Genomic DNA, 57,671 nt, shown 5'->3' with positions numbered 1-57,671 from the left:
TGGAATCCGTAATATCCCAAATGGTCATAAAAAACCTTATAGAATACTTTCAGAATAGCCGATGGGTCGTCCTTTGTCGTAATCTGTGCCTGTTGGTCAATATTGAATAATATCGACTCGGAAGGGATTTTTGTGGAAGCGAGAATGTCTCCCTTCAACAATTGGTCTTCCTCAATTTTTTCAGCGAATTGTTCTCCTGCCTTTTTTCCATCCACATCCTTGTTCTCCAAGACGTATGACAAAATTTTGAGTAGGTGGGATTTACCACTTCCAAAGAAACCCGAAATCCAAACTCCGTTCGCCCCGCTGTATTCTTTGTAGTTACTAAAGAGTTCACTGATTTTTGTGGCGATTTCCTTGGTAATGACGTATTCGCCAACTTCGGTGGAGATGTTGTCCTTGTCGTCCGCCTTTATAACGGTTTCAATATTTCGGTTAATGTCCTTCTCGAAAAAATCTTTTATTATCATGGTTTTGGGTCGATTATGTCAATGTTAAATGCTCGGTAATAGTTGTCGTCTTTCATCATACCAAAAAGGTTGAGTGAGTTCCCGTTGTATTCTCCAGGGAAGAAAATCACAGTTGGAGAATCCTTGGCGATGTTCTGTAAGTTGTTCAAGATATTGTGGGAACGGATGTACGGGAAAACCAAACCGATTCCTGTAAGAAAATAAACCTTTGATGGATTTTTCTCGATCATCTCCTTAATTTTCGGGGTCAATATCTGATGGATGTTCAATGTCGATTGTAGGGCGTTCAGAAACTTATCCTTTGACCTTGACTTTTCGATGGGAAACATTCTTTCCACACCGCCTTTCAGGTTAAGGATGTCACAAACGACATCGTAAAGATTAATCTCCAACACCGAAACTCCGGCAGTATCCAATTTGTTCTTTAAGAGTTTGATGGATTCCGCCACTTCGTTTTCATTTTTAGCATCGTAGGCGGAAATAAAGAAGGGAATTTCACCACCCAAAGACTCTTTATTAAGAAAATTTGGTGACGAAATAACTTTGTATAAATGAGTAAATTTCTTTGTAATATCTTCCATGTTAAGGTTTCACACTTTGTATATCCAAATCGGACATGAAAAATATTTTCAGCCAATTGGGGTTATCGTTCATGATTATATTTTGAACTTTCGGTTCTAAAAATTGTGGTTGGATCATCTTGTTTTTGATGTTGTCTATAATACCTGCCTGATCGTAAATCTTGAACAGAACCTGTTTTATTTTCTTTTGCGTAAGTTCTGAAATTTTTTCTAGTTCCTCGTGGTCTATCATCTTTGAACGGATAAAACTGATGTAGTCACCGTCCGTAATCTCATAGTCGTACACCAAGATTTTGTTCCGAAGAACTTCCACCGTGAAATCCTTTATAAATCCGTAAGTTTTACATACAGAAAGAAAACACATTTGCTTTTGGGTGTACAGATCACCATTGATGAGAAGATCAACTTCACCGGAAGTAAGATTCTTAATCCTCTTCACCAACTCGTCGTAATATCTTCTACCTGTGGCGGTTTTACCCTTACCTAGAATTTCCACAAAATTAAACTCCTCTTTCTTTACCAAAGCATCGGCTACCATCGCCATCTCGTTCACCATTAACGATCCTGCTGTAAAACTAAATTGGTATTTTTCGTTCGCTATCATTAGATTCCTTCAAAAAGTCGAATTTGTAAATATACGAAATGAATGGGTTTTGGGGAAATTGCAACCTGCCAATTTTTAATACTACAAAATAAAAAATCATCTATGCAGTACATTTGCACAATAAAAAGTAACTTTACTCAATTATTTTTTTAATTCACCATCCATGGCTACTAATAAAAATGCGGTTTTACGATACAAAATACTCGATTCCTGTTTTTCAAATTTTTACAAAAAGTATTTCATTGATGATTTGATAAAAATTTGTAGTGAAAAGCTTTCAGACCATTTCGGATATGAAGTAAGTGTTTCAAGAAGAACGATTTTGGATGACATCAAGTTTATGAAAAGTTTGGCAGGATATGACGCACCCATTTTATCAGTTCAAGATGGCAAAAAAGTTTACTACCAATATGAAGATCAGGAATTTTCGATTTTAAAAAAACCGCTTTCTACCAAAGAAATGGAGAGTTTGAATGAAGCACTGCAAATCTTGAACAGAATGAAAAATTTGCCAGGTTTCGATTGGGTAGATTCTATTTCGGCTAAAATAAACTCGGGCCTTGATTTGCAGCACTCTGAACGAAAGATCATAAGTTTCGAAGAAAATGAATTTCTGGTAGGTTCAGAGTTTTTGAGTCCGCTTTATCAGTTTATCCTCAGTAAAAATGCAGTAAAGGTTTCCTATCAAAGTTTTAAGAGCGATAAACCAGTTACAATTGTATTTTCTCCACAATTTCTAAAACAATACAACAATCGCTGGTTTGTTTTTGGCATCAATAACGATTATGGCAACGTCCAAAATTTGGCACTCGACAGAATCAGAAATCTCTCAACATCAAAAACGCCTTATCAGGAACCTATTTTTGATTATGACGAGTATTTTGAGGACATCATTGGAGTTACAAACGATTTAGATAAAAAGCCAATTAAGGTAATTATTGAATTAAGTGAAGAGGTTGCGCCATACATCATGACAAAGCCAATGCATGGTTCGCAAAAAATAAAAGGCAATATCCTCACACTTGAAGTAAAACACAATCAGGAACTGGAAACCTTATTACTTTCGCATGGCGAGCGAATAAAAATTCTGGAACCGGAAACGTTGGCGGAAACTTTAAAAGCGAGAATTTCAAAACAATTTCAGCAATATTTTTAACAATTGGAGTAGCACGATAATCTTTTGAAAGTTTAAAAACATCATTATTCCTGTCATCACTCCTAACCTATTAATTTTTCTAATACCTTTCAGATCATCAAAAAATTCCGCTCCAATTCCGTTGTAACTCCGAATCACCTCCGTTTATCACCCGAACCCTCATCATACCCAAAAAGATTAAACATCTCCCGCATCCTGGAGCGAAGACGATTCCCGTAGATCGTTTCTATTTCTCCGGCGGTAAGATTGGTGGTAAGATGCGTTATGATTCCTTTTTCCTTGAAAATATCGTAGCGAGTTAAAAGAATTTCCGACATTACATTGCAGTCGTTTCCGAAATATTTGGAGGCAGATTCGCTACCGAGGTCATCAAAACAATAGTTTTTTGGAGTGCGATAGTCATTGTATAGACTACCACGAGAATATTTTTCCAAAATTTCATAGCCGGACTGCATAAATTCTGAAACAATTTGGCGTGTAGAAGCCATCATAAAATTTTTTCTTCCTTTAGGCAATTTTCGCATCAGTTGGAAGAGTGTGGTTTTTCCGCAGCCGATTGGTCCTGAAAGCATAATGCCTTTTTTAAGGTCAATATTCATTTCTTTCGCCAATAACTCGTCCTCTAGAAACCAAGCGAGCATTGACAAAATTATGGTTTTTTCGTTTTCTGGAATTTCGAAATTTTTTCCGAGATGTTCTGTTCCTACTTTTAAGAGCCACTCCAATATTTTAGAGTAATCATAACTCATCTTTGTAGGATTTATTGGTAGTTGCATTGAGGTGATTTGGTTTTAACTCCACTCCGATCACAGTACGGGTGGAATTTGAATTATTATTGAATTTTTTCGAATTTAAAAGCCAGTTTCTTGCGGCGGCTTCCCAATTTCTCATTTTTGATTTTCCGCCTACGAGCCAACCATTGCTTTCGTAATGATTGAAAAATCTTTCAGCTTCTAATTTTGTAGAATCTCTTTCTAGAAAATACATTTCGACTTCTAAAATGTCCGGTGGAATTTCAATCGACCTATTTTTTTTCTTTAAAAGCAAATTTCCTTCATCAAAAATTCTTGAGTGCTCATTATCTTTTAATTGTTTATTGTTTAATGAGTTTGTACTGTTTATAGAAGGTATCAGTGCTTGTTCAGAACCTGTATCGATTTTGATATGCATCCTGTTCGCTACCTGTTCAGAGGTTGTTTGTTTTTTGATACGCTTCAAATTTTGAACTTCCTCTGAATTATCAAAACTAAATAGGTTCACCAAACTTCCTTTGTACGGGTTGAATGATGGGATATACTCGATATACCCGAATTCTTGAAGTTCTTTGATGCATTTATGGTAAGTTCCAAAAGCAGAAATTTTGCTCAGTTTCATCATTTCGTTTCTGGAGATACTGATTGGATTTCGAAAACGATTGAGATTCCAAAACTGAAACAAAGCAAGGTAGAGACTAATGTGAGTGGGATTAAGTCGGTGGTCTTCCTGTATTTTGTCGTAAAAACCAGTGAGATGAAAAATGTAATTCATACCGAAATTATTTCTGATTGAGCATTTTTTCGATGTCCTGATAATTGTAATAAATCGTTCCGCCAACTTTGGAATACTCTAAAGTTCCATTGATGCGAAGCGTTTGTAGTGTCCCGGAGGAAATTTTCAAAATTTTTCTAACCTCGTTAGATTTTAACCATTTTTTATCCTGCATTTTTTGGGAAAGAATTTTCTGCAAATCTTCCAAAAGTTCAATTTTGAATTCCTTTAGGTCTTCTTTCGTAATTATATCAACTGCCATAATATTTTTTATGCAAATTTCAATCGATTTGTATTCTAAAACAATAGTGTTCATGCGGTGTGGGCTAAATAAGAACAATTTAGACGAGTTTGGAATCTCGGAAAATTAAAAAAGAATAATTAAGATGAATTTAGATTCTTGAACCCAATTTCTGAAAGAAAAAACAAGTTCCGCAGTTTTTCCACTTTTACAAAAGGCAAGATCGTTTTTGTATCTGCAACTTCAAAAGTTGTATATACAAAGACACATCTTGCAATAAAAGTTTTATAGCAAGATGAAAATTTTTCAGAGGTCTGAAAACGCTTTATGGAGGATGGTTTTTGGTTTTATCTCCACAATTTTAAAATTGATTGGCTTTTGAAGGAAAAACACAGAAAGAGATTAGCTTTAGGTCGTCTCTTTTTTACGCAGGTTTGCAATTTGGGTGTAGCTGATTTACCCACGTTGAGTAGAAAGCTGTGATCATTTTACGCAGGTTCCTGAAATGATTGGTATTAATTGGTCATTATTTTTTTAGGATTATTGTTTTTTTTGGAATATTTACTATTTATACAAAACATTGAGGAACTGGTAATTTGGCTATGGATATTGAATGAGGACTTAGGTTCTCATTCTTTTTTACTAAGACGTGAGGAAGTGAAAGTAATGAAAATTTTGTCCAGTTTATTTACTAAAAAACTGGACATTTTGTTTTATCTTTGCAAAGATATAAGGAATGAAAATATCTGATTACATAGTAAATACAATTAATCGATTCCCAAAAGGATTTGTTTTCACCTATGAAGAATTTAGCAAACAGGTGGAAAGTAAAGAAGCCATAATAAAAGCATTGAACAGAATGGCGGTTTCGGGGAAGATTGAAAAACTGGCAAAAGGAAAGTTCTACAAGCCAGAAGAAACCGTATTTGGAAAATTGGAACCGCCAAAACTACAGATTGTAAAGGATTTACTTGAAGAAAATGGAAAAGTCGTAGGCTACCTTACTGGTTTGAGTATTTACAATGAACAGGGACTTACAACACAAGTCAGCAATACCATTCAGATTGGAAAGAATGAAATTCGTCCTACTTTCAAAAGAGGACGATTTACTATTTCTTTTATCAAGCAGAAAAATACTATTACGAAAGAAAACATTCCTTTACTTCAGATATTAGACGCCATTAACCAAATCAAAAAAATCCCTGATACTACACTTGGTGAATCTGTTTTGAGAATTATCGAAATCATAAAAACAATCAATGAAGCGGAAATCTCTACAATGCAACGATTGGCTTTAAAATATCCGCCATCTACCAGAGCGTTATTGGGAGCAATTTTGGAATTTCTAAAAGTTGGCGAACCTAAAGTACTGAAGAAGTCGCTCAATGCTATTTCAACATACAGTTTTCCAAATATCGAAACCATTTTACCAACATCAAGAAACTGGAATATCAAATGAACCTTCACGAACACAAGACACTATTTCAACAGGCGGTAAGATTTACTGCACAGGAAATGCGAATTCCCGACTTGTATATTGAGAAGGATTATTGGGTAACTTTTGCTTTGAAGCAAATTTTCAGTGAAGAAACCAAGGAATACTGTGTTTTTAAAGGTGGAACGGCACTTTCAAAATGTTATGGTATCGTAGAAAGATTTTCAGAGGATATTGATTTGGTGATTATGAAAACTGGAGAAGAATCTGCCAATCAACTGAAAAATCGACTGAAGAAAGTTTCTCAGATATTAGAAAAATATTTACCCGAAGTTTCGGTCTCTAATATCACCCAAAAGATGGGAATGAACAGAAAAACTGCGCACACTTATTCCAAAGAATTTCAAGGAAATTATGGTCAAATTAGAGATGTGATTATTGTTGAAGCAAGTTGGCTCGGTTATTATGAACCTTATGAACAAAAAAATGTCCGCACTTTTATCTCGGAAATGGTGTTGAGAAATGGGCAAGAAAATCTGATTGAAGAATATGGACTTCAAGAATTTCCAGTAAATGTTTTGAAGCCGGATAGAACGTTGTGTGAAAAAATCATGAGTTTAGTGAGATTCTCGTATTCGGAAGATTACATTGCAGATTTAAAAAGTAAAATCCGCCACACCTACGACTTACATCAAATGCTTCAGCAAAGAGAAGTTTTAGATTTTTTGAATCGGAAGATTTTGAGAAAATGCTAAATAAAGTCGGTCAAGACGATGTCGCGAGTTACAAGAACGATAATGAGTGGCTAAAATTTCATCCGAAAGATTCACGTTTCTTTGCTAGACTTGATGAAATATGGGCGCAATTAGAACTAGTCATGGTCGGAAGATTTTTCTTCCGACTTTTTGCTTTTAAAACTGTTTGATTTTTTTAGTTAACTTGTTGATTTTCAATGATTTAATTTGGATTAATGGGTTTTATTTCGTATCTTGATATCTGATAATCAATAACTTATGTCAGTATTTAAAGACCACAAGATTTCTCTTAAACAAGTTTTGGATTTTGTTCCCGAAGCACTTTTAATCCATCTTTCTGCAACCACGAAGGTAGACTATTACAGCAAGGTGCTTCATGGCAAGAAAATGTTCTACCTTTTGCTTTTCTGTATCTTCGACAATGAAAAACTAAGCCAGAGAACTCTTGAAGATACATTTAACAGCAGCGGCTTCAAAGCACTTTTCGGTTTGGGCGAGAAAGAAAAAGTACGCAGAAGCTCCATCTCGGAGAGACTCTCCAAAATTGACCCTAATTATTTCAAAGAAATCTACGAGCAGATGTACGGAAGATTTTCGCAACTCTACAATAAAGCCGAGATAGAGAAATACAACCTTATCCGGGTGGACAGTACTATTGTCGCCGATACCTGCTCAAAACTCAAGGAAGGCATCGACCAGAAAAGCGGTAAAAAATTGGTGAAGTTCAGTTTTTCTTTTGATGGTGTTCTACCTTCGGGAGCAGAGGTTTTTACCGGACAGAAATATTCTGCAGAAGACAATGCGCTGCCGGAAGCCATCCTAAAGCAGGTGAAAAAGGAAGAACATCACGGTAATATTTATGTTAGCTGTCACCCTAACCAACGACACTGCAAAACCCGACTGACAAACAAAACATCGACAATTGCCAATGCTTCGTAAAATTAAAAGAGGTGCAAGCCAACACACAAAGCCAACGCTTTTGCACCACATTTAATTTTACCCAACCGCACAAGAACCGACATCAAAACAAATCACAAAAAGTTTGCAGGGTTAAAATATTTATCGTAATATTGCAATATTAAATTTGATAAAAAAAATGGGAGCGACAAAAACTGACCACTTTACTGACCAACAAAACCAAATTGCGACCATCGCAAAAGCTTTGGGACATCCTGCAAGAGTGGCGATTATCGAATATCTTTTAACGGTTGACACTTGCATTTGTGGCGACATTGTAAACGAGTTGCCGTTGGCACAAGCTACCGTTTCGCAACATTTGAAAGAACTGAAAAATGCTGGACTAATTAAAGGAAATATTGAAGGCAACGCCATTTGTTACTGTATTGACGAAAACACTTTTAGCATTTTAAAAACATATTTCACAAACATCATTACAAAAGTTATGGAACAAAAATGCTGTTAACTTTTTTTTAAAAACAACAATCGTAATATTGCAATAAAACAAATTAAATTCTCAAAATAATGAAATTATCAAACGTCAAAGAAATTTTACCAACATTGGAAAATGTAGAATTTCAACTCGAAAACGGAGCTTTTGTACCGGAACATTTTCACGTTACAGAAGTAGGACAAATTACTAAAAACTTCATCGATTGTGGTGGCGTAATTCGTACCGAAAAAGTAGTAAACTTTCAACTGTGGAATGCTGACGATTTCGAACATCGTTTAAAACCTACTAAACTTTTGAACATCATCAAACTTTCGGAAGAAAAATTAGGCATTGAAGATGCAGAAATTGAAGTGGAATATCAAAGCGAAACCATCGGAAAATACGATTTGGAGTTCAACGGAAAAACATTTGTACTGAAAAGCAAAACCACCGCTTGTTTGGCACAAGATGCTTGTGGTATTCCATCTGAAAAAGAAAAGAAAAATTTGGCTGAATTGAATGTAAATCAAGCCAATGCTTGCACACCAGGTGGAGGTTGTTGCTAAATTCAAAATAATAAAAATTAATTCAAAATTATATCAAAATGAACATTGCATTATTCAGCGACATTCACGCTAATTTACCTGCATTAGAAGCCTTTTTTGCAGATGTGGACAAGAGAAATCCCGACAGTATCTATTGTTTGGGCGATTTGGTGGGCTATAATATTTGGCCAAACGAAGTGGTAAACGAAATCCGCAAAAGAAAAATCCCAACCATTGCAGGAAATTACGATTTTGGCATTGGAAGAATGAGCAACGAATGCGGTTGTGCTTACAAAACAGATAGCGAAAAAGACAACGGAAACATTTCTATTTCATTCACCAATTCTTTGATGAAAGATGAAGAAAGAGCCTATTTGCGTACACTTCCAGCCCATATCAAAGTAGAATTTCAACTGAATGAAGATAAATTGAATTTGCTTTTGGTACACGGAAGTCCGAGAAAAATAAACGAATATCTTTTTGAAGATCGTGAGGAAAAAAGTATGCTTCGCATTATGGAGCAAGCCGATGCAGATATTTTATGTTTCGGACATACACACAAACCGTATCACAGAATTTTAAATTCGGAAATTGACGGACAAAATCATTTCAGACACGCCATCAATATTGGTTCGGTAGGAAAACCCAAAGACAGCGATGTAAGAGGCGGTTATGTAATGCTTACGATTAATGAAAACAGTTCTGTGTTGGATAAAGACAGCATCAAAGTAGAATTTATTCGATTTGAATACGACATTGAAAAAGCTGCAAAAGCCGTAGAAGACAGTCCGCTACCAAACGAGTATGCAGAAAATTTAAGACGTGGTTATTAATCATTAAAAACGAAGAAATGAACATTCCAAACGATTTATACTTTTCCAAAGAACATACTTGGGTGCGTATAGAAAATAATATTGGAACAATTGGTATTACAGATTTTGCCCAAAGTGAACTGGGCGAAATCGTGTATGCCGATGTGCCGAATGTTGGCTATAATTTTAAACAAGACGAAGTTTTCGGTTCTGTTGAAGCTATTAAAACCGTGAGCGATTTATTTATGCCTTTGTCTGGAAAAGTAATTGAAACCAACAAACTTCTTTTAAAAGAACCCACATTGGTAAACAGCGAACCTTTTGCAAATGGTTGGATGATAAAAATAGAAATTGAAAACAGCCAAGAAATTGAAAATTTATTAACAGCTGAACAATACGCTAACCTCACAAATTCATAAAAGATGCAACCAAAACTAAAATTTCTTGACCGATACCTCACGCTTTGGATTTTCCTCGCAATGCTTTTAGGTGTTGGTTTGGGTTATTTTTTTCCAAATATTTCCAGCGTTACCAACTCACTTTCGGTTGGAGCCACCAATATTCCATTGGCAATTGGACTGATTTTAATGATGTATCCACCACTTGCAAAAGTGGATTATTCGTTGTTACCAATGGCGTTTAAAGACAAAAAAGTAATGTCTGTTTCGCTATTGCTGAACTGGATAATTAGCCCAATTGTAATGTTTATTCTCGCCATTATTTTCCTCAAAAACGAACCCGATTATATGGTGGGTTTAATTTTGATTGGTTTGGCAAGATGTATTGCAATGGTAATTGTATGGAGTGATTTGGCAAAGGCAAATAGAGAATATACAGCAATGTTAGTGGCACTAAACAGCATTTTTCAATTGGTATTTTATAGTTTTTATGCTTGGCTTTTCATCAATATTTTACCGCAGAAATTAGGTTTGGGAAATTTCAATATTTCTGTGCCAATGAAAGACGTTGCCGAAAGTGTTTTCATTTATTTGGGCATTCCGTTTTTGGCTGGTTTTTTAAGTCGTCATTTTTTAATCAAATCAAAAGGCATTGAATGGTTCAACAGGAAATTTATTCCAGCCATTTCACCGATTACTTTATACGCTTTGCTTTTTACCATTGTATTAATGTTCAGTTTAAAAGGCGACAAAATTTTAGAACTTCCAATGGATGTGGTAAAAGTTGCCATTCCGTTAGTTATCTATTTTGTGTTGACATTTTTTGTAAGTTTCTTTATCAGCAAAGCCTTAAAAGTACCTTACGACAAAAACGCATCGATTGCATTTACCGCCACAGGCAACAATTTTGAGTTAGCCATTGCAGTTGCCATTGCCGTTTTTGGCTTGCATTCGCCACAAGCATTTGTAGGCGTTATTGGACCTTTGGTTGAAGTGCCTGTTTTGATTTTGTTGGTAAGAGTAAGTTTCTGGTTAAAGAAGAAATATTATTCGGACAAAATGAGATAATAAACAAACCAAAATCCCACGCTTTTGGTAGCACATTTGCATTTTTAGCCAACGCCCAAAGCCAACAAAAAATGCAAAAGAGCTACCAATCCAACGCACCACAACCCGACAAAATAAACTGACAAACAACGATGCGAAAAGAAGGGCGAACAGCTAACAAGGTATTGCCAAAAGCGGGGCGAAACGACTTCGATTCAACATTTGTGCAAGATTCAACAGCAGTAATTCTATTGAACTTTTGTGCTAAAAATCCCCGCCTTCGGCAATACCCGAACCGTTATCGACAGGGGTTTGCAGTCGGTAAGGGTGATGAAGGAATTTGAAGAAAAGTCGGTAAAATTCATTGTCCGTTCTAAAGAAAACCGCAAGTTTGAAGAAGTCGAATCCTATCTCACTTCGCAAGGTTCTGAGAGATGGGATGACTGGAGAGTCTTGAAAGACAGTAAAGTAAAACTCTATACCGGAATCCCGGTACAAAACAAGCGTGGAAACGTGCATCACCGCGAAGAAAAAGTAGAAACTGATTTTCGATTGGTGGTCATCCGTAATGAAAAAACAAAGAAAGAGTTTTGGTTTTTAACCAACGAGTTTGAACTCAGCAGCAAGGAAATTGCTGACTATTACCGCAAACGCTGGGATATTGAAGTTTTCTTCAGATTCCTAAAGCAGGAACTCAATCTGAGCCATTTGGTCTCGCTCAACAAAAACGGCATCGAAGTGATGGTATACATGACGATGATTGCCTCAATGCTTTAGCTGATTTACAAAAAAGCCAACGCTTTAGGCTACAAAACCGCAAAAAGGCGCATTGCCATGGAACTTCGCGATATGATTACCGAAATACTTATCATTTTTGCAGGAGGAGACCCCGGAAAGGTATTCAAAACTTAGTCATAAAAAATGGCCGGAATTTCTTCCGACCATGACTACAATTAGAACCAACTTACAAAACTGATTTTAGAAATTTGGTTTATGGGGATTTGCCTGAACCGGAAAAAGTGAAGATGTCGCTTGAGCAATTAAAACATCGAATAGAGCAGATTGTGTGGAGCGTTGAAGTGTGATTTTATTGATAATCGGAATTTGAATCAGCAATCCAAACTTTTGCTAAAGAAATGTTTTGAACATTATTAAAAACCCAAACCTTAACTTAATCATATAATTTCCATCAATGAAAATTCAAATTATCAGCGATTTACATCAAGAATTTGGCTTTTCAGAATTATGTTTTGATAGTGCTGATTAGGTGATTTTTGCAGGAGATAACAACCTCGAAACAATAGGAATTGAGAGGATTAGAACGAAAATCAAAAATTTACCTGTGATTTATGTTCTTGGGAACCATGAGTATTATAAAGGTTCATATCCGAAAACGCTCAATAAAATCAATTCTGCAGCAGAAAATACAAATATTCATGTTTTGGAGGATTCATTTTTAGATATTGAAGACATTCGATTTCACGGGTGTACTTTATGGACGGATTTTGCACTTTTTGGAAATTCTATTGAAGCAGGAATGTATTGTCAACCGAAAATGAACGATTACAAAATGATCAAAAGAGATCCTTCATATTCAAAAATGAGAACTGTGGATACGTTTAAGATTCATCAGTTTTCAAAACATTGGCTGAATGAAAGTTTAGAAAATTCAACAAAAGAGAAAAATATTGTGGTGACGCATCATGCGCCGAGTTTGCTTTCAGTTCCCGATATTTTTAAGAATGATCCATTAACTTCAGCGTATGCTTCCAATCTTAATGATTTTATAACAAAACATCAACCTGATTTTTGGATTCATGGGCAAATTCATACGCCTTGTCGCTATTCAATTGGTAAAACAGAAGTAATTTGCAATCCGCATGGATATATTGATGATCCTGATAATGGTTACGAGAGAGAATTAATAATTGAAATATAATCTTTAAGAATTTCGAAATGAACATAATTTCAACTTCATTAAAATTTCCTAAACCAAAAAAAACTCGGCTACGAACCGAGTTTTTTATCATTTTCTGTCTGAACATCATGTTTTTTCTGTAATACAAGTTTCAAATTCCCCATATCCTCACTCACTTTTTTATCTAAAATTTTCGCATAATGTTGAGTCGTCTTAATGCTTTTATGTCCAAGCATTTTGCTCACACTTTCCATAGAAACATTATTTCCTAAAGTTACGGTAGTAGCAAAAGTGTGTCTTGCACAGTGAAACGTAAGTTTCTTATGGATGCCACAATTTTCCGCAATAGTTTTCAGATACTCATTCACTTTTTGATTGGTATAAACTGGAAGTAGTTTTCCAGAATTGGATGAAACAGGATGATTTTCGTATTTCTTGATAATTTCTTCAGCAACAAGAAGCAAAGGAATATTTGACGCGCTTCCGGTTTTCTGTCGGTTCGTAATAATCCACAGATTTCCATCAATTCCTTTGGAAATTTGTTCTTTTGTAAGGTTGAAAATATCGATGTAAGCCAAACCTGTATAGCAGCTGAAAACAAACATATCACGAACGAGTTCCAAACCTTTTCCCGAAAATTCTTTCTCGCGAATTGATGAAAGTTCTTCATCAGTGAGGAAATTTACGTTCACTTCATTAAATCTGCCTTTGTAAAAAATCACCAAGTCCTTTTCAATCCAACCGTTTTGATAACAGATTTTTAAAATCTTACTTAAGTTTTTGGTGTGCTTTACCGCAGAATTATTGTTGATATTTGCTTTTGTTCGTAGAAAGAAATCAAAATCATTGAGAAATGAAGGTTCCAATTTCTGAATATTGATATCCGTTTTTTTGTGGAACTTCCATAAGAAATCTTTTAAATGAGATAAACAAGTTCTAAAATTTTTGAGTGTTGCAATGGCATATTCTTTTCCAACCAACTGTTCCATTTTGGAATTGTGTTCCTCAAAAATAGGAATCAGAGTTCTTTCGGCAACTTTATTACCAGATAATAGATTTTTGATATCCGAAGCATCGAAAGGTTCGCCTAAAAAGACAAGTCTGTTTTCAATTTCAAGGACTTTCGCCTGCAGAACATCGAAATGTTTATTGATGAGTCTTGATTCTTCGGAATTGCCCTTTAAACGACTTTGTGCAGGACTCCATTTGCTACCTTCAACAAATTTTCCCGTTGAAAACTCTGTTCGTTGTCCATCTACTGTAATCCGCATATAAATCGGGATTTTGGAACTAGATTTCGCTTTTGACTTTCTGGCATAAAATAATACCGAAACTTTTGCATTCATATTGATGACTTTATGGGTTAAAATTACCTTTTGGTGACCCGTCAAACAAGATGTTCAATTGTTCTACACCTTTATTAACAGGCTTTCGCGAAGAATTCGGTTACCTATAAAGTTCAAAATTGGCTAGGTCACCTAAAAGGTCACCTAATTTTTGAGAATATTTGATTTATTTTGAAATTCTCAAAAAACAAAAAAGCCCTTAAATACTAGGATTTAAGGGCTTTTGTAAGAAATTGTTGTTGTTTCTCGTGGTTTCTCCAGAACCACATTTTTAAATTTCTTTAAATTTTACCATATCTATAATATACTCTTATTCAGGTTATTAAATGCAATTAGATATAATTTGATATAAATAAATTTAACTAAATCAAATATTTTCGGGGACAAATTCGGGGACAAATTGTATATTTACATCATAATTTTATAATATGGCTTCAGTTAGTTTTTCACAACGTGCAACTTCAAAAGATAAAAATAAATTAAACAGTATTTACGTTCGATTTCGCGAAAAGGATTTTGATGCACAAATTAAAATACCAAATCTCGCTTGTAAAAGTTCAGATTGGAAAGATGGAAAATGTAAAAATTCTGCATTGAAAATGTTTCCTACCGATGAAGAAACAATAAATACACAATTATCTAAACTTGAAGCAAAAATACTTGAAGCATTTGCTAAAGAACAACCCGAAACCAACGCAAACGAATGGCTTAAAAGCGTTATTCAACCTGACAATAATATTCAACCTGCTGATGATAATATTACAGATAATGTAATTGAATATTTTGCAGGATATGTAGAGCGTAAAGAAAAAATTGTAACAAAAAACACTTTGAAGGCAAACAGCTTTTGCAAAAGTGTATTAGAACGGTACCAAAACCATCTTTTAGAAAACAGAAAGTCATTCAAAAAACTGAAGTTTAAAGATTTATCAAATACTTTCAGACTCAACTTTGAAAAGTATTGTAAAAATCAACATTATAGGTTAACAACTGTTAATAAAATTACCCGCACCTTAAAATCAGTTGCAAAAGATGCCCAAAGCAAAGGAATTGAAATACATCCACATATTTTAGAATGGGTGAACTTATCCTCCAAAGATAAAAGCAAACCTAAAGACCCATATTTATCCTTTGATGAATTAAAAATAATTGCTGCAAAAGAAATGCCCAACAATTATCTGGATAATGCACGTGATTGGCTTATTATTGCTTGTTTCACTGGTCAAAGAGTATCTGATTATTTGAACTTTAAAGATGATATGATTACTACAACAGATGACGGCAAACGATACATTGAATTTAAGCAACAAAAGACTGGTAAGCAAATGCGTATTCCTATCCTAAAAGAAGTTGAAGCAGTTCTTGAAAAAAATGATGGTAAATTTCCACGTTCATTATCTGATGTAAATTTCAATCTTTTCATCAAACAGGTGTGTAAAATAGCGGGTCTTGATGAAAATATAAAAGGTTCACTTTCGACAAAAATTGGTGAAGATGAAAAAGGAGATAGTATTTATCGTGATGTTATCGGGACATATCCAAAATGGCAATTAGTTACTTCACATATTGGAAGAAAAAGTTTTGCTACAAATTTCTATTCAAAAATTCCGATTGGCACATTGATGTTTTGTACAGGGCATAAAACACAACAGCAGCTTTTGGAATATATCAGTAAGACAGATAATGAACAAGCAGAATCTACTGCTGAAATTTTTGCTAAATTAGACTATTAAAAGACAATATGACACCAGAAGAATTTTTTGAAGGCTTAGAAAATAAATTTCTTTTTGTTTCAACTGATGAAGATAGAAAGTATATAGCATATCATTATGGAATGACAAGAAAACAGAGAAAAGAAAATCCATTTGACAGCTTAGAGGTCGATAAGATTATTTTAATTGAAAATATTGATAAAGATGAGTATCGTGATAATTTAGAAGATGCATTAAAAAAGGAATTCAGATATCTCGAACGTGAAATTAAGACTAAAATAACTCACATTAATGATAAAATTCCAATTATTAATTTCATGAGTGAAAAAATTAAAGTTTCTCAAAAATATATAAAGAAAACTCATATGCGTAGAAATGATTTTGAAACAATCCCTTTTAAAGCAGTTGATCTCGAATTGGATGATTTAGGAGAAGCTTTATCTAACATAGCTTATGAGCAGGTTGATTCAAAGCCAGAAGTATGGAATAAAGTTTTTTATGGTGCTTCTGATTATTTGATATTCAGGAAATATATCAAAGAGGTTCCGCATACCCGCGCATACATTTCTTATGTTTTTATGAAATTGCTTGAAGACAAGAAGATTATTAAAGTTTCTCATAAATATTTTATAGATTGGTTAAACAAACGAAAACATATTAAATCAGGAGAATATGGTGTTCTAAAGGATAAACAATTATGTACTACCGAAGCCAAAAAACATCGTATTGATAAAGATCTAAACTATCAAAAATACTTCCAACCGACTATTTTAGACGACAATTCAACTATAATAAACGACTGAATATCAACAATTTGTGATAAAAATTTTGTATGTTTGCATTATAATTTTAAATATAATTTATGGTACAAAATCTATTACAGATTTCCCAAATCACAGCCGATGATTTAGGAAAATTGATTGAAGAAAAAATCAATCAGGCAATCGGCAAACTCAATCTGAAACAATCAGATGATGATAAGCAGTTTTATACCAGAGAAGAAACTGCGAAGATGTTGAATATTAGTTTAACCAGTTTATATAATTGGGCTAAACAGGGTATCCTGATACCACAAAAAATCGGACACAGAGTTTACTATTCAAAAAGTGAAGTATATTCTAAACTTCAGATAAACTCTTAAATCACAAATCGGGAAATCCCGATACTCCCGATAATAAACTAAATTTTTTAGGCAACCGTTCGTGCAGTTTGAAAAACTGCGCTGGTTATCTTATTGTATAATTTTAAATATTAACAACACCTGTTGTGCATTTAGCACAAATTAACTTTTAGTTTATTTAAACTTCTTTTAAACACGAAGAAATTCAGGTATTGAATCATTGTGAAAGAAGTTATTTTTGACACTATTCTTGTCGCAAGACCTTGAAAGGTTTTTGCAAAGTTCGTGTTTATGGTGAACTGTCCGCACAGTTGCGAGATATTGGTTTCAATTCTCTTTCTTATTTTTGATTTCGTCCTTGAAAACTCCACAAAACCATGTTGATTCCTGCGCATAGGAACCGAAAGGTTAATCTTGGAGAAATTGAATAAATCCACTTGCAATTCTTTGCTGATATATCCTCTGTCTCCGATTAATAAACAATTTTGAAAATTTTCTTTAATATCGAAAAGATAATTTACATCGTGGACATTTGCGGGCGAAAAATCAAAAGAGTGAAAGATTCCATTCTTATCACAAACTGCATGTAGTTTATAGCCAAAATATCTTGACTTCTGCGCCGCACAATATCCAAATGCAGGTTTGATTTCATCCGTAGAGCAAATTGCGGAACGATTTGCCCTGCTTATTTTACATATTTCAATGGGTGTTGAATCCACAATGAAGACGTCGGTAAAGTCTGCAAACTTTCCGCTCAGAGTTTCCCGAATTTTCTCAATGTAAGGGAAAAGTTTTCTTTTCCTTCTGTTATATACGCTTCTTTCTATCTTTTCGTCCAAACCAGTTCCCGAAATACACCTAAACAACTGTAGTTCAGAGTTAATCGACATGTATTCTGCGGTAATATTAAGTGCCACAAGTTCCAAGTCGGACATTTTTGGAAGTCTGATTTGCTTCTTAGTGGTGATATGGTTGCAGGTTTTTGTCAATTCTTTTAAAATAATTTCGTAGTTTTGAATGAGATTGTTCATGTATTTAATGGCTTGGTAACCAATTAAATATACGATTTTTTAATCAAATGAACAATCTTTTTTCTTTTTAATTTCTAAATGCACAACAGGTATTAACAACATGATTAATAAAATTATTAATTGCAAGAAAAGAAATATTGTAGATTCATTTAACAATATTGAAGAAGTAGTCGAGTTCATTAAATCACCTAATCAGGAGCATTTTGAATTGGTTGAATATGCAAGAACTCTTGATAGAAGTTCTGATGAATACAGGTATATTAAGACCAATAAACTTCCTGCCATATCTATTAACTTCACCTTTAATAACGGATACATTACGGGCAAAAATGCATCTGATCCAACAGGTTATTTATATTTAGACATTGATGGACTTACTGAAAATGATATAGAAATCAATAAAACCTATGTTTGTGCATATTGGAGAAGTTTATCAAATACAGGAATTACAATCGTAATAAAAGTATCAGGATTAAATCATCATAATTATCAGGAAGCTACTCGTGAAATAGCAAAATTATTGGATTTACCTTATGATAAAAATGCGGTATCAATTGATAGACTAACAGTACTATCTTATGATCCTAAAGCTTTCTATAATGATAATACTGAGGTTATTCCTGTTCAGGATTTACTACCTGAAAATCCGCCGCCCGATTTGCCAACAAAAAGTACCCACTACAATAATAATTTAAGATACAACACCAAAGGGTATGATTGTAATGGGTACGAACTAAGATTTAACAACCTTGATGAGGTACTTGCAGATTATCCGATAAAATTTGATAATGATGGCGTATATGATTTTGGTAGTGAAAATAAAATTAAATACTCTTATGTCCACGTTCCATTTAAGAAAGTGGGTACAGGAAATAGGGAAAATATTATGAAATCAATTACATATCAAATCTATGCTCTTAATCAAAATGCTCCAAAAAAATTGATAATGAATTACATTAAAGGGGTTAATAGTTCTTTCATGATTCCTCCACTTTCTGAAAAGGAACTATCTGACACCTTGAATAAACTGTATTGCTCTTCAAAGAAAGTTGAACCCATAATTAATGGTCATAGAAGGTTTATTTATGATGATCAAAAAAGCTTGACTACCACTGAAAAAAGAAAATTTAATATTATTCGGGTTAACAAAGAAAGAACTGAAAAAACTAAGCAGTTTTTATATGACATAATGTACGCTTGGAATGAAACGAATTCGGGTAAATTAACTATTAATAATCTAACCAAAGTATCACGTATGAATCGTAAGACCGTGCAAAATTACTATTCGGAATTAAAGAAGCTTTTGTGAATTTATTTTGCAGTCAAGTATCTCGGGTATGGGTGTATAATTTGAATATTTACTTGGAAGTTTTTTTCTACATCCCCCCTACCTCGAATTTTTCGATTTCTCAGTTATAAACAGATTCCTTTTTGGTTTCTGTTTTTCTTTTTGTATTTCTCCACTCTCAAGACGTTTGGGAGCGGGAAGCCAGCCGCTTTCCGAGATTTTCCCGTTCAAGAAATTTGCTTTCTGTTTGTTTCAAAAATAGACTTTACTTCCTCGCAGTTCAATTTTACTTTTGGATTTTCACGCAAATAAAAACTTTCTGCTGTTTTATTAACAATGTAGCTAATTTTTGCACATTCTGGATCAGTTTTTGATTACTTAAATCAACGAAAAAGCCCGTCAATACTGGGAATATTGAACGGGCAAGTGTAAAAAAATTCTAACGCTAATTAAAATTATTACAATGGCAAATTTAAGTATTTTTTTGGATGAAATCCAAGTTTATGTAGGGACGTACAAAAAGTACAGCGAAGGTTCTATTTTCGGCAAATGGTTATTGCTTTCCGATTATTCCGATTTTCAAGATTTTCACGAAGCTATTAAAGAGCTTCATTCTGATGAAGATGATCCCGAATATATGTATCAGGATTATGAAATAAGCCCTCTTTTTGAAAGAATGGGACTTATATCAGAATGCCACATTTCGAGCCAAATTTTCGAGGTTATTGAAGCCATAAAGTCTTCATCTTATGACCTTGAAGTATGGGAAGCTTTTACGGACTGTTTCGGAACTTATGAAGATGTTTCGGAACTTGAACAAAAGATTCAGGATTCTTATATGGGCGAATATGGTTCGGATGAAGAATTTGCAGAACAATTATTAATTGAAACGGACTCAATACCTCGCAATTTACCCTCTTATATTTACATAGACTGGGAAAGGACAGCAAGAGATTTAATGATGGATTATTCGGCTTCTAACGGGCATTATTTCAGATGTTTCTAAACTCTAATGCAGCAGAATTTCGGCACCTCAATTTGATTGGGGTGCATTTCTGTATTTAAAATCTCAAATTATGAAAGCAAGATATGTAAGGGTTTCAACAGGAAACCAAAAAACTGCAAGACAGGAAGCAAGGCAATCCAATGATGAAAAAATCTTTGTAGATATAATCAGTGGAGCAATACCATTTAATGAAAGAAAACAAGGAAAAGAGCTGATGAAAGCAGTCGAAAACGGAAAGATAGACTATGTTTCAGTAAGTTCAATTGACAGGCTCGGAAGAAATCTTTTCGATATAATTTCAACTCTCGAATTTTTCAGAGAAAATAAAGTTGTTTTAAAAGTTGATAATCTCGGCATTGAAAGTATGGTAAATGGTGAAGAAAATTTTGCTTTTAAACTAATTATTTCGGTGATGGCTAGCATTTCAGAGATGGAAAGGCTCAATTTACTTGAAAGACAAAGAGAGGGTATTGCTATTGCAAAAGCAAAAGGTGTTTACAAAGGACGTGAGAAGGGAACAGTTGAATCTGACGAAGATTTTCTCAGTAAGTACAAAGAAGTAATTAAGTATCTGAAAAAAGGATTCAGTATCAGAAATACTGCAAAAATATGTAATGTTTCTATTACGACAGTTCAGAAAGTAAAGAATAAAATTTAAAGAATATGTAACAAAATATCATTTACAGAATTATGTAAAACAAAGTTGTTTACATTAATTTTCCATTTCCTTTTTTAGGATTTGATAATTTTCATCATCGTAGCATACGAGAATAACTTCTATTTCTGTATCCTCTTTAAGATGATTTTTTATAGTTTCAACCGAAATTTTCGCAGCCAAATCCTTTGGAAAACAATAGATTCCTGTGCTAATATTGGGAAACGCTATGCTTTTACAATTAAACTCTTTTGCTCGAAGTAACGAATTTGTATAACAATTTTTTAACTTCACTTTTTCATCATCATTTCCGCCATACCAAATAGGTCCAACCGTATGAATTACAAATTTAGCGGGTAATTGCCCAGCAGTTGTAACAACAGCTTCTCCAACTTCACATCCACCTTGCTCGGCTATTATTTTTTTACAGCCTTCAAGTATCTTTATTCCTCCCGCCCTGTGAATTGCTCCATCAACTCCACCTCCTCCAAGCAATGAAGTATTCGCTGCATTTACGATTGCATCCACCTCAATCTTGGTAATATCACCTTTAAATATTTTTATTCTATCCATATTTTTTTCATTATAAATTTCGTCAAAATAAACCTCAAGGAAAAAACCATCGCCGTAAGCAAGGCAAACGAAAATACAAAGATTAATAAAAACAACTTCGCATTGTCCCAAAACGCTTTTTCATTCGTTTTGTTTTCAGGCCAGCAAATTGTTACCAAAGACGGATTCATCACTATGTGAATACATATTAAAAGTGATAAAACAAAAGATGCTTCTAATAATTTCGATTTGATTTTCATTTTCTTACTAAGTTCTGTTTTCTATGAGATACTGTCACTTAACAACATTTTTTATAGCTATTTCTAATTATTAGAGTTGAGACAATTAAATTACCATATAAAAATCAAATTAATTCTAAATTAAATGCTTACTTACAGACAGGTAGATTTAAATTATTATTGTTTCACAAACTCATAATCATAACCACCTCCCAGTCCTAAATCGGAAACTAATTTTGTTGAACTAACTTTGCGAAATCTGTATGTATCCCCTGCTGCTGTATTATGTAACGTAAAAGTAAAACTTGTATCTGTACTGGTTTGCGAATATTTACCAACATCTGCAACAGGTTTTATACTCATACTTATTCCAGCTGAATTTATAATAATGTCACCATTAACAAATGTATAGCTATATTCAGCACCAGAATTCAATTTCCACTTTCCAATTATCCAAGATGGTGGATTGATCTGTGATTTGTTATCTACTACATCACTTCTTGACTCATCACTGCAAGAAATATAGACAAAAATCATAATTATAAAAAATATAATTTTTCTAAAGCTCATTTTTTAATAGCTAATAAATTCATTTTATTTTAGTAAAGATAGTATAGTACTCATAGGTGTAATTTTCCGTACCTGATGAATAAGATTCCCTACTAGTCATAAATATTAGTTCAGAGTTTGTTAAACTTGTGATCTTTTTATACCTCTCTTTACCATCCTCATATGTTGTCAAAGTCAAAGTTTTATCATCAAAAGAATATCTTACACTTCCACTATAATAATTATCACAAGATTCATATGGCGAACTAGACATTTTATACCTTTTCGCTTCAGCAATTCCATTTTCTCCAAAAGTATAATTATCTTGCAATGCACATCGATCTTCATTCGTTGCATCTTCTTTTACTTGAGTGCCAACCTTGACCTTATAAATAGACTTCGCCTGCCAAGTACCTATTAAGTTATTTGATGTTTCATCATCATTTCGACAGGAAATTAAAAGAATAGCAATTGCCAAGAGTGATAAAAAGTTTTTCATAATGTTTATGTTAATTGTTTATTAATTACAAATTTTGACAAAGAAATTAATTATCAAACTACACTTTTATGATATTGTATAAAGTGTTTTTTATTTTTCAATTCTTGAAGTGACATCAAAGAGTGCTAGATTAATTTTATACTGGTCCCACCATCTGATAAAAAAAGTTGGGTAAAGAATTTACTTTAAGGAAATTACGATTTGTCGCATTGTTATAACCGTATCTTAATAAATACTTATTTACTTTATTATAATAATCAACAGGGTCAAGCCTAAACGCATTTCTGTGCGCCGCAGTATCCAGCATAAGCACAAACATAATAAAGAGTGCAAAATCCTCTTCAACATAATCAGTCAAATCATTTATATTAACACGGTCGTAAAGTCGAGAATTACCAATTTGCCTTGCTGCAACATTTCGAGAATACAGTATTCCAACAAATATCTCTTGCGGCACAAAATCAGTTTCTCCTCCTCTACGAAACATCTCACACATTTGATAATACGTCAAAACAAAATGTTGAACAGTACCGCTCAATGTTCCAGATTTTAAAAAGTCTAAAAAACCCATAAAATAAATCTAATTCGATAAAAAAACCAAAACACAAATGACAACCAAAGTAGCTGATGACATAATTGTACCTAATAAAATTACCACACCCAAACATCCTCCTTGCCTTGTTGAGATTTGATTAAGATGGCTATAATCAATCCTCCCTGACTTTAAATAGTTTATTAAAGCTAAAACAGCTCCAGGAGAGAAGTTAGTATTTAACCACTCGTCACTAGTAACGTTAAGAAAAGCATCAGAAACAGGACAACTAAGTTTGTCTTTATATCTCTGTTCATAAATCAAACTGACAATTTTGCTTAATTTATTGTATTTTAAATTCCCATAATCTTTAGCCTCATTATTAAGAGCTTCTATAATAGTTTGAGAACTATTTGAACGTATTATTAAAGTTAAAAAATCTCTATAAGTTGGTTCCTCAAGTCTTGGAACGCCCAAGCGATCATCATAATAAGAATGAAATCCTAATTTTGTATCTAAAGTGTACTCATATAATTCTTTGGTCGTTAAGCCTTTCCTTTTTTTCATTTTTTATAGAGTTATATTTTAATTTAAAATCATAAAGAACCTCGATATTTCCTCTTGTATTGTTTGTTTGGCTTCTATTTGATTGATTTGATATTTGGTAGCATACTTCGGTACATCGGGATATAAATTGCTTTTAGAAACATTAACCACAATTTCAATTATTTTTTCACGTTTTTGCTCCGCTGTCAAATGGGTTTCAGTTTTCCAAACTTCTTGCTCTAGCTTTGAAAACAATCCACGTAAAAACTTTCGCATCTCATCTGTCCCACCTCCTGTAACTATGATTTGACGTCGCTCACCCTTGTTTGAATAAATCGGGTGTATTGGTTTATTTGCCACTACACCGTTTTCATTACTTTTAGTGAGCAGGGCAACAATTACACCTCCTAAAGGTGAAAGTATAAGACACACAATTAAGCAACCCCAGAATCCAATTTTTCTCGTTGCACCAAGTTTTGCAGCTATGAAATAACTGACCGCAAAATAAATAATAAATGTAATTGCCATAAATAATAATATAAAAAAAAGCGAGGACTAAATCCACGCTCTAATTCAGTAGGTCGGCTAAAACCTCAAACAATAAAGCAGGAATAGCCACTCGCCATAAAGCAAGTGTGCTAAACCTATTTGCCCATTGTTTGTTCTTGTAAATTAGCCGTTCACTGAACTAAAGCAAAAAAGTCTTACACTTTTTATCCGTTGATGTTTTTCAAAATTACAAAATAAAACAACATAAACTGAATAATATTTCGTAGCTGTCCTGCATTCATTAAAAAAGTACTTCTTTTCTTTTGTTACTTTTTTCCTGAAATTGTATGATTAATTCTGCAAACTCGTTGGGGAGTTTAATCATTACAAATTCAGCAATTTCCTGTGGCATATTTCCATAATATGACATTGCCAATGCACCTGCAACGGTTGCGACTGAACTCGAATCCCCTCCACCACAAGAAATAGCATTTCTAATAGCATCTTCAAAATCAATACTGTTATAAAATGACATATATCCATAATAAAAACTGAACTCGGCACTTGGATAAAATAAAGAACCGGGCCTTATGTTCTCCATTGTACCAATGAAATCGTTTTTATGATTTTTAAAAAGATAGTCGGCAACATATTCTTTCGTATAATCAAGATGAAATAAATAAATAGCCTTCGCTAAATTTTGAGCATAAAACATTACACTTGATGAAACGTGTGTTGCTAAAACAGAACGTCTTGATTTACGTTCCAAATCTTTTAGATTATTGGCAAAAAGCCCCACAGGAGCAATACGAACTAGAGAGTAATTATCATCTGCAAACTCAATGTAAGTTTCGTCCTTTAGAAGCCATTTCACAAAGTTTTCGTTATACTTTACTCTGTTATATCTTGTTGTAAAATCCCATATATTCTCCTCAAGGTCTTTCCCGTTCATCAAAGCATCCGCTACTGCCATTGTCATCACCGTAGCTCTTGAAAATTTTGCGTTTTTACTAAAAAGGTTAAAACTCGTTGTTTTTAGGTTTGTATAATCAAAAGCAGAACCGATTACATCTCCCGCAATACAACCCAAAAGTACGTTATTTGCTAAATCCATCTTCTTTGCTTATTCAAAGATAAAATGAATAACAATCTCTTTTTACTTTTGCAATCTTGCAAACTCAATTTCAGAATCCCATTCAACTAATTTTCGGTCTAATCTTATTGATTTTGGTTTTCCCCTGTCTCCGCTAATTTCATACTGTGAATAATATGAGTATCTAAATTTCTTTGCGAATGCGCTCCTAATTCTTGAAATATGCATATAAATCAATTCATTGCCAGGTTCTACTACTGCTTTCACGCTGTCTGTCAAATTCTCATAAGAATTTCTGTTTGAGATTTCTAAATAGATATTCAGCAAATGATCTTCAAACTTTGACATATCTTTGATATCAATCGGTTCATTTACAATTAGAAAAAGAAAATAAATTGCTTTTGTAAGATGACCCATTACTATTTCTAAATCATATTCTGGCAAAAAAATTCTGAAATCTGATGAAATTTTTATTGGGCTTATTTTAAAAGGGTTTAATGTTGATTCAATCATTTGCTCTATGATAGGTGCAACCAGAAAAAAGTTACCTGATTCTACAAGTCTTTTCATACTTTCCCAAATAATATCAACTTCTTTTATAGTTTCATCATCAACGTTAATTAGCGGCAACTTTTCACTACCGTCAAAATCTTCTAAACTGTAAAATACTTTAGGTTTGCGAATGATTATGTCAGAATAATCCAGCATGTTATCGATATATTTATTCCAAAACGCATCGATACTCTCGCTTTCAAGTTTTTCAACAAATACACTTCCCGTCAGAAAAGCACTGAATACACCAGTTTTTATTTGTCCTGAGTATCCCAAAAATTCAATTAAACTTTGGTCAAAATTAGAATATTCCGCTTTAGGAATGCCATCGAAATTCTTAAAAGTCCAATGTTTTTCAGGAAAAAAATATTTGTAATTAATATTAGCAGTTGAACTTGATATATCGGGTATTACAATTAAGTTTCTACCTTTTGCTGCTAATTTTTCAGAAATGTATTCCTTATTATTAATTAAATATTCTGAATACTCTTGATTTTGGGTTGTATCAAAAAAAATAACAGCATTATATATTTCTTTATGCAGAATAAAGAAATTGGCAAATTTACTAAATCTCTTGGCAGGATAATCCCTGGCATAAATTCGCTCAATTCTACGCTCTGTATAAAATAATGGAAGTTCAGGTCTTTCAGGCGGAATCCAACTATCTTTCTTTTTCCTGAAATTAAACCAATTTGTAATTATTTTAATCATTTTTTAAATATGTCAAAATCTATACAAAGTATAATAAATAAACTAACAAAAAGCCCGTAAGAAACAATCGCAAACATTTCTTATCTTATAAATGCAGAAATCTATTTTTGATTTATTTTAGACAATATATCCTCAAATCAGCCCCAAAACGAAAACATTCTTTATCCAAATCAAAACAAAACTAATCAGATAAAATAAAATTAAAAAATAATTTTAGGGGACAAATTCGGGGACAAAAAGAAAAAAGAGGATTTATAATTTGCTTTAAATCAGCGTTTTATAAAATCCTCTTTGTTTAAACTGTGGTTTCTCCAGGAATCGAACCAGGGACACACGGATTTTCAGTCCGTTGCTCTACCAACTGAGCTAAGAAACCATTTCCTCAATTGAGTGGTGCAAAAATAGCACCTTAAAACGGATCACGCAAATTATTAAGGAAATATTTAGTGAATTATTTTAAAATTACTGATTTTCAGAACCATTATTTTCGTTTTCCTTGCGCATTTGTTCGCTCATCTCCTCCAAAACCGGGTTGATGGTGCTCGCCGGAATGTCGCTGATGCGGATATACATCAGCCCGTCAATAGCATCATTGAAGCTCGGATCTACATTAAAAGCGATTACTTTCGCATTCTGCTTTATATATTTTTTGATCAGAACGGGCAATTTCATTTCAGGTTCCAGGTCATCAATAATTTTATCAAGTTTGTTAAGGTCTGCTTCCACTTCATCCATAAAAAGGTTTTTATCGCGTTCGCGAAGCTTAACTTTAAATTCATGTTTTGGATGGATGTATTGCGCGACCGCAGAATCGTAGTAATGGGAACGCATAAATTCGATCATCAGGGATTTTGAAAATTCAGAAAATTTATTGCTGATGCTCACTCCGCCCATCAGGAATTTATGTTCCGGGTTGCGCAGGCATACGTGCACAATTCCCCGCCAAAGTAAAAACAGCGGCAGCGGTTTCTGCTGGTATTTTTGGGAAATATAGGCCCGGCCCATTTCAATAACCTTCCGGAAAAACGGCTGCAGCTCCTGGTCGAATTCAAAAAGTGAACTCGTGTAAAATCCGTCGATGCCGTGTTTGCGCATCACCTCTTTTCCCAAAGCCATCCTGTATGCGCCGACAAGTTTATTCGCTTCGCTGTCCCACAGAAAAAGGTGGTGGTAATGCTTATCGTACTCATCCAGGTCAAAAGGAAGGTTGCTGCCTTCGCCAACTGCCCTGAATGTGATTTCGCGCTGGCGGCCAATTTCCCTCATTATGGACGGAATTTCTTCATATTCGGTAAAGTAGACCTGATAATTCCCGTTTTGGAAGAGCATTTTATCATTTTCACGAAGCATTTCTATTTCCCTCATCAGGTCTTCCTGCGGTGTCACATCGATGATATTCTGAACCACATTTGCAGCTTTCAAAATAGGGAAGTTAAGTTTCAGATTCGGGAGGTTGAAAAATTCTACCAGTGATTTCCGGCGTTCGTAATAAGACTTTAACAACAAAATTTTGGTTTGTAACAACTCGCCAAGTTCTTCATACGTTTCCTCCTCGTCAATCATTTTAACGGAAACGGGTTTGCCGATTCTTATTCGGATTGGCTTGTCACGCTTGCGCATCATTTCGGACGGAAGCATCAGCGTCTGCAGATCCGGATGCAGTTTCGCGAGCTGATAAAACGTACGGCTGTTTTTCGCATGAAAATACATCGGAACTACCGGCACTTTTGCCTTTTTGATGAGCTTCAGTACAGGTTCTCCCCATTTTTTATCCCTTACTTCATTAAATTCGTTATTGGTATTTGAAACTTCTCCCGCAGGAAAAATACCGACGCATCCGCCGTCCTGTAAATGTTTGAGTGTTTCGCGCATTCCGGTCATGCTGCTGTAAGCTTCTTTCCGCGATTCAAAAGGATTGACCGAAATCACGTAAGGTTCCATCGGTTTGATTTTTTCCAGCAGGAAGTTGCCCATGATCTTAAAATCAGGACGGATTTCACTGACGATTTTTGTCATCAAAATCCCGTCAATCGCACCAAGCGGATGGTTGGCAACCAAAATAAACGGACCCGTTTTAGGTATTTTCGCCAGGTCTTCTTCAAAAATAATGTACTGAAGGTCCCTTTCTCTCACAAAAGAATCAAAAAAATCTTTGCCGGTTTTGTCTTTAAGCTTATCGTAAAGCTCGTTTACTTTATCGATCTTGGTAAGCTTCATCACGCTTTTTGCTATTGGATTTTTCACAAATCCCAATTTGCTTAATCCCGATACATTTATTAAATCCTCTTTTGAAATAAGGCTCATGGTTTTTGTTTTTTTATTGTGTTACCATCTGCAGCGTTCTCTGCGAGATCTGCTCCAGAAGCACTTTCTTACCTTCGTAAAATTTTGAAAGGTTGGAAAGGTCGGTATTCCTGACGGTAAACAGGGAAACATTTTTTACGACCTGGGTTTTGAATGTTTCGCTGAGTTCCCTGGTCAGGCTGTCGATATTATTGTATTTGTCTTCAAGGCAGAGCTCCAGCGAAATTGCCGTATTCTGCATCAGAGAAATTTTAATATTATATTTTGCCAGGCTGGAGAAAATCATGCTGAGGTGCTCTTCGGCAATGAATGAAAAGTCCCGCGTTGAAATCCTCATTAATATCTGGTTTTCCTTCAAAATATAACTTTCCGTCTGTTGGTTGTCAGCCGAATTTCCGACTTTGGTTCCCATTTTCAAAGGGTCCACGAACGATTTTACGAAGAAAGGTATATTTTTTTGTTTTAGCGGCTGCAAAGTTTTCGGGTGAATGACGGATGCACCGTAGTACGCCATTTCAATCGCCTCTTCGTAGGAAATATGAGAAAGCAGAGTTACATTTTCGAATTTGCGCGGATCACCGGTCATCACGCCGGGCACATCTTTCCATATCGTCATGGCTTCGGCATTCATACAGTATGCAAAAATTGCGGCAGTGTAATCGGAGCCTTCCCGCCCTAAGGTTACGGTGAAATTATTTTCATCAGAACCGATGAAACCCTGAGTTACATAACTTAAATTTTGTTTGAGCGCAGAAATATTTTCTTCAGTCTGGCTCCAGTTTACCACACCTTCGCGATAGGTATTATCTGTTTTTACAAAATCTCTTGCATCAAGCCACTGATTGGTAAACCCTGCAGAGTTCAGATATTCGCTTAAAATCTTAGACGAAATCATTTCGCCGCAGCTTACAACCTGGTCATAAACGAAGTTATAATTGGGGGATTTATTTCTTCGGAGGAAGGATTCGATATCATCAAAAAACAGTGAAATTTCACCAAAAACTTCATGAGTAGGTTCGAAAAGCCCTTGGGCAATCCCGATGTGATTCTCTTTAATCACCGAAATCTGGTTCCGATAGTTGTCTCTGCTAAAATACAGCTCCACCACTTTTTCCAGAGCATTTGTGGTCTTGCCCATTGCAGAAACCACAAGCAGACAGTTCTCGAAGCCCTGTGTCTCCAAAACTTTTGCCACATTCATCACGCCGTCAGCATCCTTTACAGATGCGCCGCCAAACTTAAAAACTTTCATTCTAATGCGGTGTTATCCCCAAAAAAATCTAAATATTGAGGAGCTTTTTGAATTAAGTTTCAAAAATATTAATAATACCCGAGATACAAAAAACCTGATTTTTTCAGCCGCTGAATTTTACTTTTAATCTTTACCAAAAAAAACAAAGAATTGGTGGTAAATAAAATAATTTTCCGAAATTTGAGAAAATTAAAAAAAGAAAAATGTCAGATCAGTCACTACAAACTTTAGGTGAATTTATCATTGAAAAACAGGATGATTTTCAGTACTCTACAGGTGAGCTCTCCAGGTTGCTGAGCGCGATCAGGCTTGCATCAAAAGTTGTAAACCGCGAAGTAAACAAGGCCGGAATTGCAGATATCCTGGGAAAAGTGGGAAATACCAACATACAGGGCGAAGATCAGCAAAAACTGGATGTTCTTGCCAATGAGATATTTATCACAGCACTTTCCCAAAGAGAAGTGGTTTGTGGAATTGCTTCCGAAGAAAGCGATGATTTTATTGACATTAAGTGCGGACCAAACGGCGATCTGAGTAAATATGTAGTCTTGATTGATCCATTGGATGGCTCTTCTAATATTGATGTGAATGTTTCCGTGGGAACGATTTTCTCGATTTACAGAAGGATAAGCGAGCCCGGAACTCCGGTTATAAAAGAAGATTTTTTACAGAAAGGGACTGAGCAAATTGCTGCCGGATATGTGGTTTACGGCTCCTCGACAATGATTGTTTATACCACAGGAAACGGGGTGAACGGTTTTACGCTGGATCCAAGTTTGGGGACTTATTACCTTTCGCATCCCAATATGAAGTTTCCAAGAAAAGGGAAAATTTACTCCATTAACGAAGGGAATTATATCAAATTTCCCCAAGGCGTGAAAAACTATCTGAAATATTGCCAGATGATGGAAGGCGACAGGCCTTATACTTCCCGCTATATTGGCAGTTTAGTTTCTGATTTTCACAGAAATATGATTAAAGGCGGTATCTATATTTATCCGTCCTATGCCAATGCGCCTAACGGTAAACTGAGGCTGCTTTACGAATGTAACCCAATGGCGTTCTTGGCGGAGCAGGCAGGAGGAAAAGCTTCTGACGGCTTCACCAGAATCCTCGAAATTGAACCCACCGAACTTCACCAGCGCGTGCCGTTCTTCTGCGGAAGCATAGAAATGGTGGAAAAAGCTGAGGAATTCATGAGAATGGATGCTATTAAAGAATAAGGCCTCAGCAGTTTTTAAAATTGTAAGAATTACTTTAACTAAATTTGTCAGGGTTTCATTTTTGAGGCTCTGATTTTTTTTATGGAAGCGACTTACCGAAATTATATTTTGAATTTTAAACGTCCAGGCGGCACTTCGCGCGGCATTTTGCACACGAAAGAAACTTTTTTCCTGGAAATTTCTGATGGTGAAAGAAAAGGCATTGGAGAATGCGGGCTCTTCCGTGGACTGAGCTGCGATGACGTCCCGGATTATGAAGAGAAATTAGCCTGGCTTTGTGAAAACATCAGCCAAAATTCAGATTTTTTAAAGAAGGAACTTCTAGCTTATCCCTCCATATGGTTTGGTTATGAACAGGCTGTTCAAAATCTAAAATTTGGAGGCGACCTTTATTTCCCGAGTGCTTTTACGGAAAGTAAGGGCTCGATCAAAATCAATGGATTAATATGGATGGGTGATGCAGACTTTATGAAAGAACAGATCGCTGAAAAGCTGGATTTGGGTTTTGACTGTATCAAACTGAAAATTGGTGTAGACTGGCCGGCGGAGAAAGAAATCATTAAAAATCTCAGAAAAGAATTTTCAGAAAATCAGCTTGAGCTGCGCGTTGACGCTAATGGAGCCTTCAGTTTAGATGAAGCAAAAACAGTTTTGAATGAGCTTTCAGAGTTAAAAATTCATTCGATCGAACAGCCTGTAAAAGCAGGAAACCTTGCACAAATGCGTGAGCTTTGCGCACTGACCCCAACGCCCATCGCTCTGGATGAAGAGTTAATCGGGGTGGTGGATTTTCAGAAAAAGAAAGAACTCTTAAACGAAATCGTACCGCAGTATATTATTTTAAAACCTTCTTTGATTGGGGGATTTTTCGGTTGTGACGAATGGATTTCATTGGCTGAAGACCGAAATATCGGTTGGTGGATTACTTCCGCGTTAGAAAGCAATATCGGGCTGAATGCTATTGCGCAATATACTTTCACGAAAAATCCGATATTACCGCAAGGCTTGGGCACCGGCGGGCTTTTTACCAATAATTTCGAAACAGGGTTATATCTTTCAGGAGATCAGTTAAAAAAAGCCTGAGCTGTAAATTTCACGCTTTTAAAAAGGCAACAATTTTATAAGCATAGATCCACACACCATTAATGACGTTTAAAGCGCCATTTTTGCTAAATTTGCAGTTCAACAACAGATATTCATGGACGAAGAAAAAAAATCACTCAATTTCATTGAGCAAATAATAGAAGAAGACTTATCTAATGGACTGAAACCGGATCAACTGCGTTTCAGATTTCCACCAGAACCAAACGGTTACCTGCATATCGGCCACACCAAAGCAATCTGCATCAATTTCGGTCTTGGTGAGAAGTATAATGCACCTGTAAATCTGCGTTTTGATGATACCAATCCGGAGAAGGAAGAGCAGGAATTTGTAGATTCCATAAAAGAAGATGTGGCGTGGTTGGGTTTCAAATGGGATAAGGAAGTTTATGCTTCTGATTATTTCGACCAGCTGTATGACTGGGCCGTGCAAATGATAAAAGACGGGAAAGCCTACGTAGACGAGCAACCGTCGGAAGTGATTACCGAGCAAAGAAAAAATCCAACGGAAGACGGTATTGAAAGCCCATACAGAAACAGACCTGTTGAAGAATCTTTGGATTTGTTTGAAAGGATGAAAAACGGTGAATTCGATGAAGGTTCGATGTCATTGAGGGCTAAAATCGATATGACTTCGCCGAATATGAATATGCGCGACCCGGTGATGTACAGAATCCTGAAACGCCCGCACCACCGCACCGGCGATAAATGGAAAATCTATCCGATGTACGACTGGGCACACGGCGAAAGTGATTATATCGAACAGATTTCACACTCCTTGTGTTCCCTGGAATTTGAAAATCACCGTCCGCTGTACGACTGGTATCTGGACCAGGTTTATGATGGCCAAAAACTGAGAAACAAGCAGCGCGAGTTCGCAAGAATGAATGTTTCTTACATGATCACATCAAAAAGGAAACTTCAAAGGCTTGTGGCAGAAGGTTTCGTAACCGGTTGGGACGATCCCCGAATGCCGACGGTATCCGGTTTGAGGCGCAAAGGCTACACACCGGCATCCATCCGAAATTTCATTGAAAGAGTAGGCGTAGCAAAACGGGAAAACCTTATTGATATACAGCTTTTGGAATTTTTTGTCCGCGAGGATTTGAATAAAATTGCCAAACGCGTTATGGCAGTTATTAATCCGGTAAAGCTCGTAATTGAAAATTATCCGGAAGACCAGGAAGAGTGGCTGGAAACCGAAAATAATCCTGAAGATGAAAATGCCGGCACAAGACAGATACCTTTCAGCAGGGAACTTTATATCGAAAGGGAAGACTTTATGGAGGAGGCTCCGAAAAAATTCTTCCGCCTTTCATTAGGAAACGAGGTTCGCCTGAAGTCCGCGTACATCATTAAAGCAAACCGCGTAGAAAAGGATGAAAACGGTGAAATCACCACCATCTATGCATCTTACGACGAGAAATCCAGATCCGGTTCGGGTACTGAGGAAAGCTTAAGAAAAGTAAAAGGTACGCTGCATTGGGTTTCTGCAAAACATGCCGTTCCTGTTGAAGTAAGAATTTATGAAAGGCTGTTCACTGTAGAGCAGCCGGATGCAGAGAAGGAGGCCGATTTCACGGAATTTATTAATCCGGACTCTTTGAAAATTGTGCAGGGGTTTTCGGAACCTGCGCTGAAAGATGCAGGGATCGGCGAACCGTTGCAGTTCCAGAGGATTGGATATTTTACCAAAGATAAAGACTCCACCGACGAGAAAATGGTATTCAACCGCACGGTTACACTTAAAGACGGCTACAAACCGCAATAGAAATAAAATGTGCCAAACCAAAAGATGTAGGTTGCGAATCGTCAAAACGAAAACCGCTATCAGTCGGGAGTTCGGTAAAAAACGCAAAAGAGCCGTTTGCACCAGTTGTGTGGCGGCTTCTTTTTTTTAATGAAGCCTTCACATCTAATTATCAATTCTTGTCCAGATATTTTCTCACTATATCTTCAAATGTGCTGATATCAAACGGTTTTTCGAGGTAATCGTCGGCTCCGGCTTCGGCACTGAGCATTTGGATATTGCTGTTTGCCGTGAAGTAGATTACCGGAATGTGTGCAATATCTTTATTGGCTTTAATCAGTTTTGTAGCTTCAATACCGCTGATGTCGGGTAACCAGTTATCCATAAAAATAAGATCCGGCATATATTCAGTCACTTGGTTTTCAATATGATTTGTGGTAGGAGAGGTTTTTACTTCACAACCCAAATCTTCCAGAATATCGGAGCAGAGTTCCAGGATATCCCTGTTATCATCGAAGATAAATACTTTTTTATTCATAATCATCAGCTGTTAATCGGTTTATGTAATCAGCCATTTCATCTATTTTTAAAACTTTGTCTGCCACAACGTGGTCCATCGCATTTTGAGGCATGTAACTTACGACAGCCGTTGAAGGATCCTGTATCAGGACGGTTCCGCCATTTTTCTTCACCTTTATCAATCCGTCGGTACCGTCACTGTTGGCGCCAGATAATAACAAACACACAAGATTGCTTTTGAAAACTTCTGCGGCGCTTTGGAAAGTGACATCAATTGCAGGTCTCGAAAAATTCACCTTCTCAGAAGCGTCCAGTGAGAACGTACGGTCTTCTTCAATCAACAAATGATAGTTGGGCGGTGCGATATAAAGATGTGAGGGTTTTATCTTTTCTTTTTCATCAATTTCCTTTACTGCCATCTCAGTTTTTGAGGCTAAAAGTTCACTGAGAAGGTCTTTTCCCGCCTTCCGGTGAAGCACAAGAATAATTGCAAAGCTAAGCACAGATTTTATCGACGGCAAAATACTGATAATGACGTTGAGGCTTCCGGCTGAACCACCGATGATCAAGGCTTCACAATGTTTCATATCAGTTTATTTTGCGCCATATTTTATCATGTCCTACACGTTCATAATTTTTGGAAATCGATGAAAAGTCTAGTGTTTCCTTGGTCCCCAATGCCAGATATCCGAATTTTTCGAGGCTTCCGTCAAACAGGTTAAATACGCCGTTTTGCAGTTCGCGGTCAAAATAGATAATCACGTTCCGGCAGAGTATCAGTTGAAATTCATTGAAGGAATGATCTGTCACCAAGTTATGCGTGGAAAAAATAATTTTTGATTTTAGATATCCGGAGAGCTTTCCCAATGAATAATTGGCAGTGTAATAATCAGAAAACTGCTCTGTTCCACCCGCTGCGATATAGTTTTCTGTGTAAGTTTTTATTTTGTTTAAAGGAATAATGGCCTGCGCAGCTTTTTCCAGTACCGCGCTGTTGATGTCAGTGGCATAAATCAGGGATTTTTTCAGAAGGTTCAGCTCCTTCAAGAAAATTGCTACGGAAAACGCTTCTTCACCGGTGCTGCAGCCTGCCACCCAAATTCTTATAAAAGGGTAGGTGCCCAGCTTTGGAAGAATTTCTTTCCTTAAACTCACATAAAATTCAGGGTCCCTGAACATTTCTGTCACGTTTACCGTTATCTGCTCCAGGAATCTTTTGAAATAAGGCGCTTCCTCACGAATCCGGTACCTGAACTCTGCAAAACTTACAAACTTGTCCAGCTCGTAAAGCCTTCTGATCCTACGTTTCAGAGATGCCCGCGAATATCCTGTGAAATCATAGCCATACACTTCCAGGATGTCTGAAAGTAAGGTTTCGATATTTTCGTCCAGTTGATTTTCGTTCGTCACAGTTTCTTAAATAAACAGGTCCAAAAGTTTTACCAGTTCGCTGATGTCCACAGGTTTTGATACATAGCCGTCAGCGCCGGCTTCCAGACATTTTTCGCGGTCGCCGGTCATGGCCTGTGCGGTAATTGCGATAACCGGTATTTCCTTCAGTGCTTCATCGTTTTTCATTGCTCTGATGGCTTCGTAACCGTCCATTTCCGGCATCATCATATCCATCAGCACAATCGCTATATTTTTGTTTTGCTTAAGCATCTCCAATCCCAGTGCTGCGCTGTTTGCGGAGACACAATCGTATTTTCTGGCTTTCAGAACTGCATTTAAAGCGAAAATGTTTTTGCTGTCATCATCGATGATGAGAATGGTTTTATCATTTTTCATAACTCTAAATTTTTAGATGGTATCATAAAGCCAAACACGCAAAAGTGAAATTAGCTGATCAATATCCACAGGTTTGGAAATATAGTCTGATGCGCCTACAGCAATACATTTTTCGCGGTCGCCCATCATGGCTTTCGCAGTAACAGCGAGCACCGGCAGCTGTTTAAATTTCGGATTGCTGCGTATTTCGCGGATGGTTTCATATCCGTCCATCTCCGGCATCATCATATCCATCAGTACAATATCGATATTTGGATCGGTTTTCAGGACGTTTAACGCTTCTTTTCCATCCATGGCCGGAACAACCTTCATTCCCTGAACTTCCAAAGCCTTGGTAAGTGAGAAAATGTTCCTTACATCATCATCCGCTACAAGAACCGTTTTATCTTTCAGGATATTTCTAAGTTCTCCATCCTGTCCATTTGATGCCTGATCTTTTTTCTTTTTATTTTTCTCTTCAACAAGATGCAGGAAAAGCCCGGCTTCATCCAGAATTCTCTGGTATGAATGTGCAGTTTTCACCACGATAGAATCTGCATATTTCTTAATCCTGGTTTCTTCGCCTTTAGAAAGATTTTTACCGGTGAAAACGATAATCGGCAGTTTTTCCAGGCCTTTGTTCTGTTTTATGGTTTCCAGGGTTTCGTAGGCGTTTTTGTCCGGGACACCCATGTCCAGAATTACGCAGTCAACCTCTTGGTTTTTTAGCGAGTCGATACTTTGGTTTACGTTGGTCGCGATATTGTTGCTGATATTGTTCGAACTCAGAAAATAGCTCAAAGCTTTCGCGTGCTGCTCGTTTTCTTCAACAATCAGTACCTTTTTCGGAGAGCGGTTCATGGCTTCTTCCAGCGTATTGAAAACTTCCTGCATCTGCTCCAAGGCAAAAGGTTTATTAATGAAATCAACTGCTCCTTTCAATAAACTTTCATGCTTAAATTTCATGGAAGACATGATATGAACAGGGATCGGTTTGGTTTCCGGATCGGATTTCAAGGCTTCCATCACCTGCCAGCCATCCATAACCGGGAGTTGAATATCAAGAAGGATAGCCAGAGGTTTTAGCTCCTTTGCAAGTTCGATTCCGGTATCGCCACGTACTGAAACGACGGCTTTGTAATTTTTGGTGCGGGCATAATTGAGAAGAATTTTGGCAAATGAAGTGTCATCTTCAATGATTAAAATAACCTTGTCGCCCGGCTGGATATTGTCGCGGTCATCCTCCACGGGTTCAGGGATATGGCTCGAAACAAACCGTTGCGGCTGAGGTTCTGTTTCGGTAATTTTTGGAAGTTCGGGTTCGGCTATTGGCTGTTCCGGCCGCGTTTCCGCATTTTCGCTAAACTTTACCGGAATAGTGAGACTGAATTCACTGCCTTTTCCTTCAGTACTTTTCAGTGCGATTTTACCGCCGAGAAGTTTTGCCAGCTCCCGGCTGATCGATAATCCCAGTCCGGTACCGCCGAATTTCCTTTGGGTAGAACCGTCTGCCTGCTGAAATGCCTCAAAAACCATCTTTATCTTATCCGCAGGAATTCCGATTCCCGTGTCTGTTACTTTAAAAGTGATGAGTTCCTCACCGATATTTTTGGAAATGTTCAGAGTTACGCTTCCCTGCGAAGTGAATTTTATGGCATTGGAAAGGAGGTTTCTCAAAATCTGTTCAAGTCTTAATTTATCGGTGTAAAGAATTTTGTCGGTTCCCGGTTCAGTTTCAATTTTAAACTCAAGATTTTTCTCTTTAGCCACCGGCGCAAAAAGCATCCGCATATCGGTAATCACTTCATCCAAAGAAAGATCATTAAGTTCCAAAGTCATCTTGCCGGCTTCGATTTTTGAAAGGTCAAGAATCTCATCTATCAGAGTAAGAAGGCCCTGCCCGGAATTCTGTATCACTTCAGAATACTCAATATACTGCTCGTCCAAGTCTTCACTTTCACTCATCAGTTTTGAAAGGAGAAGTATGGAATTGAGAGGCGTACGAAGTTCGTGGGACATATTGGCCAAAAACTCGGATTTGTATTTATTGCTTTGTTCCAGTTCCAGGGATTTCTGCTGAATATCAATGTTGCGCTGTTCAATCAGTGCATTTTTTTCTTCCAGCAGTGAGGTCCGCTCTTCCAGTTCCTGATTGCTTTGCAGAAGCTCTTCCTGCTGTACGCGCAGTTCTTCTTCTGAAGCCAGGAGTTTTTGCGACTGCGCTTCCAGTTCGGAGTTGATGTTTTCCAGTTCGCTTTGCTGAATCATCAGTTCTTCTGACTGTGCCTGAGTCTCTTCCAATAATTCCTGCAGCCTTAACCTGTTTTGTGTACTGAAGAGTGCCAAGCCCACATTCCCTGCAACGGATTTCAGGAATTCGATTTGCTTCGGAGTATACTGGTGTGTAGTGCCCAGTTCCAGAACGCCCAGCGGAATATTGTACCGGCTGATTGGCAGCGCGATGAGGTTTCTGGGCTTTGTGTAGCCAGTCGCAAAACTTACCGTGGTATCATCATCCGGAATTTCATCTACCACGATGGGTTTTCTGGATTCAAAGGCCTGGCCTGCGATTCCTTCACCGCTTACGATGATATCCTTTGCTTGCCCTCTCGCAAGGGCATAACTGCCTGTAAGATGCAGGTACCCATCAGAATTCTGAAGATAAATGGCGCCAACCTGACTGTTGGTTGTTGCCGTTAGATAATCCAGGATATCGCCGGAAAGTTTCTGCAAACTTTTCTCGCCTATCATCAGATCATTCAGTTCTGAAGATGAGGTGCTGAGCCATTCTTTTTCTTCTAGCAAACTGAAAGACTTTTCTAGAGAAGCGGCCATGTTGTTTAACGGTTCTGCAACCGAGCCTAAAGTTTTTTCGGTATTTTGATCCCAAAGTATATTGTAATCTCCGGAAGAAATCTGACCTGCAACTTTCTCGATCGCCTCAAGTCTGTTTTGTGTTTCCTCGTTCTTTTCTTCAAGCTTTTGCGTGAGTTCTGATTTTTGATTGAAATCCTGAAGGACTTTTCGGAAGAAGATCAATGTGATCGCGATCGCTAATAGTGCTGAGATAATAATAAGCCAAGGGGTGAAGCCGGCAAATTTCTTCATCGTATCAGTCCTCGATTTCAGTATGATTTCCTCCCTTTTTTGCATCAGAGATACAATACGCCTGATTTCGCCCATGTACTGCTTTCCTGCATGGAGTTTTTCGGTACTTACAATGCCGGTCTGTAATTTTAAATTCAAATTTTTTTCGAGGATCTGAATTCGGGTCTGAATCTGGGCCTTTAAATCTGAAAGATCTTTTTGCTGAGACGGAGAGTCCATGAAACTGGCATCAAGTTCCTCAAGCTGGGTATTAATTTTTCTTTTGGAATCGGAATACGGATCCAAAAATCTGGAATCGCCGGTGAGCAGATAGCCGCGCTGTCCCGTCTCAGCATCTTTCACTACTGACAAAGTTTCGCTAAGTGTGAGAATACGGTTGTTGCTTGCACGCAGCAGCTGTTCGTTTTCTATAAGATTCTTAATGCTGATATAAGATGCCAGTGAACTGATGAAGAGCAGGACCAATGAAAGCCCAAGGCCAAATATTAAATTAGATTTAAAGTTCATAGAAATTTATATGTTTTCGTCCTGTTCGGTGTTTAAAGGTAGTGTGAAGTAAAATTCCGAGCCTTCTCCGGGCTGTGAATTTACGCCGATTTCACCCTGATGCAGCTCGATAATCTCTTTACAGATGTACAAACCTATCCCGAGTCCCTGAAATCTCTCTGAAGTTTCCTCGATGCGGTAGAATTTGTTGAAGACTTTGTCTTTATTTTCCTCGGCCATACCGATTCCGAAATCCTTTACAGAGAAATAAGCGTGGTCGCCCTCTCTTCTCGAATTGATATGGATTTCATTGCTGTCCGGCGCATATTTCAGGGCATTAGTCATAAAATTGAGAATCACCTGTTCAATCCGGATATCGTCGCCGTAAATTTTACCTTCAAAGCTGCCTTTCTTTATGAATGTCACGTCAGGATGTGATTGCTGAAGAATTTCTAAAACATCTTCAACAAGGGCATCGAACTGAAAATGTTTTTTGTTGAGTTTTAATTTTCCGCTTTCAATTTTAGAAATATCCAGTAAATCAGCGATTAAATTATTAAGCTTCTCAATCTGGTTCTGAACTTTGCTCAGCCGGGCTTTCGTAGTCTCAATATCATTTTTCTCGATGCTGCGTTCCAGTAACTGTATATAACCCTTCACGCTGGTCATCGGTGTTTTCAGCTCGTGGCTGGCAATACTGATGAATTCATCCTTTTTACGTTCTGCTTCTTTTCTGTATTCAATTTCCTCACGAAGGGTTTCCTGCATTTTGTTCAAAGCTCTGCTCTGCTCGTAGATTCTGTAAAATGTCTTCACCTTAAGCAACAGCACGTTCATATCTACCGGTTTGGAAATATAATCGAGCCCGCCGGAGGAGTAACCCCGCGTAATCAGGTTCACATTGGCGCTGGCTGCGGAAAGGAAGATTATGGCAGTTTCTTTTGCCTTGCTGAATCCGGAAATGGTTTCAGCTACCTCGAAACCGTCCATTCCCGGCATCTGAACGTCGAGAATGATAAGGACATAGGATCTGTTAAGAATTTTTTTTAAGGCCTCTTCTCCCGATGATGCGGTGTCAACTTCAAAACCGTTTTTTTCCAGTACTTTTTTTAAAGAAATAATGTTTTCGGGAGTGTCGTCAACGATTAATATCATTTATCAATTAATTTCAATTGCTGCAAGAAATCAAAGATAAATGTTTTATCCATTTTAAACTATTATTTGATGCTTTATATCATTCATTTTTCATGATTGCATAATCTATTTTTGCCGATTGCAGTTATATAATTCCCATCTGATCATTCATTTTTTTACGATTGAGTACAAGAATATTCGTCAATCGGAAATATTTACATTTTATACGTTTCATTATATTTGCAGACAATTTTTACACAAAATGAAAATTAATACGGCTCTCCTCTTTCTTCTGGTTTCGGCGTTCGTCTTTGCCCAGGAAACCATAAGTTTCGAAAAAGCAACTTTCAACCATATACTTTCCAAAGCTAAAAAAGAAAATAAAATAATCTTCCTTGATGCTTATGCAGAGTGGTGCGGCCCCTGTAAACTGATGGAAAAAAACATATTTCCAAAGGATGAAGTGAAACAATTCTACAATGCCAATTTCATCAATGCCAGAATAGATATGGAAAAAGGCGAGGGCAGGGATATTCAGAAGAAATATGGGGTGTATTCGTACCCAACTTATCTTTTTTTAAATGGCGATGGGGAAGTGGTTTACAAAGGAATGGGTTATCTGGAAGCTCCCGATTTTCTGCAGCTCGGAAGCCAGGCCAAGATGATTGGCGAAGGGGGCGGTGGAAAAGAGCGTTTTGAAAAAGGTGAAACCGACCCGGAATTTCTCCTGAATACGGCAAAACTTAACGCCAATATCGATCCGGAATTTGCCAAAAAGGTTTCTGAAAGATATTTCCAGGTGAGGAAAAAGAAGGCGTTTACGCAGGACGAGCTGGCGATGCTTTTTTATTTTCTGCGTTCTGAAAATGACCCCAACTACAAGGTTTTTGTGAATGAAAAACCTGAAATCCTCAACCTTCTGCCGGAAAGTTCCTACAACCAGTTCCACACTCAGATCAAACTGAATACCATCGCAGAAAATGCGGTAGATAAGAGTAAAAAGACCATCAATGAGGCTAAGTTTCTTGATGATGCTTCTAAACTGATGAGCGTGGAAGATGCTGAAAATTACCTCAAGATTTTAAAGTTAAATGCCTACCGTTCTCTTGAAAACTGGTCCGGTTACGAAAAAGCTGCACTCGAAAACTATAAGAACGGCGACGGCTTCGATGCCAAAGAGCTGATGACTGCCGCATTTGTATTTGCTGAAAAAATTTCAAACCCCACATCGCTGAAGCAGGCGGTCATTTGGACGGAAAAGGCTCTTCAGCAGGGAGAAACACCTGATGGGAATTATATTCTTGCCAGGCTTCATCTGAAATCCGGAAATAAAGAGGCTGCAAAAAAATATGCGACACAGGCTGTAAAGTTGGCAAAGGAAAAAGGTATGGATGCTTCAGTACCTGAAAAACTTCTTCTAGAAATAAAGTAAAATGATTAAAAATCTGTTGTTTGCAGCACTGCTTTTATCTGCTGTGAGATTTTCAGCTCAGGAGAATGAACATGCGCTGTACATCAAGGGAAACGCCTTACTTCTTCCGGTTTTAATAACAAATATTGGTTTAGAATATCAGTTAAGCCCGAAGTATACATTACAGGCAGACGGACTTATTTCTCCCTGGAAATCTTTCAGCGGAAATCATGCACAGGTTTATATGGGGCATTTGGAAGGACGTTATTATTTCAAAGAAGCCTTTAACAAGTGGTATGTAGGTGCTAATGCCGGATTTGGAGTTTTTGATCTCACAAAATGGAATTATGCTGATACCAACAAGTTTCAGCGGGGCTTTACATTTATGTTTGGCGCAACGGTAGGATACCAGTTCCAGTGGAAAGAAAATTGGAATATTGACTTGTTTTTGGGCGGTGGAAGCGTGCAGTCGCAATATCACGGATATGAGGATGTGCCGCCAAACTGGATCCGCTATGACGGTGCTGCCGGCTGGAACAAGAGCGGGGAATTTCTCCCGTACCGTGGCGGAATTATGATTGCTTATAAAATTAAATAAAAATGAAACTTTTTGGTAAAACCCATATCATCCTGTCAATCATCACTTTTGCGGTTATATTCCTGATGAATTATCTGGGAAATGATGCGGCGGACAAACTGTCAAGGGCGCTCCTCAATGCATTTGCTGGCGTGGTTGGGCTTTCAATCGGTATGTTTATCCTTTACAAAAACAAAGGCGGGAATTTTCCCGATAAGTTTGATTAATTTTCGTACATCACGTATTTAGCGCGAATTTTCTCGAATTCTGCCAAATCTTTTTGCCAGGAGCGCCTTATTTCCTCTTCAGTTTTCCCAGCCATGATTTGTTTCCGCAGATCATCGCTTCCTGCCAGTTTATCAAAGAAAAGATTGGTTAAAAAGAAATTCTGCTGCGGATTTTTATAATCTTTGTATGCCTTCAACAGCCAGCTTAGATTCAGCCTTCTTAAATCCTCAGGGAAATTTGAAAGGTTTTCACCGTAACAAAGTTTACCGTTCAGGAAAGGATCCTTTGCCCCGTAATTTGGTTTTGGAGTAAATGTATAGCTAAAAGATTTTGTCCACGGGCTGCCGTAAACCTGAAAAGGCAAAGCTGTCCCGCGCCCGACTGAAACCTGCGTTCCTTCAAAAAAGCAAAGTGAAGGATAGAGATTAATCGATTTCTCATTTGGCAAATTGGGCGACGGCCGCTCAGAAATTCCATACCGCTGAAGTTTGTGATAGCCAAGCATTGGGACAACCGTGTATTTTGCAGTTACGCCATTTTTCAGCCACTTTTCACCATTGACCATTTTTCCGTATTCGCCGATAGTGAGGCCATAAACAACCGGAACTTTGTGCATACCTACAAAACTTTTCCACTGTTCCTTCAAAACCGGGCCGTCAATATAGCCGCCGTGCGGATTTGGGCGGTCCAGCACTATAACTTCTATATTGTTTTCCGCAGCGGCCTCCATGACGTAAGTTAAAGTTGAAATATAGGTGTAAAATCTAACGCCAACATCCTGAATATCAAAAAGGATGACGTCCGTTCCCTTCAGCTGCCCTGCAGTTGGTTTTTTGTTGTTGCCGTACAGAGAGACGATGGGTAAACCGGTTTTCACATCAATGCCGCTTTTCACGTGTTCGCCCGCGTCTGCATCACCACGGAATCCGTGTTCCGGTGCGAAAATGCTTTTAATTTTAATATTATTTTTAACTAAAAAATCTACAAGATGTGTTTTGTCCTTCAGCAATCCCGTTTGATTGGTGACTACGGTTACAGTTTTGTCTTTCAGCAGCGGAAGGTATAATTCTGTCCGGTCGGCAGCGGTTTTAAAGCAGTCTTTCTCTGCCGTTTCAGTATTGTTTTGTGCCTTGCAGCTTATCATTGCTCCCAAAAAAATTAGGCAAATCAGAACTAAATTTTTATTTTTGAACCTTAAATGCATCGGTATTGAACTTTCCTTTATATTTCTCTAAAAAGATTGCTTTTTCCAAAGATAACAAAAATAATCTCTCACGCATTATTATCTTTATTGGTCGGCTTTCTGTAGCGTTGGGCATCATCGTTTCGCTCATTACGGTAGCCACGGGAATCGGCTCAAAAAATGCAATCAAAAACCGGATGGCAGACTTTGGCGGAGCTATTCAAATCAAATCTCAGAAATCCAATTCATCCTACAACTCATCGGTTCTCAGCACAGAAAATTTTCAGTTTAAAAAAATTCAGGAACTTCCGGACGTTGCCGCCACGCAAAAGTTTGTAACCGTCAGCGGCATTATGCGTACCGAAGATAATTTTGCCGGAATCATTTTCAAGGGCATCAGCTCCGATTTTGACCACAAGCGTTTTGAGAAATTTTTGGTGGAAGGCGAAACACCCAGGGTGAAGGAAGGCGTTTACAATGGGAATGTGGTTCTTTCCCAGAAAATAGCCAATGATCTGCATAAAAAAGTGGGCGACAGCATCGTGACCATTTTTTCAAAGGAAGACCAGAAACCACTTTACAGAAAATTCAGAATCAGCGGGATTTATAAGACCGACATCAAGATGATCGACGATTTGTTCGTAATCGGCGGCATAAACCACGCCAGGAAAATCCAGAATTTTGAAAAAGACCAGAACGGCGGCTACGAAATTTTCCTTAAGGATAATGACAGGATTGATTCGGTTTTTCCGGTCATTGAGAAGCTTTCCGGCTATAAAAACTACGCAGAAAAAGTCACCGACAAATACCCGCAAATTGTGGACTGGATCAACATTTTTGATACCAATATCGCACTGATTATCACCATTATGCTCGTGGTGGTCGTGATCAATATTATCATGGTACTGTTGATCCTGATCATCGAGCGAACCAATTCGATCGGAATGCTGAAAACCCTTGGTGCAAATAACCGACAGATCCGTGCGATTTTCATCAACTATACCTTACTGATCATGATTCCCGGGTTGGTTATCGGCAATGTGATCGGGCTGGGTTTTCTTTTAATTCAAAAAATATTCGGAATCATTAAACTTAATCCCGAAAATTACTACGTAAGTGTGGTACCGGTTGATCTGAACCCGCTTTATATCCTTTCAATTTCATTGGGAATTTTAATTATTTCTGCAATAGCCCTGGTACTGCCAAGTTATCTGATCAGTAAAATTTCTCCTGTGAAAGCCATTAAATACAACTAAACGGAAAAGTTTATCTTTGCCGCGATCTAATTTTTTTAGTTATAAAATTTTATGAAATATGCTGAAAATATTCTCGAAACCATCGGGAATACGCCACTTATAAAGCTTAATAGAGTTTTGGGAGAAGATTTCCCGGCTATGGTTCTGGCAAAAGTAGAAACTTTCAATCCCGGAAATTCCGTAAAGGACAGGATGGCGCTGAAAATGATTGAAGACGCGGAAAAAAACGGCAGTCTGAAGCCTGGGGGAACCATCGTGGAAGGAACTTCCGGGAATACGGGAATGGGGCTTGCGCTCGCCGCAATCGTGAAAGGTTACAAATGTATTTTCGTGACCAGCGATAAGCAGTCCAAAGAAAAAGCCGATGTGCTGAAAGCTATGGGCGCTGAGGTTATCATTTGCCCAAGTGATGTTGCTCCCGACGATGAAAGGTCGTACTATTCCGTTTCAAAAAGATTGGCAAGAGAAACCCCAAACGGGTGGTATGTGAACCAATATGACAATCTTTCGAACAGACAGGCACACTACGAATCTACGGCTCCTGAAATTTGGGAACAGACTGAAGGCCGGTTGACGCATTTTGTGGTTGGTGCCGGAACCGGCGGGACGATTACCGGTTGCGGAAAATTCTTCAAGGAAAAAAATCCGGACATTAAAATCATCGGTGTGGATACTTACGGTTCAATCCTCAAACACAGGCTTGATACGGGTGAAACCGATCTGTCGCTGGCGCATTCTTACATCACCGAAGGCATTGGCGAAGATATCATTCCTGAAAATTATGATTTTTCCGTTATCGATCATTTTGAAAAAGTAACCGATAAAGACGGGGCTATTTATGCAAGAAAATTGGCTAAGGAAGAAGGGATATTCTGCGGATATTCTGCGGGCAGCGCGATTGCTTCCTTAGTGCAGATGAAGGATCAGTTTACCAAGGACGATATTGTCGTAGTGCTTCTGCACGACCATGGTTCACGTTATGTAGCTAAAATCTACAATGATGACTGGATGAAGGAAATGGGCTGGTTGTAAAAAATCAGAAATTTATAAAATACGTTTTCAGGAAAGTGGAAACGTATTTTATTGTAAAACCTGAGATAATGTTTTTGTTAGATTTTTTCTTGAATATTGCTCAATACTCGATGGGTTGTCACTGGTTTTTCCTGATTTCCAGTTAAGATACTGATTGACAATAAAGTCTTTCACCTTTTCTTTTTCAGAATAATCGAAATGCTTTCCCGCATGGGTCTCTGTCAGGATTTTTGCGACGTCGGCATCTTTTGGTCCAAACGACAAAATCTGTTTTCCGGTAGCCAAATATTCGAAAATTTTCCCCGGAATAATCCCTTTTGAACTTTCCTGCGGGAAATTGGTAATCAGTAATAGATCCGAATTCGCCATTTCCTGCAACGCTTTGTCGTGAGATAGGTAGCCTAAGTTATTAATAGAGGTTTTCAGTTTCAAGCTATTTAAATAATGCAGGATTCTGTCATCGATCCGTCCTGCAAATTTCAATTCAAAATCATTTGCAAAACCGTCCTTTTCTGTAATTATTTCATCCAAAACCTTCCAAAGGATTTCCGGATTCCGGAGCTGCTCCAGGACGCCGACGTAACTTAATGTAAATTTTTCCGTTCCATATTCGCCGGGTATGTTGAAAGTCGTCGAAGCATCACTGTCAAATCCATTGGTGATGCAGATCGCATTTGCACCATTTTTTCTGAAATTTTCAGCATCGGTGAAACTTGTGGCTAAAGTGATATCCGCAGTTTTAAAAACTTTCTGTTCAAGATCGCGGTGCTTTTTATCGGAGGATTTTGTGAGCTTAAGATGTTTTTGGTACGAAATTTCAGTCCACGGATCCCGAAAATCTGCAATCCATTTCAATCCAGGAAATTCTTTCTTCAGGCCAAGCCCGATCAAATGCAGGGAATGTGGCGGGCCGGTGGTTACCAACGCATCAAAATGGTTTTCCGAAAGGTATTTTTTTAAATATTTAGTGGAAGGTTTTACCCAAAATACTCTGGCATCGGGAATGAAAAAATTGCCGCGTACCCAAATCGAAAGCTTTGACTTCCAGCTCTGGTTTTGCCCTACGTCGAACTGTCCGGCTTTGAATTTTTTATTGCTTTTATTGAGTTTTTCAGCGAGTTGATAAGGTTCCCAGATCTTGTTTTTTATAATTTCCAGATCTTTTGGAACGTCTTTTTCCAAACTTTCATCCAGCAACGGATAACTTGGGTTTTCAGGTATGAAAACAGTCGGTTTCCACCCGAATTCCGGCAGATATTTGGCAAACTTCAACCACCGCTGCACACCCGGGCCGCCCGCCGGCGGCCAGTAATAGGTGATGATGAGTATTTTTTTAATCGCTGATTCCAACTTTTACACTCTGTTCACAATGACACATTTCCACTTATTAATTCGTGACCTCTGGTAAATCTGTGCGTTCTCTGTTTTTAACCAAAAACCAAATTCCAAGAGCGGCTAAAAGCAGGAACAACCCAAATACCGCCATCGAAATCATTTTCCCGGTTTTGATCACTTCGGGTTCAAAAACCATTTTCAAGGTGTGGTTTCCGGCAGGCACGTGAACAGCCCTCAATAAATAGTCGGCCTTGATGTACGGAACTTCTTTCCCGTCGATAAACATTTTCCAGCCTTTCGGGTAATAAATTTCAGAGAAAACAGCCAGCTGAGGCGTTTTTGAAACCGAAGAATATTCCAGTTCGTTGGGCTGATATTTTTTCAGGTCGATATGTGCGGTGCTGTCGGGCACAATTTGTTTTCCGCTGAAATAGTTTTTGTCGGAATTTGCGACCACCGCTGTTTTTTTGCTGTCGATTACGCCGATGGCATCAATTTCTTCATTCGGAGTACTCACAAATTTCACATCGGAAACAAACCAGGCATTCCCATTGGCATTGGCATTGGCAACCGCCTGAGGTTGTTCAGCATTCCCGAAAATCATATATTTCGCGTTGAGGAGATTGAGGATGCGTGGCACTTTCACTGTATCCATTTCCATAAAATAATGGTTGATCACATCATCGTACCTTCTCAGTTTGGCAGCAGAGTATCCCCCAACTGACGATTTGAAATAGGAGGTATTCGTTTCATTAAACGGACCCAAAGTCTGGTTATAAATCCGGTAGTGGGTTTGGTCTTTTGTAGAAATTTCCTCCAGTGTTTTATTGACATTGACCTGCGAGAGTAAACCTTGGATATACGGGTTTTCGGCAGCTTTTCCGGTTAAAAAATCTGAGTTTTCTGTGATGAAAGGATTTTCTGCAAAAGCTTTATCCGCAAAATTACCTTCGTTAAGATATCTCTTGTTGACCGACCATAAGTCGAATAAACTCACCAGTCCTATGACAATAAGCGCAACGTTTTGTGAAATTTTCTGTTTTATGCTGAACCAAAGGATTGCAGCTGTAATCAAAACGAAAATAAAAGCTTTTATAGCATCAACTCTGAACATTGAGAATCTTTCTCCAATAAGATAATCAAGTAAATAAGGTGGAAGGTATTGTTTTTCATTATCGGTATGAAAGCCCAAAAGTCCTTTACCAAAAATGATTAAAATTAAAAGCAGTCCTAAAACCGAAGCGGAGACATAGGTGAGGATTTTCTTTTTATAGTCTGCCGTAAGTTTTTCATCATTATAAAACCGGTATAAACCAAGAATTGCTATGAATGGGAACAACAGCTCTACCACAACCAAGATAGAAGACGGCGCCCTGAATTTGTTGTAAAGCGGTACCACATCGATAAAGAAATTGGTAAGCGGCGCAAAATTATGCCCCCAAGCCAATAAAATGGTGAGAACCGATGCGCCCAAAATCCAGTATCTGTACTTTTTCCAGGCAAAGAAAAATCCTAATATTGCCAGAAAAATTACGACCGCACCCTGATAAGCCGGCCCCGAAGTTCCCGGCTGGTCGCCCCAATAGGTCAGCGAACCGAACCCTTTGGAAATCATATCCATTTCCTGCTGGGATTTCACATTGTCCTGTACCAGCTGCTGCACTTCGGCCATCATTTTATATGAGCCTTCTTCCTGGCTTCCGCCACCCATCAGTCTTGGGATAAACAGGTTTAAGGTCTCAAGTTTTCCGTAGCTCCACATGGTAATGCTCTCTTTATCAAGTCCGGAGCTTTCCGGGGAATGGCGGTCATTATTCAAAATCTGTTTTCCTCTCGTGGTTTCTTTTACATATTCTGCATTGGCGAGAAGCCTCTGGGCGTTCATTCCAACACCGATGGCAAAAGCCAGTGCTAAAACACCTGACGAAATGAGGAAATGCTTCATCGGCGTCTTTTTCCGTACCGCACGGATCAATTCAGAAATAAATAAAAATGCTAATGCAATGAACAGATAATAAGTCATTTGCGGGTGGTTCGCGGAAATCTGCAATCCCATAAACAGTGCCGTGACAATGAATCCGAGAATATATTTTTTACGGATATAAACCAGCAGAATTCCGGCCAAAAGCGGAGCAAAATAGGCGATCGTATGGAGCTTCGCGTTGTGGCCAGCCGCAACGATAATGTAAAAATAAGTTGATAAACCAAAAAATGTTGCTCCAAGCAAAGCGTATTTCCAGTTGCGGGTTGCTACGATGCCCAACAGGAAAAATCCCGCAAAAAGCAGAAATAAATAATTGGCGGGTTTTGGGAGGAACATCAGGACGTCATCAATTTTCTTGATCACATCGCCACGGAACTGTGCCCCCGTATGGTAGGTCGGCATTCCTCCAAACATAGAATCACTCCAGTACGTTTCATTTTCGTTGTTGGCGCGGTAATCTAACAGTTCTTTGGCCCCACCTTTATAATGAACGATATCGGGCTGTATGAGAGATTTCCCGGAAATTACAGGATTTGCATATGCTAATGCCAGAACGATGAATACAATCAAACAGACTGCAGTATAAATCAGGTTCTTATTTTTCACCATTTTTCGGTTCTTTTATTTCTTCGTATTCCACGGTTTCTGCGTCCCAGTTTACTTTCTGGCTGATGTTTTTATTTTCTTTCTTTCTGGTTTCGTTTGGCTTTGGAAACTGATAAAATGAAGTGAAAAACATCTTTTTCAGGATATTCCACACAAAAAAAATAATGATGGTAGACAGTATGGTGAGCAGTATGAATTTCATTTTTTTTTATTTGTTTTGCGGGTTCACGATCACGGTAGAGGTGGTAGAACTTTTCATCGTCTGGGTTTGTTTCCCGTCTGATAAACTCTCGGTCTGAGTGGTTTTTACAGAAACATTCTGGTTTTTGATCCAGCCGGTATTCTGGTCCACGAGTACGGTTCCGTTTTGTGAAAGTTCAGAACTGATGCTGTGTGTCATTCCCTGCTGGGATTTTTTATCAGATTTTTTCGGTATGCCGCCGGATACGGTTACGGTCATTAGTCCGTTGTCGACACTTTTAAGGGTGTAAGTAGTCGTCAGCTTTACACTTCCGTCCGGTGTTGCGTTTTCAGTTTCTGTCCAGCTCTGGCCGATCTTTGCGCCTGTTTTTGGTAAAATCATCAGATTTTTAGTAAACTGTTCCTTGATTGAGTTTTGGTTGAAACTTTGCTTAAAGCTGTTTACAAAAGCGCTTTTTTGCTTTGCATCCTTGATCTGTCCGGACGCTGCAGTGCCAATTTTTGCATAAACCGGCTCAAAACCGCTGATAGAAACCACTTCGCCGTTTTCCTTCATTTTCATCTGAAGTTTATTGCCCACCAGCGCTTTGTTCATAGTCCACATCATTTTCAGGTTGGCGTCAGCTGGCGCTGCAGATTTTGTATCGACAGAAACCGTTTTTCCGTTAGCCGTCTGCGAATTGCTTTTACCCAAAAGATTTATGCTGATATCGTAAACGCCGTCTTTGAAATCATTAACAGTGAAAGACATTTCATCAGTGGAATTTGACGTTCCCGAAACTGATTTTCCGTCCGGGCCGGTCATGGTCTGCACGTTTCTTTGGTAAGTGGTCAAAGGATAAGTTGCACCTTTTTCGAGTTTGAAAGTTTGTGTATAAACCCCGTTGACCTCCTTTATCGCGGGATTTGCCGCCACAACTGCAGTTGGTGTATTTGCAGAATCACTTACAGGAACTTCAACAGTCACTTTTTCTCCGGTTTTAGGGTCGGTTTTAGTGATGGTCTTTGTATCTTTTTTGCAGGCAACCACAGCTAATGAAAGGATTGCTAATGCTGCTAATTTTTTCATTTATTTAAATTTAAATTTTACGCTTTTTTGATTTTTGAATTCTGAACTTAAGCTTTCAAGTTCTTCTGTCTTACCGCTTCGTACAGTATCGCGCCGCAGGCTACAGAAACGTTCAGCGACTGCGTTTTTCCCTCAATCGGGAGTTTTATTTTTTCATCTGCATGGTGCAAGACTTCTTTTGAAATTCCGGTTTCTTCGTTGCCCATCACCAAAGCGCATGGCTCAGTGAAATCGACATCATAAATTAATTTTTGAGCCTTTTCGCTCGCAGCAAAAACCTGAACGCCGCTTTGCTGCAGGAAATCCACCGTATGAGCCAAATTATTTTGCTTACAGATTTTGATGTTGTAAATCGCGCCCGCTGAAGTTTTTATCGCATCAGAATTGATCGGTGCTGCGCCTTTTTCGGGGATGATTACGGCATCGATGCCCACGCATTCTGCAGTTCTGCAGATGGCTCCAAAATTCCTTACGTCTGTTAGACGGTCGAGAATCAGAAGAAACGGCGTTCTGCCTTCCTCGAAAATTTGGGGTAAAAGATCCTCGATTTTATGAAACGGAACATCCGAAATAAAAGCAACAACGCCCTGATGGTTTTTCCGGGTAAAACGGTTGAGTTTCTCTACAGGAACGTAATTCGGGCGGATTTTATGTTTTGAAAGAATGGTTTTCAGTTCTGCATAAATCGGTCCCTGAAGCGTATTCTGCACAAAAATTTTATCGATGGTTTTGCCGGCTTCTATCGCCTCGATCACCGGGCGTAAACCGAATATGAAATCGTCTTTCATTGATTTTTTAGTCTAAAATTCAAAATTTAGAGTTTGAAGTTTCAGCATGAAACCTATAACTTTAAACCTGAACAAAATTTTAATATTTTTCTCCTATTAGAGCTCTCTTCTGGGCTAAAACATAGCCGTAATGCAGGCTTTCGTGCATATTGTTGAAAATGATGGCATCCTGAATGCTCTTCAGATCCATACCAAAACTGGTGGTGTACGGTGTGTAATCCGAAAAGAAATCGGCATCGTAATCCTTCATCAGAATTTTTGAAGTCTCGGTGAGCAAAAATGCCAGGTCTTCCACTTCAGACGGCTGCACACTAAGGTTTGGCAGCGTTCCTTTTTTATAAGTTTCAATCCAGTATTTATCAATTCTGAAGGGGTTACCGCTCAGATAGTAGCACAGCAGTTGCTGTGTGGCCACCACGTGTGCAATATTCCAGTAAATATTATTGTTGAAACCGTCAGGAACCGTCATCATATCTTCCAGAGAAGTGTTCTGCAAGATATCAAGAAGATTTTTCCTGACCTGCCTGTGCGCCTGAAAATGATAGTTCATTTTAGTGTTTTTTAAAGTTCAAAAATAGGGTAATTAATTGAGTGTGACAAGAATCGGTGACATTCAGCCACTTACACATAAACTTAAAATTTTAAACGCGGCTTTAAAAAATATAATTTTCTGAAAAACAGATTATTTCCCCTGGAGGAATTAAAAGAAAATTCTATAAGGGCTTCAACTTGTACTGTTTATGTGTATTTCTTTTTAACAAACTTTAACTCAATACTGGCATATATTATGTTGATTGGTGCGTGTATTTATCGCAATTTTACGAATTATTTAAAATCACGCTTATGTCAGAATTAAATCAGGCGGAAGATATTAAACAACTAACCGAAAAAGTAAGGGAACAAAACTATTATTTTACATTACTGAAAGAAGAGATCAATAAAGCGATTGTAGGTCAGGAGTATATGATCGACAGGCTTTTGATAGGGCTTTTGGGTAATGGCCATGTTCTTCTTGAAGGTGTTCCGGGACTTGCTAAAACCTTAGCCATAAAATCTTTGGCAGAAGCTGTCCACGGGGATTTTTCCAGAATTCAGTTTACACCCGACCTCTTGCCGGCTGATGTGGTTGGCACGCAGATTTACAATATTAAAGAAAACGACTTCTCTATAAAACGCGGTCCTATTTTTGCGAATTTCGTTTTGGCAGATGAGATCAACCGTGCGCCTTCCAAGGTGCAGTCTGCGCTTTTGGAAGCCATGCAGGAAAAGCAGGTAACCATCGGAGATGAAACCATGCCTTTGCCTAAACCTTTCCTTGTTTTAGCGACACAAAATCCGATCGATCAGGAAGGAACTTACCTTTTGCCGGAAGCGCAAAGCGACCGTTTTATGCTGAAATGTAAAATTGATTATCCTGAATTTGAAGATGAAAGAAAAGTGATGCGGATGGTTTCCACTTCGCACCAACCGCAGATTAAACCGGTAATTTCCCTTCAGAATGTTGTTGAAGCCAAAAATTTAATCAACCAGATTTATCTCGACGAGAAAATTGAAAAATACATCCTTGATATGGTTTTTGCAACCAGATTTCCGGAAAAATACGGACTTTCTGACCTGAAAAATTATATCAGTTTCGGGGCATCACCAAGAGCATCCATCAACCTTGCAATCGCTTCCAGAGCTTATGCCTTCCTCAAAAACAGGGCATTTGTAATTCCTGAAGATGTAAAAGCGGTGGCAAAAGACGTCCTGCGCCACAGAGTCGGGCTGAGTTTTGAAGCAGAAGCAGAAGAAATCGATGCAGAAGAGATTATCAGCAGAATTTTAGCTAAAATTCAGGCGCCATAAGCAATATACCATTGTGTGAATGTAGCAATGTGTTATATTCAAATATGGTTACATTGTAAATGTTTACATTGTTAAATTGAATCTCCCATGCAAATAAAAGATATTGTAAAAAAAGTAAAGCAAATAGAAATCCGGACCCGCAAGAAATCGGAGGCTACGCTTATGGGGCAATATCATTCTGCATTCAAAGGCCAGGGAATGACGTTTTCCGAGGTTCGCCCGTATCAGTTTGGCGACGAAATTCGCCGGATCGACTGGAACAAGACCGCACGCTTCAAGGAACCATACGTAAAAGTAATGGAAGAGGAGCGCGAGCTCACCGTGATGCTGATGGTGGACATTTCCTCATCAATGGATTACGGGACGAAAACAGCACTGAAACGGGAATTCGTGGCAGAAATCTGCGCAAGCTTAGGTTTTTCAGCGGCTGGAAATAATGATAAAGTCGGACTGATTTTATTTGCCGATAAAGTTTATAAAGTTATTCCGCCACAAAAAGGCAGAAAGCATATTTTAGCCATCATTTCACAGATTCTCACCGCGGATTATGTGCCTGCCAAAACCGATATAGACGGCGCTTTGCAGTATATGATGAATGTCTTTAAAAAGAAATCTTTTGTTTTTATGTTTTCAGATTTTGAGGACGATTTCAGTAAAAAGATACTGGGTGTGGCTGCAAAAAAGCATTCACTTTTGGCGATGCGTGTTTTTGATGAAAAAGACCGTGAAATTCCGGATATCGGTTACACCCTGTTCCGCGATGCAGAAACCGGAAAACAGGTTTGGGCAAACACTTCAAACAAAAGATGGCGCTACAATTTTGCTGAAAAACAAAAACAGCGCATCCATCAAATAAAAGAAGATTTTGAAAACAGCGCAGCAGGCTTTATGAACATCAATACCGGCGAGGATTATTCTAAATTTTTGTATCAATATTTTCAGAAAAGATAATTTTTAAACTTGAAAAAACTTTTATACATACTTACTTTTTTCATCAGTATTTCGGCTTTTTCGCAAACGCTTTATTCGGTGCTTGAGAAAAAAACGATTGCCCTCGGCGAACCCAATGTCTATAAAATCCGTGTCGACGGGTTGGCAGGAAAAACCGTTCAGCTGCCACCTAAAAACGAACTTCTGCCTTTTCATTTTGAAGAAATCAGCGACAGTATTTCGGTGCAGGCCGATACTTATGAAAGAGTGGTGGAATTTACCGTTTTCGAAGAAGGAAAATTTACGATTCCGGCTTTTGAGGTGAAAATCGGCGATGAGGTTTCCAAAACCATTGCATACGAACTTGAAGTCATTAATACCGCCCAGAAAGGCGACAAGATCAATGATATCATGAAAAATAAGAGCGTGAAAATGGATGTAAAAAGTTACTGGGAGCTTTACAAATGGTACATTCTCGGTTTGCTTGCGCTCATTGCTCTGATCATAGCCATTGTAATGATTGTAAGATATGGTAAAAAACGTAAATCCTCGCCGGTCGTGGCTACAAACCATACTCTGAAACAGCTGGACCAACTGAAACGGAAAAAATACATCGAAGCCGGCAACTACCGCTCATTTTATGTGGAACTGATTGATATTACCAGGAATTTCCTCACGAAACAGTACAGAATTCCTGCAGATGTGTTGCTTACGGATGATTTGATTGATGCGATGAAGCGTAACCAGACGATTTCCCAATCCAACGAAAAAATAGTGGAAGACATCTTTCTGCGAGGTGATTTGGTGAAATTTGCCAAAACTTTTCCGGATAAGGAGACGATGGATAAGGATTTTAATGATATGCGGGATTTTGTAAAACGCTCATCGAAAGATCTGGAATTTGAAAACTTGAGGAAAGATGTTTGATTTTAATTTCGAATTTCACAGTCCGTGGTTTCTGCTGCTTTTTCTTTCTTTTATTCCTCTGCTTTTAAGAGACTTAGGGAAAAAGAGAAGGAAGGGCATCAGGGTTCCTACAACGGCAAATATGTCTGAAAACAGGAGTTTCCTCTTCGTTTTGTTTTTGCTGAAAATATCAAAATACATCATTCTTTCGGCACTCATCATCGCAATGGCGAGGCCAAGAACTTTTACCATTTCTGATCAGCACGACGAAACGAAAGGTATTGATATTATGCTTACGATTGATACTTCCCTCAGTATGCTTTCAAAAGATTTGGAGCCCGACCGGCTTCGCGCTTTGCAGGGTATTGCCGTTGATTTTGTGAGGCAAAGGCCTAATGACAGAATCGGTTTGGTAACCTATTCCGGGGAAGCGGTGACAAAAGTGCCGGTAACGACCGACCACCAGATTGTGATTGATGAAATACAGAATATAGATCCGCTGGAACTAAATCCGGGAACTGCCATTGGAGAGGGGCTTTCAGTAGCGGTAAGCCATTTGAGGCACAGCAAAGCGAAAAGCAAAATCATAATCCTGATGACCGACGGTGTAAATACCATCGAAAACGCAATGGCACCCCAAGTGGCTGCAGATCTGGCTTTAAGCAATAATATTAAAGTTTATACGATAGGAATCGGGACCAACGGCTATGCGCTGATGCCGACGAATGTGGATATTTTCGGGGAACTCGTTTTTACGGAAACTGAAGTGAAGATAGATGAGCCTGCACTTTTGGATATTGCCCGCAAAACCGGCGGAAAATACTTCCGGGCCACATCAAATTCAAGCTTAGCGGAAGTTTATAATGAAATCAAC

60 protein-coding genes and 1 tRNA gene (2 of these 61 only partly in view) are annotated in these 57,671 nt (G+C 37.7%); 29 read left to right on the top strand and 32 right to left on the bottom strand.

Features of this window, described 5'->3' with window-relative positions; all coding sequences use genetic code 11:
• The 3 genes in view from brxC to CKV81_RS04665 are tightly spaced (at most 1 nt apart) and all read right to left on the bottom strand, a layout consistent with a single transcriptional unit that may run on beyond the window.
• On the bottom strand, positions 1–470 hold the 5' portion of the coding sequence (gene brxC / locus CKV81_RS04675) for a BREX system P-loop protein BrxC (RefSeq protein WP_095070899.1). The gene continues 3,067 nt to the left of window position 1, outside the view; only the first 470 of its 3,537 coding nucleotides appear in the window; its start codon is at positions 468–470; its stop codon lies off the left edge, out of view.
• On the bottom strand, positions 467–1,051 hold the full coding sequence (locus CKV81_RS04670; RefSeq protein WP_095070895.1) for a DUF1788 domain-containing protein: 585 nt from the start codon (positions 1,049–1,051) through the stop codon (positions 467–469). Before CKV81_RS04670 ends, brxC begins: the two co-directional genes overlap by 4 nt.
• A 1-nt stretch (position 1,052) precedes the next feature.
• Positions 1,053–1,655 (bottom strand): DUF1819 family protein, encoded by a 603-nt coding sequence (locus CKV81_RS04665; RefSeq protein WP_095070893.1) that lies wholly within the window; start codon positions 1,653–1,655, stop codon positions 1,053–1,055.
• Between the two features lie 163 nt (positions 1,656–1,818).
• Between CKV81_RS04665 and CKV81_RS04660 the strand changes: the two genes are divergently transcribed.
• Positions 1,819–2,811: a helix-turn-helix transcriptional regulator gene (locus CKV81_RS04660; RefSeq protein WP_095070890.1), complete on the top strand. Its 993-nt coding sequence runs from the start codon at positions 1,819–1,821 to the stop codon at positions 2,809–2,811.
• Positions 2,812–2,945: 134 nt separating this feature from the next.
• Here CKV81_RS04660 and CKV81_RS04655 read toward each other — a convergent pair whose 3' ends face one another.
• From CKV81_RS04655 to CKV81_RS04645, 3 genes are read right to left on the bottom strand one after another with little or no spacing between them, the layout of a single operon-like run.
• A complete protein-coding gene (locus tag CKV81_RS04655; RefSeq protein ID WP_095070887.1) occupies positions 2,946–3,587 on the bottom strand; it encodes an AAA family ATPase in 642 nt (213 codons plus the stop codon).
• Positions 3,550–4,338, bottom strand: coding sequence for a transcriptional regulator (locus tag CKV81_RS04650; protein WP_095070883.1), 789 nt, complete (start codon positions 4,336–4,338; stop codon positions 3,550–3,552). The genes CKV81_RS04655 and CKV81_RS04650 overlap by 38 nt, the downstream gene beginning before the upstream one ends.
• 7 nt (positions 4,339–4,345) lie before the next feature.
• Positions 4,346–4,600 carry a helix-turn-helix domain-containing protein gene (locus tag CKV81_RS04645; RefSeq protein WP_095070880.1) on the bottom strand — a complete coding sequence of 85 codons (255 nt, stop codon included), beginning with the start codon at positions 4,598–4,600 and terminating at the stop codon, positions 4,346–4,348.
• Between the two features lie 715 nt (positions 4,601–5,315).
• Here CKV81_RS04645 and CKV81_RS04635 point away from each other — a divergent pair.
• The 10 genes from CKV81_RS04635 (at position 5,316) to CKV81_RS04590 (ending at position 12,900) form a co-directional block, all read left to right on the top strand.
• A complete protein-coding gene (locus CKV81_RS04635; RefSeq protein ID WP_095070875.1) occupies positions 5,316–6,038 on the top strand; it encodes a type IV toxin-antitoxin system AbiEi family antitoxin domain-containing protein in 723 nt (240 codons plus the stop codon).
• Positions 6,035–6,769 (top strand): nucleotidyl transferase AbiEii/AbiGii toxin family protein, encoded by a 735-nt coding sequence (locus CKV81_RS04630; protein WP_095070873.1) that lies wholly within the window; start codon positions 6,035–6,037, stop codon positions 6,767–6,769. Before CKV81_RS04635 ends, CKV81_RS04630 begins: the two co-directional genes overlap by 4 nt.
• 258 nt (positions 6,770–7,027) lie before the next feature.
• Positions 7,028–7,708 carry a hypothetical protein gene (locus CKV81_RS04625; RefSeq protein WP_095070871.1) on the top strand — a complete coding sequence of 227 codons (681 nt, stop codon included), beginning with the start codon at positions 7,028–7,030 and terminating at the stop codon, positions 7,706–7,708.
• Positions 7,709–7,865: 157 nt separating this feature from the next.
• Positions 7,866–8,192: an ArsR/SmtB family transcription factor gene (locus CKV81_RS04620; RefSeq protein WP_095070869.1), complete on the top strand. Its 327-nt coding sequence runs from the start codon at positions 7,866–7,868 to the stop codon at positions 8,190–8,192.
• Between the two features lie 59 nt (positions 8,193–8,251).
• The gene (locus CKV81_RS04615) at positions 8,252–8,725 is read left to right on the top strand and encodes a DUF6428 family protein (RefSeq protein WP_095070867.1); all 474 of its coding nucleotides are present in this window, start codon (positions 8,252–8,254) and stop codon (positions 8,723–8,725) included.
• Positions 8,726–8,763: 38 nt separating this feature from the next.
• On the top strand, positions 8,764–9,537 hold the full coding sequence (locus CKV81_RS04610; RefSeq protein ID WP_095070865.1) for a metallophosphoesterase family protein: 774 nt from the start codon (positions 8,764–8,766) through the stop codon (positions 9,535–9,537).
• A gap of 17 nt (positions 9,538–9,554) precedes the next feature.
• Positions 9,555–9,935 carry a glycine cleavage system protein GcvH gene (gene gcvH, locus CKV81_RS04605; protein ID WP_095070863.1) on the top strand — a complete coding sequence of 127 codons (381 nt, stop codon included), beginning with the start codon at positions 9,555–9,557 and terminating at the stop codon, positions 9,933–9,935.
• 3 nt (positions 9,936–9,938) lie between these two features.
• Positions 9,939–10,982 (top strand): ACR3 family arsenite efflux transporter, encoded by a 1,044-nt coding sequence (arsB, locus tag CKV81_RS04600; protein ID WP_095070861.1) that lies wholly within the window; start codon positions 9,939–9,941, stop codon positions 10,980–10,982.
• Between the two features lie 240 nt (positions 10,983–11,222).
• Positions 11,223–11,738, top strand: coding sequence for a transposase (locus CKV81_RS04595; RefSeq protein ID WP_095070859.1), 516 nt, complete (start codon positions 11,223–11,225; stop codon positions 11,736–11,738).
• Positions 11,739–12,228: 490 nt separating this feature from the next.
• Positions 12,229–12,900 carry a metallophosphoesterase gene (locus CKV81_RS04590; RefSeq protein WP_258454541.1) on the top strand — a complete coding sequence of 224 codons (672 nt, stop codon included), beginning with the start codon at positions 12,229–12,231 and terminating at the stop codon, positions 12,898–12,900.
• Between the two features lie 68 nt (positions 12,901–12,968).
• Here CKV81_RS04590 and CKV81_RS04585 read toward each other — a convergent pair whose 3' ends face one another.
• Positions 12,969–14,225: a site-specific integrase gene (locus CKV81_RS04585; RefSeq protein WP_095070857.1), complete on the bottom strand. Its 1,257-nt coding sequence runs from the start codon at positions 14,223–14,225 to the stop codon at positions 12,969–12,971.
• 428 nt (positions 14,226–14,653) lie between these two features.
• On the opposite strand from CKV81_RS04585, the gene CKV81_RS04580 reads away from it, so the two are divergent.
• The 3 genes from CKV81_RS04580 to CKV81_RS04570 are packed head-to-tail and all read left to right on the top strand — an operon-like array spanning position 14,654 to position 17,078.
• Positions 14,654–15,958 carry a phage integrase SAM-like domain-containing protein gene (locus CKV81_RS04580; RefSeq protein WP_095070855.1) on the top strand — a complete coding sequence of 435 codons (1,305 nt, stop codon included), beginning with the start codon at positions 14,654–14,656 and terminating at the stop codon, positions 15,956–15,958.
• Between the two features lie 8 nt (positions 15,959–15,966).
• On the top strand, positions 15,967–16,740 hold the full coding sequence (locus CKV81_RS04575; protein ID WP_095070853.1) for a hypothetical protein: 774 nt from the start codon (positions 15,967–15,969) through the stop codon (positions 16,738–16,740).
• Positions 16,741–16,799: 59 nt separating this feature from the next.
• Positions 16,800–17,078 carry a helix-turn-helix domain-containing protein gene (locus tag CKV81_RS04570; protein ID WP_095070851.1) on the top strand — a complete coding sequence of 93 codons (279 nt, stop codon included), beginning with the start codon at positions 16,800–16,802 and terminating at the stop codon, positions 17,076–17,078.
• A gap of 131 nt (positions 17,079–17,209) precedes the next feature.
• Here CKV81_RS04570 and CKV81_RS04565 read toward each other — a convergent pair whose 3' ends face one another.
• On the bottom strand, positions 17,210–18,088 hold the full coding sequence (locus tag CKV81_RS04565; RefSeq protein WP_095070070.1) for an IS982 family transposase: 879 nt from the start codon (positions 18,086–18,088) through the stop codon (positions 17,210–17,212).
• 100 nt (positions 18,089–18,188) lie between these two features.
• Between CKV81_RS04565 and CKV81_RS04560 the strand changes: the two genes are divergently transcribed.
• From CKV81_RS04560 to CKV81_RS04550, 3 genes are all read left to right on the top strand, one after another.
• Positions 18,189–19,397 carry a BT4734/BF3469 family protein gene (locus CKV81_RS04560; RefSeq protein ID WP_095070849.1) on the top strand — a complete coding sequence of 403 codons (1,209 nt, stop codon included), beginning with the start codon at positions 18,189–18,191 and terminating at the stop codon, positions 19,395–19,397.
• Positions 19,398–19,839: 442 nt separating this feature from the next.
• Positions 19,840–20,382 carry an antirestriction protein ArdA gene (locus tag CKV81_RS04555; protein ID WP_095070847.1) on the top strand — a complete coding sequence of 181 codons (543 nt, stop codon included), beginning with the start codon at positions 19,840–19,842 and terminating at the stop codon, positions 20,380–20,382.
• Between the two features lie 70 nt (positions 20,383–20,452).
• The gene (locus CKV81_RS04550) at positions 20,453–21,040 is read left to right on the top strand and encodes a recombinase family protein (RefSeq protein WP_095070845.1); all 588 of its coding nucleotides are present in this window, start codon (positions 20,453–20,455) and stop codon (positions 21,038–21,040) included.
• Positions 21,041–21,094: 54 nt separating this feature from the next.
• Here CKV81_RS04550 and CKV81_RS04545 read toward each other — a convergent pair whose 3' ends face one another.
• From CKV81_RS04545 to CKV81_RS04490, 11 genes are all read right to left on the bottom strand, one after another.
• Entirely contained in the window at positions 21,095–21,721 is a 627-nt protein-coding gene (locus CKV81_RS04545; protein WP_309300025.1) for an O-acetyl-ADP-ribose deacetylase, read from the bottom strand.
• A 284-nt stretch (positions 21,722–22,005) separates the two neighbouring features.
• Positions 22,006–22,398, bottom strand: a complete 393-nt coding sequence (locus tag CKV81_RS04535; RefSeq protein WP_157727363.1) for a hypothetical protein — start codon at positions 22,396–22,398, stop codon at positions 22,006–22,008.
• 19 nt (positions 22,399–22,417) lie between these two features.
• Entirely contained in the window at positions 22,418–22,876 is a 459-nt protein-coding gene (locus CKV81_RS04530; protein WP_095070837.1) for a lipocalin family protein, read from the bottom strand.
• A gap of 136 nt (positions 22,877–23,012) precedes the next feature.
• Complete coding sequence (locus CKV81_RS04525) at positions 23,013–23,447, bottom strand: hypothetical protein (protein ID WP_095070835.1); 435 nt, start codon at positions 23,445–23,447, stop codon at positions 23,013–23,015.
• Positions 23,448–23,456: 9 nt separating this feature from the next.
• Positions 23,457–23,975, bottom strand: a complete 519-nt coding sequence (locus CKV81_RS04520) for a hypothetical protein (RefSeq protein WP_095070833.1) — start codon at positions 23,973–23,975, stop codon at positions 23,457–23,459.
• Positions 23,976–23,993: 18 nt separating this feature from the next.
• Complete coding sequence (locus tag CKV81_RS04515) at positions 23,994–24,482, bottom strand: hypothetical protein (RefSeq protein WP_095070831.1); 489 nt, start codon at positions 24,480–24,482, stop codon at positions 23,994–23,996.
• Positions 24,483–24,744: 262 nt separating this feature from the next.
• Complete coding sequence (locus tag CKV81_RS04510) at positions 24,745–25,557, bottom strand: ADP-ribosylglycohydrolase family protein (protein WP_095070829.1); 813 nt, start codon at positions 25,555–25,557, stop codon at positions 24,745–24,747.
• Positions 25,558–25,599: 42 nt separating this feature from the next.
• Complete coding sequence (locus CKV81_RS04505; protein WP_095070827.1) at positions 25,600–26,799, bottom strand: hypothetical protein; 1,200 nt, start codon at positions 26,797–26,799, stop codon at positions 25,600–25,602.
• Positions 26,800–27,102: 303 nt separating this feature from the next.
• A tRNA-Phe gene (locus CKV81_RS04500) sits at positions 27,103–27,175 on the bottom strand.
• An 86-nt stretch (positions 27,176–27,261) separates the two neighbouring features.
• On the bottom strand, positions 27,262–29,103 hold the full coding sequence (locus tag CKV81_RS04495) for a lysophospholipid acyltransferase family protein (protein WP_095070825.1): 1,842 nt from the start codon (positions 29,101–29,103) through the stop codon (positions 27,262–27,264).
• 13 nt (positions 29,104–29,116) lie between these two features.
• Positions 29,117–30,355, bottom strand: coding sequence for an aspartate kinase (locus CKV81_RS04490; protein ID WP_095070823.1), 1,239 nt, complete (start codon positions 30,353–30,355; stop codon positions 29,117–29,119).
• A 203-nt stretch (positions 30,356–30,558) separates the two neighbouring features.
• Here CKV81_RS04490 and fbp point away from each other — a divergent pair, with 203 nt between their 5' ends.
• The 3 genes from fbp (at position 30,559) to CKV81_RS04475 (ending at position 34,450) form a co-directional block, all read left to right on the top strand.
• On the top strand, positions 30,559–31,578 hold the full coding sequence (gene fbp, locus CKV81_RS04485; protein ID WP_095070821.1) for a class 1 fructose-bisphosphatase: 1,020 nt from the start codon (positions 30,559–30,561) through the stop codon (positions 31,576–31,578).
• Positions 31,579–31,659: 81 nt separating this feature from the next.
• On the top strand, positions 31,660–32,661 hold the full coding sequence (locus CKV81_RS04480) for an o-succinylbenzoate synthase (RefSeq protein WP_095070819.1): 1,002 nt from the start codon (positions 31,660–31,662) through the stop codon (positions 32,659–32,661).
• Positions 32,662–32,776: 115 nt separating this feature from the next.
• Positions 32,777–34,450: a glutamine--tRNA ligase/YqeY domain fusion protein gene (locus CKV81_RS04475; protein WP_095070817.1), complete on the top strand. Its 1,674-nt coding sequence runs from the start codon at positions 32,777–32,779 to the stop codon at positions 34,448–34,450.
• 151 nt (positions 34,451–34,601) lie between these two features.
• On the opposite strand, the gene CKV81_RS04470 is transcribed toward CKV81_RS04475, so the two are convergent.
• Genes CKV81_RS04470 through CKV81_RS04445 form a run of 6 tightly spaced genes read right to left on the bottom strand, consistent with a single transcriptional unit; the run spans position 34,602 to position 41,464 of the window.
• Positions 34,602–34,967, bottom strand: a complete 366-nt coding sequence (locus CKV81_RS04470; RefSeq protein WP_228411039.1) for a response regulator — start codon at positions 34,965–34,967, stop codon at positions 34,602–34,604.
• Positions 34,960–35,535, bottom strand: a complete 576-nt coding sequence (locus tag CKV81_RS04465; protein ID WP_095070815.1) for a chemotaxis protein CheB — start codon at positions 35,533–35,535, stop codon at positions 34,960–34,962. Before CKV81_RS04465 ends, CKV81_RS04470 begins: the two co-directional genes overlap by 8 nt.
• Before the next feature lies 1 nt (position 35,536).
• The gene (locus CKV81_RS04460) at positions 35,537–36,358 is read right to left on the bottom strand and encodes a CheR family methyltransferase (protein ID WP_095070813.1); all 822 of its coding nucleotides are present in this window, start codon (positions 36,356–36,358) and stop codon (positions 35,537–35,539) included.
• 6 nt (positions 36,359–36,364) lie between these two features.
• Positions 36,365–36,736, bottom strand: coding sequence for a response regulator (locus CKV81_RS04455; protein ID WP_095070811.1), 372 nt, complete (start codon positions 36,734–36,736; stop codon positions 36,365–36,367).
• A 12-nt stretch (positions 36,737–36,748) separates the two neighbouring features.
• Positions 36,749–40,330, bottom strand: coding sequence for a response regulator (locus tag CKV81_RS04450; RefSeq protein WP_095070808.1), 3,582 nt, complete (start codon positions 40,328–40,330; stop codon positions 36,749–36,751).
• Positions 40,331–40,336: 6 nt separating this feature from the next.
• Positions 40,337–41,464 (bottom strand): hybrid sensor histidine kinase/response regulator, encoded by a 1,128-nt coding sequence (locus CKV81_RS04445; RefSeq protein ID WP_095070805.1) that lies wholly within the window; start codon positions 41,462–41,464, stop codon positions 40,337–40,339.
• Positions 41,465–41,705: 241 nt separating this feature from the next.
• On the opposite strand from CKV81_RS04445, the gene CKV81_RS04440 reads away from it, so the two are divergent.
• Genes CKV81_RS04440 through CKV81_RS04430 form a run of 3 tightly spaced genes read left to right on the top strand, consistent with a single transcriptional unit; the run spans position 41,706 to position 43,658 of the window.
• Entirely contained in the window at positions 41,706–42,875 is a 1,170-nt protein-coding gene (locus tag CKV81_RS04440) for a thioredoxin family protein (protein ID WP_095070802.1), read from the top strand.
• A 1-nt stretch (position 42,876) separates the two neighbouring features.
• Complete coding sequence (locus tag CKV81_RS04435; protein WP_095070800.1) at positions 42,877–43,452, top strand: DUF3575 domain-containing protein; 576 nt, start codon at positions 42,877–42,879, stop codon at positions 43,450–43,452.
• 2 nt (positions 43,453–43,454) lie between these two features.
• A complete protein-coding gene (locus tag CKV81_RS04430) occupies positions 43,455–43,658 on the top strand; it encodes a hypothetical protein (RefSeq protein ID WP_095070798.1) in 204 nt (67 codons plus the stop codon).
• Here the strand turns inward: CKV81_RS04430 and CKV81_RS04425 are convergent.
• The gene (locus CKV81_RS04425) at positions 43,655–44,863 is read right to left on the bottom strand and encodes an exo-beta-N-acetylmuramidase NamZ family protein (protein ID WP_095070796.1); all 1,209 of its coding nucleotides are present in this window, start codon (positions 44,861–44,863) and stop codon (positions 43,655–43,657) included. The genes CKV81_RS04430 and CKV81_RS04425 overlap by 4 nt on opposite strands.
• Positions 44,864–44,868: 5 nt before the next feature.
• Here CKV81_RS04425 and CKV81_RS04420 point away from each other — a divergent pair, with 5 nt between their 5' ends.
• Both CKV81_RS04420 and CKV81_RS04415 read left to right on the top strand, forming a co-directional pair.
• Positions 44,869–46,098 (top strand): ABC transporter permease, encoded by a 1,230-nt coding sequence (locus CKV81_RS04420; protein WP_095070794.1) that lies wholly within the window; start codon positions 44,869–44,871, stop codon positions 46,096–46,098.
• Between the two features lie 51 nt (positions 46,099–46,149).
• Positions 46,150–47,130, top strand: a complete 981-nt coding sequence (locus tag CKV81_RS04415) for a PLP-dependent cysteine synthase family protein (RefSeq protein ID WP_095070793.1) — start codon at positions 46,150–46,152, stop codon at positions 47,128–47,130.
• A 48-nt stretch (positions 47,131–47,178) separates the two neighbouring features.
• On the opposite strand, the gene CKV81_RS04410 is transcribed toward CKV81_RS04415, so the two are convergent.
• From CKV81_RS04410 to CKV81_RS04385, 6 genes are all read right to left on the bottom strand, one after another.
• A complete protein-coding gene (locus CKV81_RS04410; RefSeq protein WP_095070791.1) occupies positions 47,179–48,480 on the bottom strand; it encodes a glycosyltransferase family protein in 1,302 nt (433 codons plus the stop codon).
• A 37-nt stretch (positions 48,481–48,517) separates the two neighbouring features.
• Positions 48,518–51,058, bottom strand: a complete 2,541-nt coding sequence (locus CKV81_RS04405) for a YfhO family protein (RefSeq protein WP_095070790.1) — start codon at positions 51,056–51,058, stop codon at positions 48,518–48,520.
• On the bottom strand, positions 51,045–51,257 hold the full coding sequence (locus tag CKV81_RS04400) for a hypothetical protein (protein ID WP_095070788.1): 213 nt from the start codon (positions 51,255–51,257) through the stop codon (positions 51,045–51,047). The genes CKV81_RS04405 and CKV81_RS04400 overlap by 14 nt, the downstream gene beginning before the upstream one ends.
• A gap of 6 nt (positions 51,258–51,263) precedes the next feature.
• Entirely contained in the window at positions 51,264–52,325 is a 1,062-nt protein-coding gene (locus CKV81_RS04395; RefSeq protein ID WP_095070786.1) for a DUF6263 family protein, read from the bottom strand.
• A 47-nt stretch (positions 52,326–52,372) separates the two neighbouring features.
• Entirely contained in the window at positions 52,373–53,113 is a 741-nt protein-coding gene (gene rlmB, locus CKV81_RS04390) for a 23S rRNA (guanosine(2251)-2'-O)-methyltransferase RlmB (protein WP_095070784.1), read from the bottom strand.
• Between the two features lie 79 nt (positions 53,114–53,192).
• Positions 53,193–53,663: a DinB family protein gene (locus CKV81_RS04385; RefSeq protein ID WP_095070781.1), complete on the bottom strand. Its 471-nt coding sequence runs from the start codon at positions 53,661–53,663 to the stop codon at positions 53,193–53,195.
• Between the two features lie 293 nt (positions 53,664–53,956).
• On the opposite strand from CKV81_RS04385, the gene CKV81_RS04380 reads away from it, so the two are divergent.
• The 4 genes from CKV81_RS04380 to CKV81_RS04365 all read left to right on the top strand — a co-directional run.
• Positions 53,957–54,961, top strand: a complete 1,005-nt coding sequence (locus CKV81_RS04380; protein WP_095070778.1) for an AAA family ATPase — start codon at positions 53,957–53,959, stop codon at positions 54,959–54,961.
• Between the two features lie 87 nt (positions 54,962–55,048).
• The gene (locus tag CKV81_RS04375) at positions 55,049–55,912 is read left to right on the top strand and encodes a DUF58 domain-containing protein (protein WP_095070773.1); all 864 of its coding nucleotides are present in this window, start codon (positions 55,049–55,051) and stop codon (positions 55,910–55,912) included.
• Between the two features lie 9 nt (positions 55,913–55,921).
• Positions 55,922–56,818, top strand: a complete 897-nt coding sequence (locus tag CKV81_RS04370; protein ID WP_095070770.1) for a BatD family protein — start codon at positions 55,922–55,924, stop codon at positions 56,816–56,818.
• A protein-coding gene (locus tag CKV81_RS04365) for a vWA domain-containing protein (protein ID WP_095070767.1) crosses the window boundary here: on the top strand, positions 56,811–57,671 show its 5' portion. Its footprint extends 138 nt past the window's final position; only the first 861 of its 999 coding nucleotides appear in the window; the start codon lies at positions 56,811–56,813; its stop codon lies off the right edge, out of view. The genes CKV81_RS04370 and CKV81_RS04365 overlap by 8 nt, the downstream gene beginning before the upstream one ends.

It is taken from the genome of Chryseobacterium taklimakanense (assembly GCF_900187185.1).
Taxonomy (GTDB): domain Bacteria; phylum Bacteroidota; class Bacteroidia; order Flavobacteriales; family Weeksellaceae; genus Planobacterium; species Planobacterium taklimakanense.
Note: the sequence above shows the minus strand (reverse complement) of the source record. Positions and strands in the feature narration are given on the sequence as shown.

Coding starts and splice junctions, on each gene's coding strand:
- CKV81_RS04670 (WP_095070895.1), bottom strand. CDS start 1,051: ATGGAAGATATTACAAAGAAATTTACTCATTTATACAAAGTTATTTCG.
- CKV81_RS04665 (WP_095070893.1), bottom strand. CDS start 1,655: ATGATAGCGAACGAAAAATACCAATTTAGTTTTACAGCAGGATCGTTA.
- CKV81_RS04660 (WP_095070890.1), top strand. CDS start 1,819: ATGGCTACTAATAAAAATGCGGTTTTACGATACAAAATACTCGATTCC.
- CKV81_RS04655 (WP_095070887.1), bottom strand. CDS start 3,587: ATGCAACTACCAATAAATCCTACAAAGATGAGTTATGATTACTCTAAA.
- CKV81_RS04650 (WP_095070883.1), bottom strand. CDS start 4,338: ATGAATTACATTTTTCATCTCACTGGTTTTTACGACAAAATACAGGAA.
- CKV81_RS04645 (WP_095070880.1), bottom strand. CDS start 4,600: ATGGCAGTTGATATAATTACGAAAGAAGACCTAAAGGAATTCAAAATT.
- CKV81_RS04635 (WP_095070875.1), top strand. CDS start 5,316: ATGAAAATATCTGATTACATAGTAAATACAATTAATCGATTCCCAAAA.
- CKV81_RS04630 (WP_095070873.1), top strand. CDS start 6,035: ATGAACCTTCACGAACACAAGACACTATTTCAACAGGCGGTAAGATTT.
- CKV81_RS04625 (WP_095070871.1), top strand. CDS start 7,028: ATGTCAGTATTTAAAGACCACAAGATTTCTCTTAAACAAGTTTTGGAT.
- CKV81_RS04620 (WP_095070869.1), top strand. CDS start 7,866: ATGGGAGCGACAAAAACTGACCACTTTACTGACCAACAAAACCAAATT.
- CKV81_RS04615 (WP_095070867.1), top strand. CDS start 8,252: ATGAAATTATCAAACGTCAAAGAAATTTTACCAACATTGGAAAATGTA.
- CKV81_RS04610 (WP_095070865.1), top strand. CDS start 8,764: ATGAACATTGCATTATTCAGCGACATTCACGCTAATTTACCTGCATTA.
- gcvH (WP_095070863.1), top strand. CDS start 9,555: ATGAACATTCCAAACGATTTATACTTTTCCAAAGAACATACTTGGGTG.
- arsB (WP_095070861.1), top strand. CDS start 9,939: ATGCAACCAAAACTAAAATTTCTTGACCGATACCTCACGCTTTGGATT.
- CKV81_RS04585 (WP_095070857.1), bottom strand. CDS start 14,225: ATGAATGCAAAAGTTTCGGTATTATTTTATGCCAGAAAGTCAAAAGCG.
- CKV81_RS04580 (WP_095070855.1), top strand. CDS start 14,654: ATGGCTTCAGTTAGTTTTTCACAACGTGCAACTTCAAAAGATAAAAAT.
- CKV81_RS04575 (WP_095070853.1), top strand. CDS start 15,967: ATGACACCAGAAGAATTTTTTGAAGGCTTAGAAAATAAATTTCTTTTT.
- CKV81_RS04570 (WP_095070851.1), top strand. CDS start 16,800: ATGGTACAAAATCTATTACAGATTTCCCAAATCACAGCCGATGATTTA.
- CKV81_RS04565 (WP_095070070.1), bottom strand. CDS start 18,088: ATGAACAATCTCATTCAAAACTACGAAATTATTTTAAAAGAATTGACA.
- CKV81_RS04560 (WP_095070849.1), top strand. CDS start 18,189: ATGATTAATAAAATTATTAATTGCAAGAAAAGAAATATTGTAGATTCA.
- CKV81_RS04555 (WP_095070847.1), top strand. CDS start 19,840: ATGGCAAATTTAAGTATTTTTTTGGATGAAATCCAAGTTTATGTAGGG.
- CKV81_RS04550 (WP_095070845.1), top strand. CDS start 20,453: ATGAAAGCAAGATATGTAAGGGTTTCAACAGGAAACCAAAAAACTGCA.
- CKV81_RS04535 (WP_157727363.1), bottom strand. CDS start 22,398: ATGAGCTTTAGAAAAATTATATTTTTTATAATTATGATTTTTGTCTAT.
- CKV81_RS04530 (WP_095070837.1), bottom strand. CDS start 22,876: ATGAAAAACTTTTTATCACTCTTGGCAATTGCTATTCTTTTAATTTCC.
- CKV81_RS04525 (WP_095070835.1), bottom strand. CDS start 23,447: ATGGGTTTTTTAGACTTTTTAAAATCTGGAACATTGAGCGGTACTGTT.
- CKV81_RS04520 (WP_095070833.1), bottom strand. CDS start 23,975: ATGAAAAAAAGGAAAGGCTTAACGACCAAAGAATTATATGAGTACACT.
- CKV81_RS04515 (WP_095070831.1), bottom strand. CDS start 24,482: ATGGCAATTACATTTATTATTTATTTTGCGGTCAGTTATTTCATAGCT.
- CKV81_RS04510 (WP_095070829.1), bottom strand. CDS start 25,557: ATGGATTTAGCAAATAACGTACTTTTGGGTTGTATTGCGGGAGATGTA.
- CKV81_RS04505 (WP_095070827.1), bottom strand. CDS start 26,799: ATGATTAAAATAATTACAAATTGGTTTAATTTCAGGAAAAAGAAAGAT.
- CKV81_RS04495 (WP_095070825.1), bottom strand. CDS start 29,103: ATGAGCCTTATTTCAAAAGAGGATTTAATAAATGTATCGGGATTAAGC.
- CKV81_RS04490 (WP_095070823.1), bottom strand. CDS start 30,355: ATGAAAGTTTTTAAGTTTGGCGGCGCATCTGTAAAGGATGCTGACGGC.
- fbp (WP_095070821.1), top strand. CDS start 30,559: ATGTCAGATCAGTCACTACAAACTTTAGGTGAATTTATCATTGAAAAA.
- CKV81_RS04480 (WP_095070819.1), top strand. CDS start 31,660: ATGGAAGCGACTTACCGAAATTATATTTTGAATTTTAAACGTCCAGGC.
- CKV81_RS04475 (WP_095070817.1), top strand. CDS start 32,777: ATGGACGAAGAAAAAAAATCACTCAATTTCATTGAGCAAATAATAGAA.
- CKV81_RS04470 (WP_228411039.1), bottom strand. CDS start 34,967: ATGAATAAAAAAGTATTTATCTTCGATGATAACAGGGATATCCTGGAA.
- CKV81_RS04465 (WP_095070815.1), bottom strand. CDS start 35,535: ATGAAACATTGTGAAGCCTTGATCATCGGTGGTTCAGCCGGAAGCCTC.
- CKV81_RS04455 (WP_095070811.1), bottom strand. CDS start 36,736: ATGAAAAATGATAAAACCATTCTCATCATCGATGATGACAGCAAAAAC.
- CKV81_RS04450 (WP_095070808.1), bottom strand. CDS start 40,330: ATGAACTTTAAATCTAATTTAATATTTGGCCTTGGGCTTTCATTGGTC.
- CKV81_RS04445 (WP_095070805.1), bottom strand. CDS start 41,464: ATGATATTAATCGTTGACGACACTCCCGAAAACATTATTTCTTTAAAA.
- CKV81_RS04440 (WP_095070802.1), top strand. CDS start 41,706: ATGAAAATTAATACGGCTCTCCTCTTTCTTCTGGTTTCGGCGTTCGTC.
- CKV81_RS04435 (WP_095070800.1), top strand. CDS start 42,877: ATGATTAAAAATCTGTTGTTTGCAGCACTGCTTTTATCTGCTGTGAGA.
- CKV81_RS04430 (WP_095070798.1), top strand. CDS start 43,455: ATGAAACTTTTTGGTAAAACCCATATCATCCTGTCAATCATCACTTTT.
- CKV81_RS04425 (WP_095070796.1), bottom strand. CDS start 44,863: ATGCATTTAAGGTTCAAAAATAAAAATTTAGTTCTGATTTGCCTAATT.
- CKV81_RS04415 (WP_095070793.1), top strand. CDS start 46,150: ATGAAATATGCTGAAAATATTCTCGAAACCATCGGGAATACGCCACTT.
- CKV81_RS04405 (WP_095070790.1), bottom strand. CDS start 51,058: ATGGTGAAAAATAAGAACCTGATTTATACTGCAGTCTGTTTGATTGTA.
- CKV81_RS04400 (WP_095070788.1), bottom strand. CDS start 51,257: ATGAAATTCATACTGCTCACCATACTGTCTACCATCATTATTTTTTTT.
- CKV81_RS04395 (WP_095070786.1), bottom strand. CDS start 52,325: ATGAAAAAATTAGCAGCATTAGCAATCCTTTCATTAGCTGTGGTTGCC.
- rlmB (WP_095070784.1), bottom strand. CDS start 53,113: ATGAAAGACGATTTCATATTCGGTTTACGCCCGGTGATCGAGGCGATA.
- CKV81_RS04385 (WP_095070781.1), bottom strand. CDS start 53,663: ATGAACTATCATTTTCAGGCGCACAGGCAGGTCAGGAAAAATCTTCTT.
- CKV81_RS04380 (WP_095070778.1), top strand. CDS start 53,957: ATGTCAGAATTAAATCAGGCGGAAGATATTAAACAACTAACCGAAAAA.
- CKV81_RS04375 (WP_095070773.1), top strand. CDS start 55,049: ATGCAAATAAAAGATATTGTAAAAAAAGTAAAGCAAATAGAAATCCGG.